We start from the raw sequence: 53,083 nt of genomic DNA on the forward strand, positions 1-53,083 counted from the left end.
TTATTCGCTGTTGAATGGATCGTCCGCCCACCCTCAGCGGGCGGCAAATGAAATGGATCGCATGAACTGGTTGAACCTGGAACACCTGCTGCTCGATGCGCTGCCCGACCGGCTGCTGACGCTGGCCCCGACCCTCGACCACGCGCAGTTTCGTGATCAGGCGCTCGGCGTGGCTGCGGGGCTGAACGCGCGCGGCATCACACGCCTTGCAGTGCACCTCGAGGATGCCGCAGACCTGGCCATTGCGTTGTTCGCGGCCTGGCGCGCAGGTGTGCACGTGTTGCTGCCCGCCGACTTGCAGGGCCAGACCCGCGAGCGCTGGGCGAATCAGGTCGACCTGTGGCTGACTGACCTGCCAGGTGACACCCACCTGAGCGACCTGCATGCCGCGCCTCTCCCCGCGGCAGCGCTGGACCTCGACCAGTGCCGGCTGAGCCTGTGCACCTCCGGCTCCAGCGGCGAGCCCAAACTGATCGAAAAACACCTGCGGCAACTGGCCAACGAAGTCTGCGGGCTGGAACAGCTGTGGGGCGCGGAGCTCGGCGCGGCATGCATGATCGGCAGCGTGGCGACGCAACATATTTACGGGCTGCTGTTTCGTTTGCTCTGGCCGCTGTGCGCGGCACGCCCGTTCGTGCGCCGTCAGTTGCCGTTCGCCGAAGACCTGCAACGCGCCAGCCGTGAATACCCGTCATTCGCCTGGGTCGCCAGCCCTGCGCTGCTCAAGCGCATGGGCGACAATCTCGACTGGCCGGGTCTTGCCGCCGTGCGCCGGGTGTTCTCTTCCGGCGGCGCATTGCCGGCCGAAGCCGCACAGAGCCTGCAGCAACGCCTCGGTCAGTGGCCGACGGAAATTCTCGGCAGCTCGGAAACCGGCGGCATCGCCTGGCGTCAGGGCGGGCAACGCTGGCAGGCCTTCGACGGCGTAGAGCTGAGTCAGGATGCGCAAGGTGCGCTGCGCATCAGCTCGCCCTATCTGCCGCCCGGCCATGTCGAGCAGACCGCCGATGCGGCGCTGATCGGTGCAGACGGGCGCTTCGAACTGCTGGGCAGGCTCGACCGCATCGTCAAACTCGAAGAGAAGCGCGTGTCCTTGCCGCTGATCGAGCAGGCCCTCGCTGCTCACCCGTGGGTGAGTGAAGCGCGTCTTGGCGTGGTGCAGGCAAACCGTGCCTCGCTGGGCGCGCTGCTGGTGCTGAGCGACGCGGGCTTGCTGGTCCTGCGCAATCAGGGCCGTCGGGCGCTAACCGAAGCCTTGCGGCAGTACCTGCAACCGCACTGCGAAACCATCGCCCTGCCGCGTCGCTGGCGTCTGCTGCGGCAGATGCCGCTCAACGCCCAGGGCAAGCTGCCTCAGGCAGAGGTCGAGGCGCTGCTGCTGGCGCCACGCTCGAAACAGCCGGAAGTGCTTGAGCAACAGAACGTCGAAGGCGAGCTGCACCTGCAATTGAGCGTCCCGCCCGATCTGGCGTTTTTCAGCGGCCACTTTCCCAAGGCGCCGATTTTGCCGGGCGTGGTGCAAGTCGACTGGGCGATCAGCCTGGGCCAGCGACTGCTCGACCTGCCATGCGGATTTGCCGGCATGGAGGTGCTCAAATTTCAGCAACTGGTGCGTCCCGGTGATCACCTCACGCTGACACTGCGCTTCGATGCGGCACGCTCCAAGCTGCACTTCGCCTTTCGCAACGCCGACAACGCGCCCTGCTCCAGTGGCCGCATCCTCCTGGAGGGCGACCATGCATAAGCCTTGCGTGATCATTCCGGTGTTTGACCACGAGCTGGCCGTGCCCAACGTGGTCAAGGCCGTGCGCAACGCCGGGTTGCCGTGCATTCTGGTGGACGATGCCAGCAGTCCGGCCTGCGAAGCCGTGTTACAGCAGTTGGCGCAGGGTGAGGCTATCCACCTGCTGCGCCTGCCGGTCAATCAGGGCAAGGGCGGCGCGGTAATGGCCGGCTTTCGCGAGGCGATCCGGCTGGGCTTCAGCCATGCGTTGCAGGTCGATGCCGATGGCCAGCATGATCTGAGTGATATTCCGGTGTTTCTGGAGCAGTCGCGACAGCACCCGGATGCGCTGATCTGCGGTTATCCGCAGTTTGACGAGAGCGTGCCCAAAGGCCGTCTGTATGCACGCTACCTGACCCACGTCTGGGTGTGGATCAATACCTTGTCGTTGCACATTCGCGATTCCATGTGCGGCTTTCGCCTCTATCCACTGGCCCCGGTCCTGGCGCTGATCGACAGCGTGCAGATCGGCAGACGCATGGATTTCGACTCGGAAATGCTCGTGCGCCTGTCCTGGCGAGGCCAGCCGATGCGCTGGCTGCCGACCCGCGTTCATTACCCGCAGGACGGTCTGTCGCATTTCCGCCTGTTTCATGACAACGCCCTGATTTCGAAAATGCACGCCAAGCTGTTCTTCGGCATGCTGCTACGCCTGCCAATGCTCCTGTGGCGACGGTGGCGGCCATGAGCATCGACAAGTCGCCCAAGGAGCATTGGGCCAGTCATCAGGAGCGCGGCAGCTTCATGCTCATGAAACTCACCGCCTGGGGCATGCGGGTGCTCGGTCGGCGCCTGCTCAGCCCGGTGCTGTATGGCATCGTCCTGTATTTCTTTGTCTTCGGCCGACGTGCCCGGCACAGCATCTGGCAATACCAGCAGCACCTGGCGGACTGGAGCGGCAAACCCGAACTGCGGCCCAGCCAGCGCCGGGTGTTCGGGCAGTTCATGGCATTCGCCGATGCCTTGCTCGACAAGCTCGACGTGTGGAACGGCAGGCTGGGTATCGATCAGATCGAGATCGTCGACCAGGCCTTGCTGCGCCAGAACCTGCGTGGCCAACGCGGACAGATGCTGGTCGGTGCGCACCTGGGCAACCTTGAAGTGTGCCGAGCGCTGGCCGAACTCGGCGAAAAGGTCACCATGAACGTGCTGGTGCACACCAAACATGCCGAACGCTTCAATCGCCTGCTCGGTGAAGCCGGCGCGACACATCTGCGCCTGATTCAGGTCAGCGAGCTGGACCCGGCCATCATGCTGCAATTAAGCCAGCGTCTGGACGAAGGCGAGTGGCTGGCCATCGCCGGTGACCGCGTCGCGCTGCATGGCGGGCGCAATGTGCAGGTCGACTTTCTCGGTCAGCCGGCCAACTTCCCGCAAGGCCCCTGGCTGCTGGCCGGGCTGCTCAAGTGCCCGGTCAACCTGTTCTTTTGCCTCAAGGGTGCGAAAGGCTATCGGGTAATTCTCGAACCGTTCGCCGACGCCATCGAGTGGCGGCGCAGCGACCGTGCCCAGGTCATCGAGCAGTGGGCCACGTGTTATGCCGAGCGTCTTGGGCACTATTGCCTGGAAGCGCCGCAGCAGTGGTTCAATTTCTACCCATTCTGGAAGTCTGCCGATGAATCAGGCTCATGAGCTGATCGCGCTCGGCGGTCATGTGCTGCGTTGTAAAATCAGCGCGGATCGCCACAGGAGGTTACATGCGCAGTAAGGGTTTCCTGCACATCGACACTGAAATCGTCGTGCCGTTTTTCGACGTCGACATGATGAACATCGTCTGGCACGGGCACTACGTGAAGTACCTCGAAGTGGCGCGCTGCGCGCTGCTCGATCATATCGGCCATAACTACATGCAGATGCTCGAATCCGGTTATGGTTGGCCGGTGATCGATCTGCAATTGCGCTATGTGCGCAGCGCCGTGTTCGGTCAGACACTGAACGTGCGCGCCAGTCTGGTGGAGTGGGAGAACCGTCTGAAGATCAATTACCTGATCACCGATGCACACACCGGTGAGCGCCTGACCCGCGCCAGCACTGTGCAGGTCGCCGTCGACAGCCAGAGCCGGGAAATGCAACTGGCCTCGCCGCAGGTGTTCATCGATGCCGTCAAAACTGCCCTTGAGAGCACAATAGAGAGCGCCTCGCCATGAACCGCCCGCTTCGTACCTTGATTCTGCTGGGTCTGCTGTGCCTTTCTTCTCTGGCGCAGGCGTTCGATCTGCAACAACTGAGCGATCAGCTCGCCAAGCCTGCCGTGGTGCAGGGTCGTTTCGTTCAGGAAAAACACCTGCGCGCCCTGCCGCAACCGCTGCTCAGCAAGGGCCGCTTCGTGCTCGCCAGGGATTTCGGGCTGCTCTGGCTGCTGGAAACACCGCTCAAACAGGATTACCGCATCAATGCCGACGGTATTGCCCGTCGTGAAGCCGATGGCAATGTCAGCACTTGGAAGCCGGTGCCGAACAAGAACGCCGGCGCCGAGCAGAACCGTCTGTTCCTGGCGGTCTTGCAAGGCGACAGCAGCGGCCTGCAGCGGGATTTCGACTTGCAGCTCAAGGGCGAGGCGAATGCCTGGCACCTCACCCTGACGCCGCGTTCGATGCTGCTGCAACAAGTGTTCAAACAGATCAACATCGACGGTGGCGAACTGGTGCAGCGTATCGAGCTGCTGGAAACCCAGGGCGACAGCACGGTCCTGAAAATGATCGACAGCAGCAGTGCCCCGACCCTGACCGATGCGCAGCGTAATGACTTCAAAGACTGAGCGGCTGTTGCCGCGACTGTTCCTGCTGATTCTGGCGGGCGTACTGGCGCTCGCGGGCTGGCAGTGGCACGACCGCTCGCCGCTGTCGGCCAACCTGATGGAGCTGGTGCCGGGCACCGATAACGACGAACTGGTCGTGAGCGCCGAAAAGCGCATGCAGGAACCGCTCAACCGCGAAATGCTGGTGCTGGTGGGCCACAGCGATCGGCAGAAGGCCGTCGAACTGGCACGCAATCTGGCTGAACAATGGCAGTCGACCGGCCTGTTCGAGAAGGTCCAGTGGTCGCTGCAGGCCGATCTGCCCGCGTTGCGCACCCAGTTGCTGCAAGGGCGCATCGCCATGCTGCCGACAGCGGACCGCACACTGCTGATCGACGACCCGAAAACCTTCATCGAACAGCGCGTACAGACGCTGTTCGACCCGTTTGCCGGGTTCAGCCTGGTGCCTGGCCAGGATGACTGGCTGGGGCTGACCGGACGTATCCAGAACGGCCTGCCGAAGCAGGGCTCGGTCGAGGCGGACCTGGCCAGTGGCGCGCTGGTGGCCAGCGCCGAGGGTAAAAGCTGGGTACTGCTGCGTTCGCGAACCCGAACCGATGCCTTCGACATGCACCTGCCCGGCCAGGTCGCGGACCTGCTGGCGCAAGCGCGGGTGCAGGCCAGTCAGGCGGGTGGTCAATTGCTCGCGGCCAGCGGGCTGCTTTACGCTGCCGACGGGCAGAAGCAGGCCAGCCGGGAAATCACCTGGGTCGGCGGTGGCGCAACGGTCGGTATCCTGTTGTTGCTGTTACTCGCCTTCCGCCGCTGGAGCGTGCTGCTGGCATTCGTGCCGGTGGTGGTCGGCATGCTCTTCGGCGCGGTGGCCTGCGTTGCGATATTCGGCAGCATGCACGTCATGACGCTGGTGCTGGGCTCGAGCCTGATCGGGGTGGCGGTGGATTACCCGCTGCATTACCTGTCCAAGAGCTGGAGCCTCAAACCCTGGCGCAGTTGGCCCGCCTTGCGCCTGACCCTGCCGGGCCTGAGCCTGAGCCTGATCACCAGTTGCATCGGCTACCTGGCGCTGGCCTGGACGCCGTTTCCGGCACTCACGCAAATTGCGGTGTTCTCGGCGGCCGGCCTGATCGGCGCCTACCTGACGGCGGTGTGCCTGCTGCCCGCGCTGCTCGCAAAAGTCGAGATCAGCCCTGCCCAGTGGCCGCTGAAAATGGCGCAATTGATGCTCGATTGCCGCGCCGCCTTGCTGCTGCGCATCAGCACACCGATCCTGCTGGTGCTGCTGTTGGTCTTCTGTGGCGGCGGACTCTGGCACCTGACCACCAAGAACGATATCCGCCAATGGGTGGCAGCACCTCAGGCGTTGACCGATGAAGCCCAGGCCATCGCACGGATCACCGGTTATCAGCCCACCAGCCAGTTTTTTCTGGTGCGCGGCAAGGACCAACAGCAGTTGCTGGATCGGCAGTCCGAACTGACCCAACGGCTCGACCAACTGGTCAGCATGGACAAGCTGCAAGGCTACATGGCGCTCAACCAGTTGCTGGATTCGCCTGCCGAGCAACAACTGACCCGTGATGCACTGGGCAAATTGCCGCAACACTGGGAGCCACTGGTACAGCTTGGCGTTCCGGCCAACGCACTGAAAACCGAACTCGCGCAATTGCAGGCACTGCCAACGCAAGACATTGATCAGGCGCTTCAAGGCCCGCTCAGCGAACCGTGGCGCACGCTCTGGCTGGGCGCCAGCGAAGATGCCGAAGGCGACGCTCAGGTAGCCAGCATCGTCAGCCTGCGTGGCATGAACAGCATGGCGTTGCTGCGCGTGCAGGCCATCGGACTGGAGGGCGTGCAACTGGTCGACCGCCTGGGTGAGCTCAACGAGGTGTTTGCCCACACGCAGATCAGCGCAGCGGAATTGAAGCTGGCATCGTGCGTACTGATCGTCCTGCTGCTGATCGCTCCGTTTGGCTTCGGCGGTGCGTTGCGCATCGTCGCCCTGCCCCTGCTGGCGGCCCTGTGCAGCCTCGCCAGCCTGGGCTGGCTCGGTCAGCCGCTGACTCTGTTCAGCCTGTTCGGCCTGTTGCTGGTCACGGCGATCAGCGTCGATTACGCCATCCTGATGCGCGAGCAGATAGGCGGCGCGGCAGTCAGCCTGCTGGGCACGCTGCTGGCAGCGGTCACCACCTGGCTGTCGTTCGGCCTGCTGGCCGTTTCCAGCACCCCGGCGATCAGCAACTTCGGCCTGTCGGTCAGTCTGGGGCTGGCGTTCAGCTTCCTGCTGGCGCCCTGGGCCAGCCCGCGTAAAGCGCTTCATTCGCCAGCCAATGCTGAAGGGCCACACGCATGAGTCTTGCAGCGTTGTCGTCACTCCCAGCCACCGCTCAACCGAAAAGGAATACCTGTGCCCATCACTGATAGGGAAATTCGTCAGGTCGTCATCATCGGTGCCGGCCCGGCCGGTTCAATAGCGGCTGCCCTGCTCAAACGCCAGGGCCATGACGTGCTGATCGTCGAGCGCCAGCTGTTTCCGCGCTTCTCCATCGGTGAAAGCCTGCTGTGCCACTGCCTGGACTTCGTCGAAGAAGCCGGGATGCTGGAGGCCGTGCAGGCCGCCGGTTTCCAGCCCAAAAATGGCGCAGCCTTCGCGCGTGGCGAGCAATACAGCGATTTCGACTTCAGCGATACGTTCAGCAACGGCAAGCCGACGACCTTTCAGGTGCAGCGCAGCGAGTTCGACAAACTGCTCGCCGATCAGGCTGCGCTGCAAGGCGTGGACATCCGCTATCAGGAAGAGATCGTCAGCGCCGACTTCGATGGCCCGCAGCCGGTTTTGCGTGTGAGGCGTGAGGACGGCAGCGAATACAGCGTGCAGGCCAGCTTCGTACTCGACGCCAGCGGCTATGGCCGTGTGCTGCCGCGCTTGCTGGATCTGGAAGCGCCGTCGGGTTTTCCGGTGCGCCAGGCGGTGTTCACCCATATCGAAGACCGCATCGAAAGCCCGCCCTTCGACCGCCGCAAGATTCTCGTCAGCATCCATCCGCAGCACAGCGATGTGTGGTTCTGGTCGATCCCGTTCAGCGAAGGCCGCTGTTCGATAGGCGTGGTCGCCTCGGCTGAACGCTTCAAGGACAAGCCCGAGGATCTGGATGCCTGCCTGCGCGCCTTTATCGATGAAACACCGCAACTGGCCAGCGTGCTGAAAAACGCAGTCTGGGATACGCCAGCGAGAACCATCGGCGGCTACTCGGCCAACGTCAAGACCCTGCACGGCAAAGGCTTTGCGCTGCTGGGCAATGCGGCGGAATTCCTCGACCCGGTGTTTTCGTCAGGTGTGACCATCGCCATGCGTTCGGCGAGCATGGCGGCTGGCGTGCTGAGCCGCCAGTTGCAGGGCGAAAACGTGGATTGGGAAAGCGAGTTCGCGGTGCCATTGAAACGTGGCGTCGACACCTTTCGTGCCTATGTCGAGGGCTGGTATGACGGTACGTTCCAGAGCGTGATTTTCTACCCCGGCAGCGCTCCGGACATCCGCCGCATGATCAGCTCGATTCTGGCCGGTTATGCCTGGGACGAACGCAATCCGTTTGTCAGCGAGCCCAAGCGCCGCCTGCGCACACTTTCGGAAATCTGCGCGGACGGTGGTTCATGAGTCGACCGTTCCTGAGTGACAGTTATGTCGAGGAAACCCGCTTCGGCCTGTGGTTTCTGCGCAGCAACATCTGGCAGTACCGCGTGCTGCGCGTGGCGATAGACGACTTGCACAGCCTGTTCGCCAGCCCGCCGCCGGTTGCGCCGGTGTTGCTCGACGCCGGGTGCGGGCAAGGCCGCTCGTTCCAGCATCTGAACAAGGTTTTTCAGCCGTCCAGGCTCATCGGTGTCGACGCCGATCCGCACAGCCTCGAGATGAGTCGCGAAGAGGCGCGGGCCAGGGGCGTAGAGGTCGAGCTGATCGGCAGCGACTGCGCAGCTCTGCCAGTACCCGACGCCAGCGTCGATTTGCTGTTCTGCCACCAGACTTTCCATCATCTGGTGGAGCAGGAACAAGCGCTGGCCGAGTTTTACCGGGTACTCAAACCGGGCGGCTACCTGCTGTTCGCCGAGTCGACCGAGGCGTACATCGACACCTGGGTAATTCGCTGGCTGTTCCGCCACCCGATGCATGTTCAGAAAAGCGCGGCGCAGTATCTGCAGATGATCCGCGACCAGGGTTTCGAGTTCGATGCACCGAATGTTTCGTACCCTTACCTGTGGTGGAGCCGCGCCAGGGACTTCGGCCTGCTCGAAGTCTTGAAACTGCAAAAGCCCAGGCCGTTCGGGCAACGTGAGGAAACGCTGGTCAATGTCGTGGCCCGCAAACCCCTGGAAGTGGAAGCATCATGATTCGCATACTGTTTTTAGCCTTCCTGCTGCTCGGCGGCTGTGCGGCACAAGCCCCGCTGCCGACCAGCGCACCGACCATGCAATTGCCGATGCAGCTGCACATCGAGCGTCGCCAGGCCGATCAGCATCAGGACTGGTTACTGATCATCCAGCGCGAAAACGGCGGATTGCGCTGGTCGATGATGGACCCGCTGGGCATTCCCCAGGCGCGCCAGTTGCTGATCGACGGCAAATGGCAAGCCGACGGTTTGCTGCCGCCCAATCCCGAAGCCCGCGAGCTGTTCGCTGCGCTGATGTTCGCCATGACCCCGGACCTGGAAATGCATGGCCGCTACCCGACGGCTTACCGCCAGGGCATGCAGCGACGCCTGGACGATCGCTGGCTGGTCGAATATCAGTCGGCCAACGCATTCACTATTCGCCTCAAGGACAGGCTGAGCTACAAGGTCACACCACTGAACAACGAGAGCCTGCCATGACCGCCTATCTCAACGCGCTGGGCGTGATCTGCTCGCTGGGCGACAGCCGTGAAGAGGTGTCGCGCAGGCTGTTCGCAGGTGACAGCTCGGGTATGGTGTTCGAAAGCGGCTGGGTACCGGAACGTGCGTTGCCGGTCGGTGCGGTCAAATCCGCACTGCCGCCCATTCCGCCGGCCGTGCATTTGCATCGCAGCCGCAATAACCAGCTGCTGCTGGCCGCCGCCCTGCAGATTGAGGAGGACATCAGCCAGGCCATCACCCGCTTCGGCGCCGGGCGGATTGGCGTGATCATCGGCACAAGCACCTCGGGCATCGATGAAGCGAGCGAGAGCATGGCCGTCTGGCTGCGCGAGCGGACCTTCCCCGACGATTACGATTATCGGCAGCAGGAACTGGGCGCACCGGCAAATTTTCTCGCCGCCTGGCTGCAATTGAGCGGCCCGGCCTACGTCATCTCGACAGCCTGCACCTCCAGCTCGCGGGCATTGCTCAGTGCGCGGCGGGCGCTGGACATGGGCCTGTGCGATGCCGTGCTGTGCGGCGGCGTCGACAGCCTGTGCAGGCTGACCCTGCAGGGGTTCTCGGCACTCGAGGCCATGTCGCCGCAGCTCTGCAATCCGTTCTCCAGCAACCGCAACGGGATCAATATCGGCGAGGCGGCCGCACTGTTCCTGATGACTCGCGAAGCCGACAGCAGGCACTCGATTGCCCTGCTGGGTGCAGGTGCCAGCTGCGACGCTCACCACATCTCGGCCCCCGAACCCACCGGCCGTGGTGCGCGCGATGCCATGCTGCAAGCGTTGCGCAATGCGCGACTCGAGGCGGAGCAGATCGGTTATCTGAACCTGCATGGCACCGCCACGCCGCACAACGATGCAATGGAGAGCCTGGCCGTGCAGGGCGTATTTCCCAACGGCGTGCCCTGCTCGTCAACCAAACCGCTCAGCGGCCACACCCTGGGCGCAGCGGGCGCGCTGGAAGCGGCGTTTTGCTGGCTGAGCCTGGCACCGCAGAATGCCGAACGGGCCCTGCCCCCGCACCTGTGGGACGGCGAGACCGATCCACTGCTGCCCGCGCTGCAATGGACACACGCAGGCTCGCGCCTGACACCTGAAAACGCTCGTTACATGATGAGCAATTCGTTTGCCTTCGGTGGCAACAACATCAGCCTGATTATCGGAGATGCCCCATGACCGAGTGGCCGCTCGCCGAACTCATCCCCCATGCCGGCGACATGATCCTTATCGATCAGGTGCTGAGCTTTGACGAAGAACAGATTCGAACCTGCCTGACCGTACGCGCCGACGGCCTGTTCAATCAAGCGGACGGCAGCCTGCCCGCATGGCTGGGCATAGAGCTGATGGCGCAGAGCGTCGCGGCCTATGCCGGTTGCAAGGCGCGCAACAACGGCGAAGCGGTCAAGCTGGGTTTTTTGCTTGGCAGCCGCAAGTTCGATTGCAACGTGACACGCTTCCCACTGGGCAGTGAACTGCACATCCATGCCGTGCGCTCCCTGCAGGACGACAACGGCATGGGCATGTTCGAATGCACCCTCACCGGCCCGGGTATCGAGGCTTTTGCCCGACTCAATGTATATTGCCCGCCCAACACTGCTGACTACCTGGCTGAAGGAGCCCCGGCATGACTGAATCGATACTGGTCACCGGCTCCAGCCGTGGCATCGGCCGCGCCATCGCCCTGCGTCTGGCGCAGGCCGGATACGACCTGATCCTGCATTGCCGCACCGGCCGCAGCGAAGCCGAAGCCGTGCAGGCCGAAGTCGTTGCGTTGGGCCGTCAGGCACGCGTGCTGCAATTCGATGTCTCGGACCGTGCCGCCTGCAAGGCAATTCTGGAACAGGATGTGGAGACGCATGGCGCCTATTACGGCGTGGTACTCAACGCCGGGCTGACCCGCGACGGCGCGTTTCCGGCGCTGAGCGACGATGACTGGGATCAGGTGCTGCGCACCAACCTGGACGGTTTCTATAATGTCCTGCACCCGTTGACGATGCCGATGATTCGCCGTCGTGCAGCAGGGCGCATCGTCTGCATCACCTCGGTTTCCGGGCTGATCGGCAATCGCGGCCAGGTCAATTACAGCGCTTCCAAGGCAGGGCTGATCGGTGCCGCCAAGGCGCTGGCCATCGAACTGGGCAAACGCAAGATCACCGTCAACTGCGTCGCGCCGGGGCTGATCGATACGGCCATGCTCGACGAGAACGTGCCCGTTGACGAACTGATGAAAATGATTCCGGCACAACGCATGGGCACGCCCGAGGAAGTGGCGGGGGCCGTGAATTTTCTGATGTCGGCCGAAGCGAGCTACATCACTCGTCAGGTTCTGGCCGTCAATGGGGGACTGTGCTGATGAAGCGTGTGGTAGTGACCGGCATGTCCGGCATCACTTCGGTGGGCAGCGACTGGCCGACTATCGATGCCAGCTTCACGGCCAATCGCAGCGGCATTCGCCGGATGGACGAGTGGAACCGTTTTGCCGAGCTCAATACCCGCCTGGCTGGCCCTATCGACGATTTCGTCGTGCCGGGGCACTGGACGCGCAAGCAACTGCGCAGCATGGGCCGCGTGTCCCGTCTGGCCGTGGCGGCTGCGGAGCAGGCCCTGATCGACGCCGGGCTGCTGAATGACCCGATCATTCGCGATGGCCGCATGGGCACGGCCTGCGGCTCGTCCACCGGCAGCACCGACGAGATCAAGGCTTTCGGCAACATGTTGATCAACTCGGTGGCTGTGGGCCTGAACGCCAACTCCTACGTGCGCATGATGCCGCACACCACCGCTGCCAACATCAGCATTTTCTTCGGCCTGACCGGACGCCTGATTCCGACCTCCAGCGCCTGTACCAGTGGCAGTCAGGGCATCGGCTATGCCTACGAGGCGATCAAGTTCGGCCGTCTGCCGCTGATGCTGGCGGGCGGGGCTGAAGAGCTGTGCCCGACCGAGGCCATGGTGTTCGACGCGCTGTACGCCACCAGCCTCAAGAATGATGCGCCCCACAGCACGCCACGCCCCTACGACAGCGGACGCGACGGCCTGGTGATCGGCGAAGGCGGCGGCATGCTGGTGCTTGAAGAGCTTGAGCATGCCCAGGCACGTGGCGCGCATATCTACGCCGAGATCGTCGGCTTCGGCAGCAACGCCGACGGCGCGCACAGCACTCGCCCCGAGCAGGCCACCATGCGCCGCGCGATGGAGCTGGCCCTCGAAGACGCCAACCTGCCGCCCGACGCCATCGGTTACGTCAACGGCCACGGCACCGCCACCGAACAGGGCGACATCGCCGAGACCCTGGCCACCAGCAGCCTGTTCGGCCCGCGCATGCCGCTCAGCTCGCAGAAAAGCTTCCTCGGCCACACGCTGGGAGCGTGCGGCGCGCTGGAGTCATGGTTCAGCATCGAAATGCTCAACAGCGATCGCTATATCCATACGCTCAACCTGGTCGCCATCGACCCACAGTGCGGTGAACTGGACTACATCGTCGGCGAACCAAGGTACATGAGCAACGAATACGTGATGAACAACAACTTCGCATTTGGCGGCGTGAACACCTCGCTGATCTTCAGGCGTTGGCGCTAAGGGTGTTCTCTGAGACGCCTGCCGCTCCTCATGCTCCAGTCCACACACTTGTCGTCCCACTCTCCGGCGTGGGAATGCAGCTCTGGTCGCTCTGCGTCCAATCTTTAGGTATCAACATGCCTACAAGAGAGGGCTGCTGCCCGCAGGACGTTCGGGACGTTAAGACCGGCTGAGAAGCGGCCCGGCCATGCCTGATGCACCGCATACACCGGTCCTGCTGCCGGTTCCCGGCAGATCGCGAGCAAGCTCGCTCCCACGGCCTGCGGCCAGAATCTCAACTATCGTGCGGCGCTCCGCTTCGTATGCCGTTCTGGACGCTCAGCGGCCCGGCCCACCGCATGCACCGGTCTTGCTGCCGGTTCCCGGCAGATCGCGAGCAAGCTCGCTCCCACGGCCTGCGGCCAGAATCTCAACTATCGTGCGGCGCTCAGCTTCGTATGCCGTTCTGGACGCTCAGCGGCCCGGCACACCGCATGCACCGGTCTTGCTGCCGGTTCCCGGCAGATCGCGAGCAAGCTCGCTCCCACGGCCTGCGGCCAGAATCTCAACTATCGTGCGGCGCTCTGCGTCGCATGCCGTTCTGGACGCTCTGCGTCCTATCATCAGTACCCTTGAATCACCCCACATTGCGCGTTAACAGCTCGGTGAACGCCTTGGCCATGGGCGATTGTTCGTCCTTGCGTTGCACCAGCCACACCGCGCTGGTTGCGCCGGGGTCGAGGACGTTGCGGTAGACCACGCCGTCGATGCGCATTCGCCGGTAGGACGCAGGCAGTACGGTGACGCCCAATCCTGCTGCAACCAGGCCGATGATAGTCATCACTTCGCCCGCTTCCTGGGTGATCAGCGGGCTGAACCCCGCGGCGCGCGCCAGGCTCAGGACTTGCGCGTAGATGCCGCTGCCGTAGGTACGCGGGAAGAACACGAACGGCTCGGCGGCCAGCGCCGCCATGTAGATCCCTTCCTCGCTCCCTGCCGCCAGAGGATGGTCGGCACGCATGATCGCCACCAGCGGTTCACTGAGCAATTCGAACACCACCAGTGAATCGGGCAATGCCAGCGGGCGCATGATGCCGACCTGAATGGTTTTGTCCTCAAGACCTGCCGCCACTTCCTGACTGGTGATCTCGGTCAGGGTGAGATGGACGTCAGGGTAGGCCTGGCGGAAAGCAAAAATCGCCTGCGGAATGCTCGACGTAAACGGCGCAGATGAGGTAAAGCCGATTTTCAGCTCGCCGATCTCACCCAGTTGCGCACGCCGCGCCACGTCAGTGGCCTTGTCGACCTGCGCCAGCACCAGCCGTGCTTCGTCGAGAAACAGCCGCCCGGATTCGCTCAACTCGACGCGCCGGTTGGTGCGCTCGAACAAACGCGTGCCCAGTTCCTGCTCCAGCGTCTGAATCTGCTGGCTGAGCGGCGGTTGCGAAATACCCAGCGCCTGCGCGGCGCGGCCAAAATGCAGCTCTTCGGCAACCGCGATGAAGTAACGCAGATGACGCAATTCCATGCGGCCTCCATTAAGTCTTTTTACCTATCAAACAGGTCGAACAATATATTGGATGGAATGATTAGCGAGCTATATGATTTTTTCATCGCCTGCTCAATCATGCCCTGAGGTCCTTGTGAACCCTGCCGTCGCACCGCCCACCCCAGACCTGAACACCCCGTCCGTAAAGTCGTCGACACTGCCCGACGATACCTACATCGAAAAGAACACGCCGCTTTTCAAACGCACTGCGCTGGCGCTGTTCGCTGGCGGGTTTTCGACCTTTACCCTGCTGTACTGCGTTCAGCCGATGATGCCGACGCTGTCCAGCGAGTTCTCCCTGACGGCGGCACAAAGCAGCCTGATCCTGTCCGTCGCCACGGCAATGCTCGCCATCGGCCTGCTGATCACCGGGCCGATATCCGATCGGCTGGGGCGCAAGCCGGTGATGGTCATGGCGCTGTTCTGTGCGTCGCTGTTCACCATCGCCAGCGCCTTGATGCCTAGCTGGGAGGGCGTACTGATTACCCGCGCCCTGGTAGGCCTGTCACTGAGCGGCCTCGCGGCGGTGGCCATGACCTACCTGAGCGAGGAGATCCACCCCACCCATCTGGGTCTGGCGATGGGGCTGTATATCGGCGGCAGCGCCGTCGGTGGTATGAGCGGAAGGCTGATCGTCGGGGTGATGATCGACTATGTCAGCTGGCATGCGGCAATGCTGGTAGTTGGCGGGCTGGCGCTGATCGCCGCAGCGGTGTTCTGGAGGATCCTGCCGGCGTCACGCAACTTCCGCCCGCGCTCGCTGCACCCTCGCAGTCTGCTCGACGGGTTTGTGGTGCAGTTTCGCGATGCAGGCTTGCCGCTGCTGTTTCTGACCGGCTTTCTGCTGATGGGCGCATTCGTCACGCTGTTCAACTACATCGCCTACCGCTTTCTGAGCGCACCCTACAACCTGAGCCAGGCCGTGGTCGGGGTGTTTTCCGTGGTGTACCTGTCGGGCATCTACAGCTCGGCAAAGATCGGCTCGCTGGCTGACCGCCTTGGCCGCCGACAGGTGCTCTGGGCCGTGATCGTGATGATGCTGGCCGGCCTGCTGCTGACCCTGTTAACCCGGCTGCCGCTGGTGATCGTCGGCGTACTGATCTTCACTTTCGGCTTCTTCGGCGCACATTCGGTGGCCAGCAGCTGGGTCGGACGCAGGGCCACCACCGCCAGAGGCCAGGCCGCGTCCCTGTACCTGTTCTGTTACTACGCAGGCTCGAGCGTAGCCGGAACCGGCGGCGGCGTGTTCTGGCACTACGCGGGATGGAACGGCATCGGGCTGTTTATCGGCGTGTTGCTGCTGATCGCACTTGGGGTAGCGCTGCGGCTGGCAAGGTTGCAGCCGCTGGGGGCGAAGGTTTAGTCACCCGGCAGACGCAGGCGGATGGGGGGACGCAATGGCACTCCCATCAGCCACCTAACCCCTTCCAAGAAATTTATTTTCATATATTTGTTTATATTTCGTTTTCGTGTAATTTATTTTCATCACGAAAGCAGAGATAAAAACAATGAATACCTGTGATCGCCCTGAAACGCCCCTGCTCCACCTTATTGCGTCATCCCTGCCGAGTACCCCCGAGTCGCCTTCAGGCTGACGGCTTCAGCCGTCGGTATTGCGCTCTCGCCTACCCATTCTGCAAGGAACCGCCGCTATGTCGCCGTCTCCCGGTATTTCGCTGTTGGTCTACGCCGCTGTCGCCATCATCGCCTTGATCGTGCTGATCGCGCGTTACCGCCTCAATCCGTTTATCGTCATTACGCTTGTTTCGGTCGGTCTGGCCCTGGTCGCGGGAATGCCGGCCAGTGGCGTGGTCGCCTCCTATGAAGCGGGGGTTGGCAAGACGCTGGGGCATATCGCGCTGGTCGTGGCGCTGGGCACCATGCTTGGCAAGATGATGGCCGAGTCTGGCGGCGCCGAGCAGGTGGCGCGCACTCTGATCGACCGCTTTGGCGAACGTAACGCGCACTGGGCCATGGTCTGCATCGCGTTTCTGGTGGGCTTGCCACTGTTCTTCGAAGTCGGCTTCGTTCTGCTGGTGCCGATTGCCTTTACCGTGGCCCGGCGTGTCGGGGTGTCGATTCTGATGGTCGGCCTGCCGATGGTCGCCGGTCTCTCGGTGGTGCATGCGCTGGTGCCGCCACACCCTGCTGCGATGCTCGCGGTGCAGGCGTATCAGGCGTCGGTGGGGCAAACGCTCTTCTACGCCATCCTGATCGGCATCCCCACGGCGATCATCGCCGGTCCGGTGTATGCCAAATTCATTGTGCCGCGCATCCACTTGCCAGCTGAAAACCCGCTGGCCAAGCAGTTTCTCGACCGCGAACCACGCCAGAAGCTGCCCAGCTTCGGCCTGACCATGGCAACGATTCTGCTGCCGGTGGTGCTGATGCTGCTGGGTGGCTGGGCCAACCTGATCAGCACACCGGGCAGTGCGTTCAATGGCTTTTTGCTGTTCATCGGCAACTCGGTGATCGCCCTGCTGCTGGCCACCCTGTTGAGTTTCTGGACGCTGGGCATCGCTCAGGGTTTCAACCGCGACTCGATCCTGAAATTCACCAATGAGTGCCTGGCACCGACTGCCAGCATCACGTTGCTGGTCGGTGCCGGTGGCGGTTTGAACCGTATTCTGGTCGACAGCGGTGTCACCAACCAGATCGTTGGTCTGGCGCAGGACTTTCATCTGTCACCCCTGCTGATGGGCTGGTTGTTTGCGGCACTGATGCGCGTTGCAACGGGCTCGGCGACGGTAGCAATGACCACCGCATCGGGCATTGTTGCGCCTGTCGCGCTGGGGCTGGGTTACCCGCACCCCGAATTGCTGGTGCTGGCGACGGGCGCAGGCTCGGTGATCTTTTCCCACGTCAACGACGGTGGTTTCTGGCTTATCAAGGAGTATTTCAACATGACCGTCGCGCAAACGTTCAAGACCTGGACGGTCTTGGAGACGCTGATTTCTGTCGTCGCTTTTGCCCTGACGCTGGGCCTGGCGCAGGTGCTTTGAGTGGACATTCTGTACCAGATACGTGCCCGTCAGGATTCCCTCAGCGCGGGAGAGGGACGAATCGCCAGGCTGTTGCTCAGCGATATCGCCTTCGCGGCGAGTGCCAGTCTGGATGAGCTGGCCAGCCGCGCCGAGGTCAGCAGTGCGACGCTGTCACGCTTCGCACGCAGCATCGGTTGTCGGGATCTGCGCGATTTGCGCCTGCAACTGGCCCAGGCCAGCGGCGTCGGCAGCCGCTTCCTTCATCCTGAACCGGCGCCGGAGCAGTCGGCGTTTTTCACCCGGATCGTCGACGACATCGAAGCGACCCTGCGCCAGCACCTGGCGGGCTTCGATGCAACACGCTTTGCCGCCGCCATCGCCTGTGTCGCCGACGCACGCATGATTCACACATTCGGCATGGGCGGTTGCTCCAGCCTGTGCAGCGAGGAACTGCAAACCCGGCTGGTGCGCCTGGGTTACCCGGTGGCCGCCTGCCGCGACCCGGTGATGATGCGCATGGTCGCCGCTACGCTTGGCCCGCAACACAGCCTGATTGTCTGCTCGCTCAGCGGGCGTACGCCGGAACTGCTCGACGCCGTGACCCTGGCCCGCAGCTACGGTGCCCGCGTGTTGGCCATTACGCTGCCTGACTCACCGTTGGCACAACTGGCCGAGGTCGTGCTGCCGCTGCAAATTGCTGAAACCAATTTCATCTATAAACCTACCGCAGCGCGTTACGGCATGCTGCTGACCATCGATGTGCTGGCCACTGAACTGGCGCTGGCGAGCCCTGAAGACAATCAGGAGCGGCTGCGCCGGATCAAGCTTGCGCTGGATGAATACCGTGGCGGTGAAGATGGCCTGCCGCTGGGAGACTGAACCATGCTTTATGACCTGATCATTCGCAACGCACTGGTCATCGACGGCAGTGACACGCCGGGGGTACGCGCCGATGTGGCGATCAGCGAAGGGCGCATCCAGCGCATCGGCAGTCTGACCGGTTCCAGTGCCCGGGAAGAAATCGATGCGGCCGGTCGCGTGCTGGCCCCCGGATTCATCGATGTGCATACCCACGACGATACGGTGGTCATCCGCAAACCCGAGATGCTGCCGAAAATCAGCCAGGGCGTGACGACCGTCATCGTCGGCAACTGCGGGATCAGCGCGTCGCCGGTCTCGCTGAGCGGCAATCCGCCCGACCCGATGAACCTGCTGGGCGACGCCGCGGCGTTCGTCTATCCACGTTTCACCGACTACCGCGCGGCGGTTGAAAACGCCCGGCCCGCCGTTAACGTGGCGGCCCTGATCGGCCATACCGCCTTGCGCAGCAACCACATGGATGACTTGTTGCGCAGCGCCAGCCCGGAAGAAATCGCCGCGATGCGCGAGCAGTTGCGCGACAGCCTGGAAGCGGGCGCGCTGGGGTTGTCGACCGGCCTTGCCTACGCTTCGGCGTTCTCGGCCGAAACCAGCGAGGTCAAACAACTGGCTGAGGAACTCAGCGCGTTCGGCGCGATTTACACCACCCACCTGCGCAGCGAATTCGAGCCGGTGCTTGAGGCCATGGCAGAAGCATTCGATATAGGTCGCCATGCGCGCTCACCGGTCATCATCTCGCACATGAAATGCGCCGGTGCCGGCAACTGGGGACGCAGCCCGCAACTGCTGGCGGCCCTGGAAGAGGCCGCGCAGGACCATCCGGTAGGCTGCGACTGCTATCCCTATGCGGCCAGTTCTTCAACGCTGGACCTTAAACAGGTGACTGACGCATTTCGCATTACCATCACCTGGTCTACGCCACACCCGGATCAGGGCGGCAGGGATCTGCAGGACATTGCCGCCGACTGGGGGCTGTCATTGCTGGACGCCGCACGCAAGTTACAGCCTGCGGGTGCGGTGTACTACGGCATGGATGAGGGCGACGTCGAACGCATCATGTCTCACCCGCTGGCGATGATCGGCTCCGATGGACTTCCGGAAGACCCGTTTCCTCATCCGCGCCTGTGGGGCGCGTTCCCGAGGGTGCTTGGGCATTTCAGCCGGGACAAGGGGCTGTTTGCGTTGCACACCGCCGTACACAAAATGACCGGGCTGTCAGCCGCGCGCTTCGCCTTGCACGAACGCGGCCTTATTCGCGAGGGTTACTGGGCGGATCTGGTGTTGTTCAACCCGCAAACCGTGCGCGACGTGGCGGATTTCAAAGACCCTCAGCGAGCGGCGCAGGGCATCGACGGTGTCTGGGTCAACGGTCGCCTGAGCTACGCAGAAGGCAAGGCGCAAGGCGAGCGCCAAGGTAGATTCCTGCCACGCAGCGGTTCGCTGCGGCAGGGCTTTGCGGATGCAAAAGCGCCGACGTAGTCGTCGGCGCTTAAATCAATCGATGCGTCTTGAGGCATCGACGCCTCGTTGGCTCGGCAATTACTGGTGATACTGCGCCGACAACTCGTGCACTGCATTGATGAACGCGCCGGCATTCGCCGGGTCGACTTCAGGGGTGATGCCGTGGCCGAGGTTGAAGACGTGCCCGGTGCCGCTGCCGTAGCTGGCAAGGATGCGTGCGACTTCCTGGCGGATGGCTTCCGGGCGGGCGTACAGCACGGTCGGGTCCATGTTGCCTTGCAGCGAAACCTTGCTGCCGACACGCTGACGCGCTTCGCCGATGTCACAGGTCCAGTCCAGCCCGAGGGTGTCCGCACCGATGTCGGCAATGCTTTCCAGCCACAGACCGCCACCTTTGGTGAACACGATCACTGGCACCTTGCGCCCGTCGTTTTCGCGAATCAGGCCGTTGACGATCTTGCGCATGTAGGCCAGCGAGAACTCCTGATACGCCGCCGAAGACAGGCTGCCGCCCCAGCTGTCGAAGATCTGCACGGCTTGCGCACCGGCGAGAATCTGGCCATTGAGGTAGGAGGTCACTGACTGCGCCAGCTTGTCGAGCAGCAGGTGCATCGCTTGCGGGTTGTCGTAGAGCATGGCCTTGGATTTGCGGAAGTCTTTTGACGAACCGCCCTCGACCATGTAGGTCGCCAGCGTCCACGGGCTGCCGGCGAAACCGATCAGCGGTACGCGACCGTTGAGTTCGCGGCGAATGGTGCTGACCGCATCCATCACGTAGCCCAGGTCCTGCTGCGCATCGGGGATCGGCAACGCTTCGATGTCAGCCAGCGTGCTGACGGTTTTCCTGAAGCGCGGGCCTTCGCCGGTTTCGAAGTACAGCCCCTGACCCATCGCATCGGGAATGGTCAGGATGTCGGAGAACAGAATCGCCGCGTCCAGCGGGTAGCGATCCAGCGGCTGCAAAGTGACTTCACAGGCGAACTGCGGGTTCTTGCACAGGCTCATGAAGTCCCCGGCACTGGCGCGGCTGGCGCGGTATTCCGGCAGGTAGCGACCTGCCTGACGCATCATCCATACCGGCGTGACGTCTACGGGTTGCTTGAGCAAAGCGCGAAGGAAACGGTCGTTCTTCAGGGCAGTCATGTCGGCATCCGCAATAAAAGTGCCGGCATTTTCTCAGAGCTCGACGCAAAAGGCACGGCGAGAGCCGTGCCTTTTGTCTATCGTGCCGATTTGCTGTCGTTATGCACGGGCATGCGCCTTCAGAACCGGCTGATTTCCGTCACATTTGCTTATGGTTGAGGATATCGAAAGGCTCGAGCAGGCCTTTTTCCACTCGCTTGAGCACCAGACGCCAATCCCCTCTCCCGGTGCTATCGCCAATGGAGGGCAAGTCCAGGAAAAAAAACTTTGCGTTTTTATCCAGTTTATTTTTTGCAGTGGGTTTCCATCTATGCAGGTGAGCAGCGCCATCAAGAACGTACTTCTCAACAGCATTCCTGACTGAGGCTTCCAGGTCTTTGGCCTGTATCTCCTTATCCGCTCTTTTGAATTCGGCAGCGTTGAAAAAATCACTCATGTGTATTTTGTACCTGAGTTTTCCAGCACTCTTGCCCGGTGTATCCGTACCGTTCCCTGTTTCCGTGGGCAGCTTGGTTATCCGGTGTCTGCCGCCACCGCGCAAACCGGCCGACGCGTGTACCCAGACACCTTGATCGTCGAGCTGGATCGGCAGTTGGTAATACGCATCCGGTCGCCGCGAATCAATAACCCGCCATGCCGCACAATCTGAGTCGTATCTGACGGCATAGACTTTTTCCTGTTGCACGGCGTAAAAGCGGCTCGGTACACCTTCTTGAGCTTTCTCATGGATGCCCCGGTAAATCCCGTCACTGCGCGCTTTCAGCCCGACAGGCGTTTTGGATACCGCTGTTTTCGGATCGAGCACAGAGCGGCCAACCGTTGCCGTAGAAGATGTTCTGACCCGCCGCCCTTTTGACAACGTCAGCCCATCGGCCAGCAACAATGCCGCCTGAACCAAATACAACGGGGCACTCCCCTGTTCGCTGGACTTCTTTCCAACGCCCTGCCAGATAGCGTAAAAACTGCGAAGGGCAGCGATCGGCAGTTGCACTTTAAAAGGTGTGAAGGTGAGGAGGATGTCGCCAACGGTTTTGGTGATTTCCCAGGCACTTTCCCAATAGGTTTCCCAGTTGGTATTGGTCTGTTCATCGACAGCAGAAATGACCCGCGCGACTTCAGACTCATAGACCACCTCAAGAAAACTCCCGGTACACGGCTGCAGTTCCATGAACAGCGTGTCACGGCCAGCGGTCAGTACCTGCCTGACATCGGCCTGTGAGGCCAAAGGTGCCCTGCCCACCAGGTAGTTCAGCAATTCGGGCTCAAGCAATATCCGCTGCCGGAACTCCTGCGTATCGCTCATTTCCCGGAAGCACATGCCGTCAGGAGCCTGCGGGGTAAAAACCACCACGTTGGCGACGCTGGAGCGCGACTCGGTGCCGATCACCAATACACCGCTCAATGACACACCATTGATAGATAACTGGCTGACCTGAATACGATGCCCCTCCACCGTCGCGCGATCATCACTGTCAACTGGGTGATCGAGCACAGCGGCAACCCATTTGTAGCCTCTGTTCGCCAGCTCGGGAGGAAGCCCGCCATCGCCCAGAAAGTCTCCCGCCATTTTCGCCTCGATCGCGTCGAGGCGCATTTGTGCGCGCATGACGCGTGCATAACACTCACGGTGCCATTGTCCTGCCGCCGACGTGGACAGGACTATGCTGAGATACCTTGAGTAATCTTCACCAATGTTCAGCTCACGAATCAGGCCGAACAGATAACCGGCGTTGAGGAAACTGAGCAGTTGCCCCTGATCGTCAAACGCGCGACCGGTGAGTAGAAAGTTGATATTGGTGAGTGCAATGTTTTCCAGCGACAGATCTGTAAGGCTGCGCTCTTGCGTTTCGTAATGCGGCTCCAGCTCGGAAGGGCCGACATATTCATAATCGATATCAATGCCGATGCCCGGATCAATCTCGACGCTGGTGGTATGAACGCTGATGCGGTCAGGATCCACTGTAATGCCGTGGTCGAGCAAAATTCGCTCTTGTAGCTTTCCCCGCGCGTAGTTACGCAACCGGTCAGGCTGTCCGTAAACGGAAGGATCCGGCAGGTCAGGTGCCTGGGCTTCGAGCAACGCCTGGCTGTAGTCCTGCACCGCCACTTTCCAGCTTTGTTTTTCGACATCGGTCGCGTTCGCGAACCAGTCAGGCAGACAATCGTTTTCGATTTCAGTGGGTTGCTCAGGGTCGAACCAGCCGCGATTTTTCTCAATGGCACGCCGGGTCAGAACGTCGCGAATGCCTTTCACATCCTGCTCGAACTGCATGCCCAGCGCAAAACGCTCTTCGGCTTTCAATTGCGAACTGATCGCAAGATAGAAGCTGTCGGTACCCGGCTTGAATGAGAAAAACCCGCCGCTTTCGGTGTCCCGAGCACTGTAGTTGCCGTAGCCGTCATGCAGCAGAACGATACGGGTATCGTCAGGGTGTTCCGGAAAATACTCGCTCTCGCCGGGTTCGAAGATCACCAGCTCTCGCCCCGATTCGGCAGTCAGCAACTCTCTGATGATCTTGCGGGCCAGCTCATCCGTGTAGGTATTGAAGCTCCGCGTTCGCGACAGGCCGTCGATAGCCAGACTGCTGCTCCACTCATCCAGAGAAATGCTCATCGCCTCGTCGAAAGACTCCGGCAGAACAACATTATCCAGAAAGTCAGCTTCTTCCTGCTCTGTCAGCGGCATCTGCTCTAACAGTCCTTCAAGATGACCGGCCGGAACATCCGGGTATAAAGCGCATAGCTCGCTCAGGACCGCAGAAAGCAGAGTCTGCTGACGAACCCACAGTGGCAGGAAAGGATTGCGTGTGCGGGTATCCAGTTGCCCCTTCGAGGCGCCCTCGTCGGCCGCCACCAGTGCATCGAATAACAGCGGCCTTTGGTCATTTGCCAGACCCGCTATTTGTTCGCGCAGGGTAACGATTCGTCCGTCATCACTGTGACTGCCGGGAAAGTTGCCACCCATGCCGACACTGGAACCTGCCGGCAACTGACTGAACACCCAGTGCAGCAACGGCTCATCATTGGAGACCGGAACATCATCCGGAACGATATAGGCATCGGCGTTTTGCATCAGGACGATGCTGCCTTGAACGGCGCTTTCATCGCTGCCTTTCAAAAAGACCGCGAGCACTTCGTCGTTTTCGTTGTGAATCCTGATAGACAGGTCGGCAGGCCAGTCAGGCAACTGAACCAGCAAGGCGAATAACGCATCTTCACCGCCTTCAGGGAAAAAGTTCTTCTCTGTAAAGCGCCCGATGAATTGGTCGATTATCCGGTCCGCGCGTTCTCGAGCCCGATGTTCGCGTACGGCAACCGTACTGGGCGTGAACCTGTCCGGACCGAGAAGTTTCTGTTCTTTGGATAGAGCAAGTTTGCCCATGGGGGCGGCTTTCAACATGGCTATTTCCTTATAGCAACATGGATGGCGGGAGTGCATGCACGGCAATTGGCCTCCCGATGAAAGCGCAACAGCGTAACGCCTTCCGGAAGCAGAAACCGAGGGCAGAAACAAGGCGTTAACAATCGAGTATCGCGCCCCTTACGAACAGGTCGTGATCGGAAAATCGGGGTTGTTTCAGAAGATCTCAAACCCGCCACGTCGAGCGCACACGCGCCTGACGCATTCAAAGCGCAGGAAACAGGCAAAAACGACTATTCATCACTGCCTTCCCCGGTGGAAGCGCTCTTCCTGAGCGAGTTACACCGAGTCCAGAGAGTAAGTGCCGGGCGGGATGTCAGAGACATTGGCACAGTGCATACGAAGGGTAGACGCTTGTTGTCGGGGTGCGCGTCAGTAACGACACACCCCGGCAACACCAGACTCAGACGCCCAGGTAATCCAGAATCCCTTCAGCCGCATTACGGCCCTCGAAGATAGCGGTCACCACCAGGTCGGAGCCGCGCACCATGTCGCCACCGGCGAATATCTTCGGGTTGCTGGTCTGGTGCTTGTACTGTGCCTGTTCCGGGGCCACGACACGGCCCTGGCTGTCGGTGCTGATGGTGAACTGCTCGAACCATGGCGCCGGGCTTGGGCGGAAGCCGAAGGCGATGACCACGGCTTCTGCCGGGATGATCTCTTCGGAGCCCGGAATCGGCTCGGGACTGCGACGACCACGGGCATCCGGTTCGCCCAGGCGCGTCTCGACCACTTTCACGCCTTCAACCTTGCCCTCGCCGATGATGGCGATAGGCTGACGGTTGTAGAGGAACTTCACGCCTTCTTCCTTGGCGTTTTTCACTTCCTTGCGCGAGCCAGGCATGTTTTCTTCGTCGCGGCGGTAGGCGCAGGTCACTGACTTGGCGCCTTGGCGGATCGAGGTGCGGTTGCAGTCCATCGCCGTGTCACCACCGCCCAGAACCACGACCCGCTTGCCCTTCATGTCGACGAAGTCTTCCGGCGCCTTTTCGAAGCCCAGGTTGCGGTTGACGTTGGCAATCAGGAAGTCGAGCGCATCGTGCACACCCGGCAGATCCTCACCGGGGAAGCCGCCTTTCATGTAGGTGTAGGTGCCCATACCCATGAACACCGCATCGTATTCTTCGAGCAGTTGATCGATGGTGACATCCTTGCCGACTTCGGTATTTAGCCGGAATTCGATGCCCATGCCGGTGAACACTTCACGGCGATGGCTCAGCACGGATTTCTCCAGCTTGAATTCCGGGATGCCGAAGGTCAGCAGACCGCCGATTTCCGGGTTCTTGTCGAACACCACCGGGGTCACGCCGCCACGCACCAGCACGTCGGCACAGCCCAGGCCCGCAGGCCCTGCGCCGATGATCGCGACGCGCTTGCCGGTGGGCACGACTTTGGACATGTCCGGACGCCAGCCCATCGCGAAAGCAGTGTCGGTGATGTACTTCTCGACCGAACCGATGGTCACCGCACCGAAACCGTCGTTCAGTGTGCAGGCACCTTCACACAGGCGATCCTGCGGGCACACGCGGCCGCAGACTTCCGGCAGGGTGTTGGTCTGGTGCGACAATTCCGCAGCCGCGAGGATATTGCCCTCGGCGACCAGCTTGAGCCAGTTGGGAATGAAGTTGTGCACCGGGCACTTCCATTCGCAGTACGGGTTGCCGCAGCCCAGGCAGCGGTGCGCCTGATCGGCAGACTGCTGGGGCTTGAAAGGCTCGTAGATTTCCACGAACTCTTTCTTGCGTTGACGCAGCAGTTTCTTCTTCGGGTCTTTACGTCCGACGTCGATGAACTGGAAGTCGTTACTGAGACGTTCAGCCATTCTCTGGAGCCTCTTTGCAGCAGCTTCAGGTTACAAGCCTGAAGCTGCGGGAATCATGATCGCAGGCAATTGGCGCACTGCTGTTAACGTGCGGCGTGAAGCTCGCCGCTCGCAGCTGCTGTTATTGCGGGTTGGCCCGAGTGCTGGAGAGCAGCGATTTCAGGTTGGCAGCCTTGGGCTTGACCAGCCAGAAACGACGCAGGTAATCGTCCAGGTTTTCCGCGATATTACGGCCCCATTCGCTGTCGGTTTCCGCGACGTACTCATTCAGGACGCTTTGCAGGTGAGTGCGGTAAGCCTCCATCGATTCGCCGCTGATACGCTGGATCTCGACCAGTTCATGGTTGACGAGGTCAACGAAGGTGTTGTCCAGGTCGAGCACGTAGGCGAAACCACCGGTCATGCCGGAACCGAAGTTGTAGCCGGTCTTGCCCAGTACGCAGACGAAACCACCCGTCATGTATTCGCAGCAATGATCGCCAGTGCCTTCAACGACAGTGTGGGCACCGGAGTTACGCACAGCGAAACGCTCGCCAGCAGTGCCCGCTGCAAACAGCTTGCCGCCAGTTGCGCCGTACAGGCAGGTGTTACCGATAATCGCGCTTTCATTGGTCTTGAACGGGCTGCCCTTGGGCGGCACGATCACCAGCTTGCCAGCGGTCATGCCCTTGCCGACGTAGTCGTTGGCATCGCCTTCCAGATACATGTTCAGGCCACCGGCGTTCCACACCCCGAAGCTCTGGCCGGCAGTGCCCTTGAAGCGGAAGGTGACAGGTGCCTTGTTCATGCCCTGGTTGCCATGCAGTCTGGCGATTTCGCCGGAGATGCGCGCGCCGATCGAACGGTCGCAGTTGCAGATCTCCAGTTCGTAGTCGCCGCCGCTGAGCGACTCGATGGCCGGCCTGGCCATCTCCACCATCTTCTCGGCCAGCAGGCCCTTGTCGAACGGCGGGTTGCGATCCACCAGGCTGAACTGAGGCTTGTCGGCCGGAATATGGTCGCTGCCCAGCAAGGGTGTCAGGTCCAGATGCTGCTGCTTCTCGGTTTCGCCCGGCAGGATGTTCAGCAGGTCGGTACGGCCGATCAGCTCTTCCAGCGAGCGAACACCCAGCCTGGCCAGCCATTCGCGGGTTTCTTCTGCCACGTAGGTGAAGAAGTTGATCACCATGTCGACGGTGCCGATGTAGTGGTCCTTGCGCAGCTTTTCGTTCTGGGTCGCTACGCCGGTGGCGCAGTTGTTCAGATGGCAGATACGCAGGTATTTGCAGCCCAGCGCGATCATCGGCGCGGTGCCGAAGCCGAAGCTTTCGGCCCCGAGGATGGCAGCCTTGATCACGTCCAGGCCGGTTTTCAGACCACCGTCCGTTTGTACCCGAACCTTGCCGCGCAGGTCGTTGCCGCGCAGGGTCTGGTGAGTTTCGGCCAGCCCGAGCTCCCACGGTGCGCCGGCGTATTTGATCGAGGTCAGTGGCGATGCACCGGTGCCACCGTCGTAACCGGAAATGGTGATCAGGTCGGCGTAGGCCTTGGCGACACCGGCGGCAATGGTGCCGACGCCCGCTTCTGCCACCAGCTTGACCGACACCAGCGCCGCCGGGTTGACCTGTTTCAGGTCAAAAATCAGCTGCGACAAGTCTTCGATGGAATAGATGTCGTGGTGCGGTGGCGGCGAAATCAGCGTCACACCCGGCACCGCATAACGCAGCTTGGCGATCAGCCCATTGACCTTGCCGCCCGGCAATTGCCCGCCCTCGCCCGGCTTGGCGCCCTGCGCAACCTTGATCTGCAGCACATCGGCATTGACCAGGTACTCGGGCGTCACGCCAAAGCGGCCCGTCGCGATCTGCTTGATCTTGGAGCTGCGGACCGTGCCGTAACGAGCCGGGTCTTCGCCACCCTCACCGGAGTTGGAGCGTGCGCCCAGACGGTTCATCGCCTCGGCCAGCGCCTCGTGGGCCTCGGGCGACAAGGCACCCAGCGAAATACCGGCCGAGTCGAAGCGCTTGAGGATTTCGCTCAGCGGCTCGATTTCGTCGATGTTCAAGGGCTGATCGAGTGTCTTGACCTGCAGCAGGTCGCGAATCATCGACACCGGACGCTGGTCCACCAGCGAGGTGTATTCCTTGAACTTGCTGTAGTCGCCTTGCTGCACGGCAGCCTGCAGGGTGCTGACCACGTCCGGGTTGTAGGCGTGGTATTCGCCACCAAACACGAACTTGAGCAGGCCGCCTTGCTGGATCGGCTTGCGCGGGCTCCAGGCTTCGGCAGCCAGCGCCTTCTGTTCGGCTTCGATGTCGACGAAGCGCGCGCCCTTCAGGCGGCTCGGCACACCGCGGAAGCTGACATCGCAGACTTCCTCGGACAGGCCGATGGCTTCAAACAACTGCGCGCCACGGTAGGACGCAACGGTCGAGATGCCCATCTTCGAGAGGATCTTGAGCAGGCCCTTGGTGATGCCTTTGCGATAGTTCTTGAAGACTTCGTACAGATCGCCCAGCACTTCGCCGGTACGGATCAGGTCGCCCAGCACTTCGTAAGCCAGGAACGGATAGACCGCCGAGGCGCCAAAGCCGATCAGCACGGCGAAATGGTGCGGGTCACGCGCCGTCGCGGTTTCGACCAGAATGTTACTGTCGCAGCGCAGGCCCTGTTCGGTCAGACGGTGGTGAACCGCGCCGACCGCCAGTGAAGCGTGCACTGGCAGTTTGCCCGGTGCGATGTGTCGGTCGCTCAACACGATCAGCGTATGACCGGAACGCACGGCCTCTTCGGCCTGGTCGGCAACGCTGCGCACAGCGGCTTCAAGACCCAGGCTTTCATCGTAGTTCAGGTCAATGATATGACGCTCGAAGCCCGGACGCTCCAGGTTCATCAGCGACCGCCACTTGGCTGGCGAAATGACCGGCGAACTGAGGATCACGCGCGAGGCGTGCTCCGGCGATTCCTGGAAGATGTTGCGCTCGGCACCGAGGCAGATTTCCAGCGACATGACGATGGCTTCGCGCAGCGGGTCGATCGGCGGGTTGGTCACCTGCGCGAACTGCTGGCGGAAGTAGTCGTAAGGCGAACGCACACGACGCGACAACACAGCCATTGGCGTGTCATCACCCATCGAGCCTACGGCTTCCTGACCCTGCTCACCCAGCGGGCGCAGCACCTGATCACGCTCTTCGAACGTGACCTGATACATCTTCATGTACTGCTTGAGCTGCTCGCTGTCGTAAAAAGCCGAACCGTGGTCGTTGTCTTCCATGGTGGCCTGAATGCGCAGGGCATTCTTGCGCAGCCATTGCTTGTACGGATGGCGCGACTTGAGGCGGTTGTCGATGGCGTCGGTGTCGAGGATCTGACCGGTTTCGGTGTCCACGGCAAAGATCTGCCCAGGGCCGACGCGGCCCTTGGCGATGACGTCTTCAGGCTTGTAGTCCCATACGCCGATTTCCGACGCCAGGGTGATGTAGCCGTTCTTGGTGGTGACCCAGCGCGCCGGGCGCAGGCCGTTGCGGTCGAGCAGGCAGACCGCATGACGACCTTCGGTCATGACCACGCCCGCAGGGCCGTCCCACGGCTCCATGTGCATGGAGTTGTACTCATAGAACGCCCGCAGGTCCGGATCCATGGTCTCGACGTTCTGCCACGCAGGCGGAATGATCATGCGCACGCCACGGAACAGGTCGATGCCGCCGGTGACCATCAGCTCAAGCATGTTGTCCATGCTCGACGAGTCAGAGCCCACGCGGTTGACCAGCGGGCCCAGCTCGTCCAGGTCCATCAGATCGTTGGTGAACTTGGTGCGTCGCGCCTGTGCCCAGTTGCGGTTGCCGGTAATGGTGTTGATCTCGCCGTTATGGGCGAGGAAGCGGAACGGCTGCGCCAGCGGCCATTTCGGCAGGGTATTGGTGGAAAAACGCTGGTGGAACACGCAGATAGCGGTCTGCAGACGCTCGTCGCTCAGGTCCGGGAAGAAGGCCGTGAGGTCGGCCGGCATCATCAGGCCTTTATAAATGATGGTCTTGTGCGAAAAGCTGCAGATGTAGTGATCGGTATCTGCGGCGTTGGACACCGACGAGCGGCGACGCGCACTGAACAGTTTGATGGCGAATTCCTGATCGCTCAGGCCTTCACCGCCAATGAATACCTGCTCGATTTTCGGCAGGCGTTCCAGCGCCAGACGACCCAGAACGCTGGTATCGATCGGCACCTGACGCCAGCCCACCAGATCCAGGCCCTCGGCGAGGATTTCACGGTTCATGTTTTCGCGTGCGGCGTCGGCCTTGGCGTCGTCCTGATTGAGGAACACCATGCCCACAGCGTATTGGCGGGGCAGATCGACGGCGAAGTGTTCCTTGGCGATCGCACGCAGGAAGCCGTCGGGCTTCTGAATCAACAGACCGCAACCGTCGCCGGTCTTGCCGTCGGCGTTGATACCGCCACGGTGGGTCATGCAGGTCAGGGCCTGAACGGCCGTCTGCAACAGGTGATGACTGGGCTCGCCCTGCATATGAGCGATCAGGCCGAAGCCGCAGTTATCCTTGAATTCATCTGGTTGGTACAGACCTGCTTTCATAGACACTTTCTCACCAGGCTGCCTCTATTCGAGGCAAATTTCCTTTTAATTCAACCAATTACCTGTCACGCCGAACGTGCGCCAGCTTCGGACAGGCAAAACGGAGGTCATTGTACACAGCGACACAAGGGCTAACAAATTTAACGACGACTGGCTGATAATCAATGTCGCAATTATGAAAGTTTTAAAACGGGTCGCTGTGCTAGTCAAAGTATTTCTTCGTGAATCTGACTGACGCGACGGGAGACTGTAAGGCGCTTGTAACGCAGACGCCGCAAGGCGCGCCGACATGCGGCGCGCTCAGGCGGGTTAAGTCAGGTAGGTCGGCGGGCGGCCCGGGTAGGGCCGCTGCGACTTCAACGAGTGGCGCCGAGCTCTTGTTGGACGCTGGCGACAGTACGAGGCCAAGGTTTACCAGCCTGAACCTTGGCTGGCAATACCTTGATGGCTGCCAGGGCGGCAGCACGGTCAGGAAAGTTGCCGTACGTCACGACGTACAGCGGCTTGCCCTGCAGGGTTTTCTTGAAATAACGATACTCGCCACCCTGCTCTGCAACGTAGGCCTGAGCCGTCGCTTCGGAGCTGGTGCCGAGGATCTGGACCACATAGTGACCGGGTGCCTGGCTGCTGTACCAGCTACCGCCGGCAGCCGGTTTGGCCGCCGCCGCTGCCGGTTTTTCAGCAGGCTTGGCAGCCGGAGCTGGAGTCGGGGCAGGCTTGGCTGTTGCGACCTGAGTCTGCGCAGGGGCCGGCTTGGCGGCTGGCGCAGGCGCAGGGGTCGGTGCAGGGATGGACGAGCGAGGCGTCTGTGCTGCGGCCTGACCTGCCGGTACACCCGCTGGCGGCGCCGTAGTGGTGACGGTCGGCGGCTGTGCAGGCGAACCTGTCGGCACTGCGTCTTCGTCGGAATCACTGGACCCGGCAGCCTCGGCCAGAGGACCGCGCATCACCGGCTGAGAGCCATTCATCGGTAGCGGCATCGGCTGGGAGTTACCAGCGAATTCGATGGCCGGGCTGCCGTTATTCGATTGTTGAGCAGTTGGCTTGCCTTCACCCAGCGGCAGTTGCGCCTGAGCGGAAGCCGGGGCATTGGCGGGTGTACCCGTCTTGTCGCCGCGACCCGGGATCAGCACGGCTGCTGCCACGGCCACTATGACAACGGCACCCAAGGCCAATACGTGTTTTTTCGGCATTTTGAACCCCACACTTGGACGCTTGACCGCGGAACGACTCGCGATCATCGCCTCGATCATTGAATCGCGGGCTACCTGGTTGATTGCGCCAGGCCAGCCATCGGACTGTTCATGAATATCGGTGATCTGGTCGGCGGTGAACAACGCGATTCCCTGCCCTGCACCCTCCAGACGCTGAGCCAGATACTCCCGGGTTTCCTCTTCCGTATAGGGTTGCAGCTCAATGACGTGAAAGCGTTCGCCTTCGACATCACCCTGCAGGTCGGCACACATCTGATCGAGACGATCGAGCAGCGATGGCTCTCCGAACAGGAATACATGCGGACGCCCTTCAGGCGTTCCCGCAGCAAGACCCAGCAACGCTTCGAGCGCCGAATCGCCAAGTTGTTCCGCATCGTCAACCAGCAGGTAGACTTCCTGGCCGGTCAGCCCGAGCTGCACGACCTGCGACAGGATCGACTGCATTTCAGCCTGCGCGACGCTCAGCGCCTGCGCGACCTGCTGCAGCACGCCTGCCGCATCACCTGCTCCGCGCGCAGAAATCACGACACTTTGCACCGACTGCTTGTTGGTGCTCGCCACCAGCGCCTGGCGCAGCAGGGTCTTGCCGCTGCCCTGAGGCCCGGTGACCGCCAGCAGCAGCTGGCTGTAGCGCGCCAGATGATGAAGCTGACCCAGCACAGGCTTGCGTTGGGCAGGAAAGAATTTGAAGCCAGGTACCCGCGCAGCAAAGGGGTCATGACTCAACTGATAATGGCCGAGGAAGGCCTCGTCGGCATGCAAACTAGTCATGGGGTTTCCGTTAACCTCTGAGCTGATCCACCAGGGCGCGATAATCCGCAACCAGAGTGGCCTGTAATACTTCTTTTGGATAATCGTCCGTGATGACCGCTTCACCCATCCGGCGCAACAGCACCAGACGCAGGCGACCGTCGATGACTTTCTTGTCGATCGCCATGTGTTCGAGGAAATTGTCTTCCGTCATGTCCTGCGGTGGCACGACCGGCAGCCCGGCACGCTGAAACAGACGAATGCCGCGATCCCGCTCCTGCGTGCTGATCCAGCCCAGGCGCGAGGACATTTCCAGCGCCATGACCGTACCGGCAGCAACCGCCTCGCCATGCAGCCAGACACCATAGCCCATATGCGTCTCGATGGCGTGCCCGAATGTGTGACCCAGGTTCAATGTCGCACGAACGCCGGACTCGCGCTCATCGGCGCCGACCACCAGCGCCTTGGCGGCGCAGGAACGTTCGATGGCTACGGTCAGCGCCGCCTGGTCCAGGCCGCGCAGTGCATCGACGTGCTCTTCGAGCCAGGTCAGGAAGGGCTCGTCGCAGATCAGGCCATATTTGATGACTTCGGCCAGCCCGGCGGACAGTTCACGCTCGGGCAGGGTATTGAGCGAAGCGGTATCGATCAGCACCACGCTCGGCTGATAGAAGGCACCCACCATGTTCTTGCCCAACGGATGATTGATACCGGTCTTGCCGCCGACCGATGAGTCCACCTGAGACAGCAGCGTGGTCGGGATCTGGATGAAGTTCACGCCGCGCTGATAACAGGCGGCGGCAAACCCGGCCATGTCGCCGATCACCCCGCCGCCCAGAGCGATGACCGTGGTGCGACGGTCATGGCGAGCGGTCAGCAAGCCATCGAAAATGGTCTGCAGGGTTTCCCAGTTCTTGAACGCCTCGCCATCGGGCAGAACAATCGGCAGAACGTTGTAACCGGCCAGGGTTTGCGTCAGGCGCTCCAGGTACAGAGGTGCCACTGTCGTGTTGGAAACGATAGCCACCTGACGCCCGACGATATGCGGGGTCAGGAGCTCTGGCTGATCCAGCAGGCCTTCGCCAATATGGATCGGGTAGCTACGCTCACCAAGCTCGACCTTAAGTGTCTGCATGTGTCCCCACATTGATTACCGATTGGACGGTTTGTGCTTCAGCATCTCATGACGCAAGGCCATGAACCGACGCTGTTTTGCTGGTCGACGAGAATAGCGCATTTTCGCCTGCGCTTTAACGGGGAGGAAGCTCTGCCAGTCGCGCCAGTATCTCGAGAACCACCATTCGGGGAGGCCGCTCATCGGTTTCAATCACGATATCGGCGATTTCCCGATAGAACGGGTCGCGGATGGCCAGCAGTTCGCTCAGTACCCGGGCAGGATCGGCGGTACGCAGCAAAGGACGATTGCGATCACGCGCGGTGCGCCCCACCTGTTGCTCGATCGAGGCATGCAGATACACCACGCGCCCGCCGGCCCGCAGAGCCTGGCGATTTTCGCCGCGCATGACCGCGCCACCGCCGGTCGCCAGAACCACGCCATCGGCGTCGCACAGTTCGGCAATCATGGCCTGCTCGCGATCACGAAAACCCGGCTCGCCTTCCTTGTCGAAGATCCAGGGAATGTTGGCGCCCGTACGCAGCTCGATTTCCTTGTCGGAATCCTTGAACGGCAGTCGCAATTCTTTGGCAAGCAAACGGCCAATGGTGCTCTTGCCAGCACCCATCGGCCCCACAAGTATTAAATTTCGCACAAAATCAACGACTCACAGAAATCGCCTGGTTGTTCATGATACGCGGAGTCAGAAATACCAACAGCTCGGATTTGGACTCGGATACCACATCGCGCCTGAAAAGCCGGCCAAGATACGGTACATCGCCAAGAAATGGCACTTTATCGACAACTTTACTTTGCGTATTCGAGAACACACCACCGATGACGATGGTTTCGCCGTCGGAAATCAGCACCTTGGCGTTGACCTCGTTCTTCTTGATCGGTGGTACGCCCAGCACCGCATTCAGGTAGTCCGGCTCGTCCTTGGTAACCTTCACTTCCATGATGATGCGGTTGTCCGGCGTGATCTGCGGCGTTACCTCAAGCGACAGGGAGGCCTCCTTGAAGCTCACGGTGGTCGCACCGCTGGAGCTGGATTCCTGATACGGGATCTCCGTACCCTTGAGGATCTTGGCGGTTTCCTTGTCGGAGGTGACCACCTTGGGCTGGGAGACGATTTCACCGTTACCGGTTTTCTCCATGGCACTCAGCTCAAGGTCCAGCAGCGTGTTATTGGTCACGAAGCCCAGGCCGATACCGGTCGTCGCATTAGCTGCGCCCAGGTCCACGAACGGCACGTTGGAGGTAGTACTGCTGCCGGTGTTACCGGCCTCGTCACCGTTATTATCCAGCCCGTAGGTTGTCCATTTGCCGCTGCCGCTGGTGTTGGTAGAACCGCCCCAGCGAACCCCGAGTTGCTTGTTGTAATCGACGTTGGCCTCGACGATGCGCGCCTCGATCATCACCTGGCGTACCGGGATGTCCAGTTGCGACACGATACGACGCAGCTCGTCGAGGCGCTCCTGGGTCTGGTAGGCAATGATGTTGTTGGTCCGGTCGTCCACCGTGATCGAACCGCGCTCGTCGGCCTTGGACTCGGCACTGGTCACGGACTGGAACAGCTTGGCGATGTCGGCAGCCTTGGCGTAATTGACTTGCAGCAGCTCACGGCGCAGGGGCGCCAGCTCGGCGATCTGCTTGAGCGACTCCAGCTCCTGACGCTCGCGGGCGGCAATTTCATCGGCTGGCGCAACCAGCAGCACGTTGCCGACCTTGCGCTTGTCCAGGCCCTTGGTTTTCAGCACCAGGTCCAGCGCCTGATCCCATGGCACATTCTGCAGACGCAGGGTGATACCGCCCTGGACCGTATCACTGGCCACCAGATTGAGGTTGGTGAAGTCGGCAATCAGCTGCAGCACCGAACGCACATCAATGTCCTGGAAGTTAAGCGACAGCTTTTCACCGGTGTACACCGGTTTGTCGGCGGCGCGGCGGTCCAGATCCTCGTTGGTCAACGGGCGCACGCTGATCGTCAGCTTGTTTTCGGTCTGGAACGCCGAGTAGTCGAAGGCGCCAGACGGCTCGATCAAAATGCTGGCCTTGTCACCCGACGCCGAAGCACTGACGAACTGTACCGGCGTGGCGAAGTCCTTGACGTCCAGCCGGACGCGCAGCGGTTCGGGCAGCTGGGTCTTGGCGAAGTCCACGCGGATCTTGCCGCCCTGCTCCTGAATATCCGGGGCAATGCTGGGGTTGCTCAGGTCGATGACCACATTGCCCTCACCCAACTCGCCACGCTGGAAGTCGACATTGCGGATGGCCTTGACGCCTGCGGGGATGAACGGTTTGGCGGATGCAGGCGTGGGCGGTGGCACCGCGACCCGTTGCGCACCCATTGCGGTGGTCGGTTGGGAAGCTTGCGCGGCGCCGGCACCCTGGCCGATGACCACGAACAGGTTGTTGCCATCGACGCGGGAGCTGTACGGCGAAAGCGTGGTCAGGTTGATGATCACCCGGGTGCGGTCCTGAGCCTGTACCACAACCACACTGCGCGCATTACCTGTGCCCAGGTCACGACTTTTGGTCGCCAACTGGCTGGTAACGCCCGGCAGATCCAGCGCAATGCGCGCTGGTTGCGACGTGGTGTAACCGCGCGGTGCCGGCACCGGGGCGTCGAATGCCAGCTTCAGCTCGATGCGGTCACCCGGCAGGGCGGCGACATCCAGGGTCTTGAGGTTGGCAGCCTGGAGAACCGGCGCCAGCACCGCGATGCATAACGACACGCCGATAATCGAGAGAATCCGGGTCATGATCAATTTCCGTTGAGCGCTACTGTGCATACTTGGCCTTGCCCACTTCATGAGCGTTCTTTGAGGGCGATAGTGCGCGGCCTTTCCAGCCACGCCCCCTCTCCATCAGGAACAATTTCGATGACATCAACCTGCGCGTCGCCGATCGACACTACCCGGCCGTTGTTACGCCCCAGATAATCGCCCACCTTGACGCGATGAACACCTCCGGCACCGCGCAGCAGGGCAAACGTCCCCGACTCGTTGCCAATCGTGCCGACCATCTCGAACGACTCGATATTGAAACCTTCAAGAAACTGCCTGACCCGGTGTTCGTCCGGCGCCACCAGCCGTGAACCCTTCTGGCGGTTGAGCAGGTCGATCTTGACCGGCGGCTGGAACGGACTGCGCAGCGTGGAGGCGTTGTAGGTGAACGCCTCATACGGCCGAAACTTGGGTAAAGGTTCGATGTTGCCACTCGGGCGGGCTCTGGCCTGATCCATAAATTCGGACAGATCGGCAAAATCATTGTCATTACCGCAACCGGCCAGCCCTGCCAGAACCACACTGACGCACAGCAATCGCGCCGCCCTCATTTCTTCAGCCCTTCATCGTTGTAGCGGTAGGTCTTGGCCAGAATGCTCATGCGCAACTTGGTCGGCACTTTGGGATCGACCGGCTTGATCTCGAAATCATGCAGCGTGACGATGCGCGGCAGGCTGGCTACACCGCTGACGAAGGTCGCCAGATCGTGATAACCACCGACCACGGTGATCTGTATCGGCAGCTCGATGTAGAACTGCTGGACCGCCTCGGGCAGCAGCTTGATTTCCTCGAACTCAAGCCCGCTTCCCAGCCCGGTGCGGGTGATATCCTCAAGCAGGCCGGGCACTTCGGTGTCGCTGGGCAATTGCCGCAGCAGGGCGCCGAAGGTGTTTTCCATCTCTTCCATCTGCTTCTTGTACGGCTCGAGGTTGGCCGCCTGGAAGGCCTTGTTGGAGAACTGTTCCTTGAGCGTCACCTCGCTGTTCTGAGCACTTTCCAGCTGGGTTTCCAGGTCCTGGATAAAGAAGAAATAGCCCAGTGCGAAAATCATGACCGCAACCAGGAGCCCGGCAATGGCCTTGACCGCTGCGGGCCATGAGCCCAGGTTGTTCAGGTCCAGCTCGCTCAGATCGACCTTGCGCAGCCCTTCCAGCCATTCGGACATATTCATGGCTTGGCTCCTGGGGCAGCGGCAACCGGAGGCTGGGTCTGGCGTACGGTCAGCTGAAAGACATTGGCCTGATCCACGGCACCGGCCGTGGTGGCCTTGACCTCGGTCAGGCTCGGCGCTTCCAGCCAGTCAGAGGCTTCAAGATTACGCATCAGGTCGGAAACCCGGTTGTTCGACTCGGCAGCGCCATTGATGGCAATCAGCTTGTCGGTCATTTTGACCTGTGAGTAGTAGACGCCGTCCGGCAGGGTCCGCGCCAGTTGATCGAAGACGCGCCCGGTGATCGGGCGGTTGCCTTGCAGGTCCTGAATGATCTTCATGCGCTCGAGCAGCTGTTTGCGCCGGGCCTTGAGATCACTGATCTCCTTGATGCGGATATCGAGCTGGGCAATCTGCGTCTGCAGAAAGGCATTGCGCGCCATCTGATGCTCGATGGCATTGCTGACGAAACGATCGATCAGAAACAGAATGCCGACTGACACCACCAGCACGCCGACCAGTGCGGTCAGGAAGCGTTTCTTTCGTTCTTCGCGAAGCTCTTCGCGCCACGGTAATAAGTTGATCCGCGCCATCAGTCGAAGCTCCTCAACGCCAGGCCACAGGCGATCATCAGGGCTGGCGCGTCACTGGCCAGGGCCCCGGCATTGACCTTGGCGCTCAGGGCCATGTCGGCAAACGGGTTGGCGACCATGGTCGGAGTGCCGATGCGTCGCTGGATCAGATGCTCCAGCCCTGAAATCGAAGCCGTGCCGCCTGCCAGCATGATGTGATCCACAGAGTTGTATTGACCGGCCGCGAAGAAGAACTGCAGGGAGCGGGAAACCTGCTGCACCAGCGCTTCCTTGAAGGGGTCGAGCACTTCGCTGACGTAGTCGTCGGGCAAGCCGCCCTGCTTCTTGGCAAGCCCGGCTTCCTCCATGGAGAGCCCATAGCGGCGCTGGATTTCGTCAGTCAGCTGGCGCCCGCCAAACAGCTGCTCGCGGGTATAGATGATCCGGCCGTGATGCAGCACGCTCAGGGTGGTCATGGTGGCGCCGATATCGACCACGGCCACCGTCAGTTCGTCATGGCCGTTGCCCAGTTGCGCAGCCAGCAACCCGAACGAGCGCTCAAGGGCGTAGGCCTCGACATCGACGACGCGCGCGGTCAGCCCGGCCAGTGCCAGCGCGGCCTCGCGTACTTCGACGTTCTCCTTGCGGCAGGCAGCCAGCAACACCTCGACGCGCTCGGGGTTGCGCACCGAGTAGCCCTGCACTTCGAAATCGATGGCGACTTCTTCCAGTGGATAGGGGATGTACTGGTCAGCCTCAAGCTTGAGCTGGTTTTCCATGTCATCGTCGGAAAGACCGGCGTCCATCTCGATGGTCTTGGTGATCACCGCCGAACCGGCCACGGCAACCGCCACGATCTTGACGCTGGTCTTGGCCTTGACGAGTACGCGTGACAACGCCTGCCCGACCCCTTCGAGTTCGGCAATGTTCTTTTCGACGACAGCGTTGGCCGGCAAGGGCTCTACTGCGTAAGACTCGACCTTGTAACGGGTGCCGGAACGACTCAATTCCAGGAGTTTTACCGAGGTGGAGCTAATATCGATCCCTAGAAGGGTGTTGGCCTTCTTACTGAAGAGTTCGAACACAACCTGATTCCTATGAGTTTCCGTCACTTACGGAGTTATTTCGGGCCAACGTCACTGTCGACAGCCTTGACAGTAGCGCAAATCACGCTTGGGGACGAAAAATGCTTATAATGCCCAGCGTTTTTTTCATTTAACAAAGCTTCAAGGCGTGTTCATTTGTAAATGCCTGCGCTTAACCCATTATTTTTTCTGGAAATCCAAAAGCCTTGATACGCCTGCTGAAGTTTTTCTGGTGGTCCCTCGTCGCGGTATTCTGCTCGCTGTTGCTTGGCCTGAGCGGCGCGTTTCTTTACCTGAGCCCGACCCTGCCATCCGTTGACGCGCTGCGAAGCATTCAACTGCAAATCCCCCTGAGGGTGTTCACCAGCGACGGCAAGCTGATTGCCGAGTTCGGTGAAATGCGCCGCACGCCGATTCGCTTCGCGGAAATCCCGCCCAATTTCATCAACGCACTGCTGTCGGCCGAAGACGACAACTTCGCCAACCACTATGGCGTCGACCCGGGCAGCCTGATGCGCGCAGCCACTCAGCTGGTCAAGAGCGGCCATATCCAGTCAGGCGGCAGTACCATCACCATGCAGGTCGCGAAAAACTTCTTCCTGACCAGCGAGCGCAGCTTTTCGCGCAAAACCACCGAGATTCTGTTGGCCTTGCAAATCGAGCGCCAACTTACCAAGGACGAGATTCTCGAGCTGTACGTCAACAAGATTTATCTGGGTAACCGCGCCTACGGGATCGAGGCGGCGGCGCAAGTCTACTATGGCAAGTCGATCCGTGATGTAAGCCTTGCGCAAATGGCCATGATTGCCGGTCTGCCCAAGGCACCGTCACGTTTCAACCCACTGGCCAACCCGACCCGTGCCAAGGAACGTCGCGACTGGATCCTGGGCCGCATGTATCGCTTGGGCAAGATCGACCAGACCGCTTACCAGGCCGCGTTGAATGAGCCGCTCAACGCCAGTTATCACGTGCCGACGCCGGAAGTGAATGCACCGTACATCGCTGAAATGGCGCGGGCTGAAATGGTCGGCCGTTATGGCAGCGAGGCCTATACAGAAGGCTTCCGCGTTACCACCACTGTGCCGAGCGACCTTCAGGAGCACGCCAACAAGTCCATTCAGCAGGGCTTGATCGATTACGACCAGCGCCACGGCTACCGTGGTCCGGAAAGCCGCTTCCCGGGCCTGACCCGCGCCAACTGGGTACAGGAACTGACCAAGCAGCGCATGATCAACGGCCTCGAGCCCGGCATCGTGACGCAGGTCGACAAGACCGGTCTACGCGTTCTGACCCGCAACGGCGAGAAGGAAGAAACCGTCGACTGGGCCACCATGAAGTGGGCGCGTCCTTACCTGAATACCAATAGCCTGGGCGCCAATCCGAAGCAGCCGGCTGACGTTGCCAAGGTCGGCGACCTCGTACGTCTGCTGCGCCAGGACGATGGCTCGCTGAAATTCAGTCAAATTCCCGTCGCACAGAGCGCCCTGGTGTCGCTTGATCCGCAAAACGGTGCCATTCGCGCACTGGTCGGCGGCTTTGCGTTCGAGCAGAGCAACTACAACCGCGCCATGCAGGCCAAACGCCAACCGGGCTCCAGCTTCAAGCCGTTCATCTACAGCGCTGCGCTCGATAACGGTTACACCGCTTCCAGCCTGGTGAACGACGCGCCTATCGTGTTCGTCGACGAATACCTGGACAAGGTATGGCGTCCGAAAAATGACACTAACACCTTCCTTGGGCCGATCCGCCTGCGCGAGGCGCTGTACAAGTCTCGTAACCTGGTATCGATCCGCCTGCTCCAGGCCCTCGGCATCGACAGCACCATCGACTACATCACCCGCTTCGGCTTCTCCAAGCAGGATTTGCCGCGCAACCTGTCGCTGGCACTGGGTACGGCGACGTTGACCCCGATGGAAATCGCCACCGGCTGGGCGACCTTCGCCAACGGCGGTTACAAGGTCAGCCCTTATCTGATCCAGACCATCGAGAACCGTGACGGCCAGACCCTGTTTGTCGCCAACCCGCCAAGCGTCCCGGTCAATGACGTCAATACCGCGCCCAACACCTCGACCTTTGCGGTACATGACAGCCCGAGCGTGGTCACCGGTGAGCCAGGGGCACCTGCTCAGCCTCAGGCGCCCGCAGTGGCAGAGCGTGTGGTCGATGCGCGCACCACGTACATTCTGAACAGCATGCTGCAGGACGTGATCAAGCGCGGCACCGGGCGCCGCGCACTGTCCATGAACAGACCGGACATCGCTGGCAAGACCGGTACCACCAATGATTCCAAGGATGCCTGGTTCTCCGGGTATAACGCGGACTACGTGACCACGGTGTGGAGTGGTTTCGATCAGCCTGAAAGTCTTGGCCGTCACGAATTCGGTGGCACGGTCTCGCTGCCGATCTGGATGGACTACATGAGCGCCGCGCTCAAGGACAAGCCGCCGCATCAGCAGGCCGAACCGCCAGGCATTCTCAGCCTGCGCGTCGACCCATTGAGTGGCCGCGCCGCCACGCCAAGCACGCCGAACGCATTCTTCGAGCTGTTCAAAAGCGAAGACACACCGCCAAGCGTCAACGAACTGGGCGGCAGCAGCGCACCGGGCAGCCCGTTGCCGGCAGATGAGTCAGCGCCGATCGATTTGTTCTGATAGCACAGACTTAATGGATCAGTAGATTTTCAGCGGCTGCACAGGCCTCTTCGTGAGCAAGCTCACTCCCACGGATTCGGGGACTTTCAGGATGATCCGGGGCTATGTGGGAGCGAGCTTGCTCGCGAAGGCGTATTAGTGGGTCAGTAGATTTTCAGCGACTGCACAGGTCTCTTCGTGAGCAAGCTCACTCCCACGGAATCGGGGACTTCCAGGATGATCCGGAGCTTTGTGGGAGCGAGCTTGCTCGCGAAGGCGTATTAGTGGGTCAGTAGATTTTCAGCGGCTGCACAGGCCTCTTCGTGAGCAAGCTCACTCCCACGGATTCGGGGACTTTCAGGATGATCCGAAGCTTTGTGGGAGCGAGCTTGCTCGCGAAGGCGTATTAGTGGGTCAGTAGATTTTCAGCGGCTGCACAGGCCTCTTCGTGAGCAAGCTCACTCCCACGGACTCGGGGACTTTCAGGATGATCCGGGGCTATGCGGGAGCGAGCTTGCTCGCGAAGGCGTATTAGTGGGTCAGTAGATTTTCAGCGGCTGAACAGACCTCTTCGTGAGCAAGCTCACTCCCAGGGATTCGGGGACTTTCAGGATAATCCGTGGCTATGTGGGAGCGAGCTTGCTCGCGAAGAGGCTAGTTCAATCCCTGAAAATGCCCCACAAGAGCAGGGCATCCAAGGCATAAAAAAACCCCTGCATCGCTGCAGGGTTTTTTTATTGGGTCAGGGATCAGCCCTTGAACACATCATCCACGCTGGTCAGCGGGTAGTGCTTCGGATACGGCAGGGTGGCAACGCCGCTTTCGATAGCGGCCTTGGCCACTGCATCGGCGATCAGGCCCAGCAGGCGGGTGTCCATTGGCTTCGGAATGATGTACTCACGACCGAATTCCAGTTTGATGCCGCCGTAGGCGTCGCTGACTTCCTGTGGCACAGGCAGCTTGGCCAGTTCGCGCAGGGCGTTGGCCGCGGCGATTTTCATTTCTTCGTTGATGCGCTTGGCGCGAACGTCCAGAGCACCGCGGAAGATGAACGGGAAGCCCAGTACGTTGTTGACCTGGTTCGGGTAGTCCGAACGGCCAGTGGCCATGATCACGTCGCTGCGCGTGGCGTGAGCCAGTTCCGGGGAGATTTCCGGATCAGGGTTCGAGCAGGCGAACACGATCGGGTCCTTGGCCATCAGCTTGAGGTTTTCAGCGCTCAGCAGGTTAGGACCGGACAGGCCTACAAATACGTCAGCGCCATCCAGCGCGTCAGTCAGCGAGCGCTTCTCGGTAGCGTGAGCGAACGCAGCCTTGTACTGGTTAAGGTCGGTACGGCCGGAGTGGACAACGCCAGTACGGTCGACCATGAAGATGTTTTCGATCTTCGCGCCCATGCTCACCAGCAGCTTCATGCAGGAGATGGCCGCAGCGCCAGCGCCCAGGCAGACGATCTTCGCCGAATCGAGGGTCTTGCCGACGATTTCCAGCGCGTTGATCATGCCGGCCGCTGTCACGATAGCGGTGCCGTGCTGGTCATCGTGGAAAACCGGGATGTCGCACTGTTCGATCAGCGCTTTCTCGATTTCAAAGCACTCAGGTGCCTTGATGTCTTCCAGGTTGATGCCACCGAAGGTGATGGAGATACGTTTTACGGTGTCGATGAACGCCTGCGGGCTTTCGGAATCGACTTCGATATCGAAAACGTCGATACCGGCGAAGCGCTTGAACAGAACGCCTTTACCTTCCATGACCGGCTTGGAAGCCAACGGCCCCAGATCGCCGAGGCCGAGAATCGCGGTGCCATCGGAAATAACTGCTACCAGGTTGCCTTTGCCGGTGTACTTGTAAGCCAGCTCGGGGTCACGGGCAATTTCACGCACGGGTTCAGCAACGCCAGGGCTGTAGGCCAGAGCCAGGTCACGAGCGGTTGCGGTCGGCTTGGTGAGTTCGACGCTCAGCTTCCCCGGACGAGGATTGGCATGGTATTCGAGCGCGGCAGTTTTCAGATCTGACATGTATTGGATTCCGCTTTTTTTACTGTGGGACAGACGGACCGCCGAGGATACGCAAGATGCATAGTCCTAACAAGACTGACCAGTCACTGCTGTCAATAGGCTCGGGCTTAGACTTTACGCTTAGAGACCTGAAACGTGAACACTCGGTCACGCTCGTCAGATCACCGGTTTGAAGGGCGCTTCTAGCGGCGTGAAACGTCCAGCATTGCGGGATGGGTCAGTGACAGCTGCCAGCGGGACTGCCCCTTTTTCAGGCCTCCGCGTCGGGAGCGATCGACGACCCAGCCACGCGCTTCGACCTGCTGCCCTCCGAGGCGCCGGAGCATCGCCGTATCGAAGGCACTCAGGTGGTCAGGCGCGACACGCAAGACCAGCGAGCCCTGCAACTCGATCCAGATACCACCGCGGTTGCGCTGCACACGCCTGACCTGACCGGACACAATCGCGAACCCGCTTTTATTCAGCCGGGTCGAGGACTGCACTGGCGAATTACGCCATACACCCAGACGCGCCTGACGTGCCTGACGCTCCGCGCCCTGCTGGCAAGCGACCAGCCTGACATTGGGCGCAACGGCCACCAGATAGCCCAGCCCTTCGCTGAGCAACTGCGCCTCAAGGTTGGCGCCTTTACGGTCATAGACGTTGGCCAGCGTGCGGCCGTAATGATCCTTGCCCTGCTGACCAATACGCAGACCAACCTTGCCGCCGCTTTCATTCACCAGCGCCTGCAAGCGCTTTTTGGCAGCCTCGGAAAACGGTTCGGCAGACCGGCCTTTCCTGCCGGTTTCAGGCGTATTGAGCCCAATCATCCGCACGCTGCGGCCATCGGTCAGCTTCAAGGTGTCGCCGTCGACTACACGCTGTACCTGTGCGACCGGCAACGAGGCAGGTGCCGGGCAGAAGGCCTGCGCGCCGGACACCCAAATCGCGGGCATAAAAAAGACGCCCACAAGGAGCGCCTTTTCAAGCAGTCTGGAGATGCCCATAGGGCAGCCAGTCTTACTTCGCTTTGGTAGCGCCGAACGCACCGAAACGGGATTTGAACTTGTCGACACGGCCGCCAACGTCAAGCGTCTTCTGCTTGCCGGTGTAGAACGGGTGGCACTCGTTGCACACGTCCAGGCTCAGAGGAGCGGCCAGGGTGGAACGGGTCTTGATGACATTGCCGCAGCTGCAGGTAGCGTCAATGGCTTCGTAAACTGGATGGATATCAGCTTTCATCGGTACTTCCTCGGTCTAACGCGCCGCCACTCAACACTATTGTTGAATACCGCACGGAAATAGGCTGCGGATAGTACCAGACAATTGCAACGACGCAAGCGAACCTTCACACCGGTCGTCTGCTAAGATCGCGCCTCCGTCATCACTTATCACCACAGGGAAACACCGCGTGCCCGACGCCATCCTGCGCCTTGCCCTGCCCTCGCCGCTTCGCCGCCTGTTCGACTACCGCGCCCCAGCGGGCGTGTCGCGCAGCGCCTTGCAGCCGGGCATGCGTCTGCGAGTGCCGTTCGGACGCCGGGAAATGATCGGCATTCTGGTGGAAGTGGTCGATCACAGCGAAGTGCCCGCCGACAAGCTCAAGCCGGCAATCGCCCTGCTCGACAGCGAAGCGCCGCTGCCACCCGCGCTGTTCAAACTGTGCCTGTGGACCTCGCAGTATTACCAGCACAGCCTCGGAGACACACTGAGCTGGGCCTTGCCGGTGTTGCTGCGTCAGGGCGAACTGGCCGAAAGCCGCCAGGAACGCTTCTGGCACGTTGCACCGGGTGCCAGCGTCGACGATCCGCGCATCGCCCGCGCGCCCAAGCAGCGCGAGGCCCTGACCACCCTTGCCCAGCACCCGCACGGGGTGGCGCATCAACTGCTCAGCAAGCTGATGCTCAACAAGGACAGCCTCAACCTGTTGCTGGCCAAGGAACTGGTGTACGTCGAGGTCCGCAGCCATGCACCCAGCGCACGCCATGAGCACTGGCTGGCCCAGCCTGAATTGCCGCTCAACACCGAACAACGCGCCGCTTACGAAGCGATCCGCGCGGGGTTCGACAGCTTTCATGCGTTCCTGCTGGCCGGCGTCACCGGCAGCGGCAAGACCGAAGTCTATCTGCAACTGATCCGCGAGACCCTCGAGGCGGGCAAGCAGGCGCTGGTGCTGATCCCGGAAATCAACCTCGGCCCGCAGACCCTGGCGCGCTTCGAGCAGCGCTTCAATGCGCGCATTGCGCTGGTCCACTCGGCGGTCAACGACCGCGAACGGCTGGATGCCTGGCTGGCGGCTCGCGATGGCGAGGCGGACATCATCATCGGCACGCGTTCGGCGCTGTTCACGCCGATGAAAAACCCCGGGCTGATCATCATCGACGAGGAACACGACGGCTCCTATAAACAGCAGGAAGGTCTGCGCTATCACGCCCGCGATCTGGCCCTGGTGCGGGCGCGTCAGGAAAACATTCCGATTGTCCTGGGCTCGGCCACGCCGTCCTTGGAAAGCCTGCACAACGCCTACACTGGCCGCTACGGCCTGCTGCGCCTGAATCAGCGCGCGGGCGGCGCACAGCAGCCGCGTTTCATGCGCCTGGACGTCAAGAGCCGACCGCTGGACAGCGGCATCTCCGGGCCCATGCAGCAGGCCATCGGTCAGACGCTCGCGGCAGGCCAGCAGGTATTGGTATTCCTCAACCGTCGCGGCTTTGCACCCACCTTGCTGTGCCACGACTGCGGGTGGATGTCCGGCTGCCAGCGCTGCGATGCACGCATGACCGTGCACCAGCGCTCGGGCGAACTGCGCTGCCATCACTGCGGGTATGTCGAGCGTGTACCGCGCCAGTGTCCGTCGTGCGGCAAGGTGGATTTGCGCCCGGTAGGCGCGGGCACCGAGCGCGCCGAAGAGCGCCTGGCGATTCTGTTTCCGGACTACCCCGTGCTGCGTGTCGACCGCGACAGCACGTCGCGCAAGGACGCCATGAACCAGCTGTTCACGACGATCCAGCGCGGCCAGCCATGCATTCTGGTCGGCACGCAAATGCTCGCCAAGGGCCATCACTTTCCCCGGGTCACGCTGGTATCGATTCTGGACGCCGACGGCGGGCTGTTTTCCGGCGACTTCCGCGCCAGCGAGCGCATGGCGCAACTGATCGTTCAGGTGGCAGGCCGTGCCGGGCGCGCCGAAGAACCTGGCAAGGTGATCATCCAGACCCACCTGGCCGACCATCCACTGCTGATTCAGCTGACCGAGCAGGGTTATTTCGCCTTTGCCGAACAGGCCTTGAGCGAGCGCCGTTCGGCGGGTCTGCCACCGTTTTCACACCTCGCACTGCTGCGCGCCGAAGCGCACAAGCCGGGACAGGCCGAGGCCTTTCTCGATCAGGCCTGCAGCGATGCGGAGCAACTGGTTGCGCAGATGGCGCTGGGCGGCATTGAGCTGCTGGGCCCGGTTCCGGCACCGATGGAACGCCGCGCCGGACGTTATCGCGCGCAATTGCTGGTGCAGTCCAGCGCCCGTGCGCCCTTGCATAAATTGCTTGCCACCTGGCTGCTCGCGCTGGAGCAAATGCCCAGCGGCCGGCAGGTCAGATGGTCGCTGGATGTGGATCCTGTGGATCTTTATTAAGTCACGCCGTTGGCAAGCAGGCTTGAGCAACGGATAATGCAGAGTTTTTCCACCCGCGCATCGAAGCGCCACCGCGCTTGCGGTCGAAGAGAGCACCATGAAAGACACGATTCGCCAGCTGATTCAACAAGCCCTGACCCGTCTCGTCACCGAGGGCGTCTTGCCAGAAGGGCTGACGCCGGCGATTCAGGTGGAAAACGCCCGCGACAAGACGCACGGCGACTTCGCCAGCAATATCGCGATGATGCTCGCCAAGCCTGCCGGCATGAAACCGCGCGATCTGGCTGAAAAGCTGATCGCCGCACTGCCGGCCGACGAGCAAGTCAGCAAGGTCGAAATCGCCGGGCCGGGCTTCCTGAACTTCTTCCAGAACACTGCCGCGCTGGCCGCACGCCTCGACGCTGCACTGGCCGACGCGCACCTGTCAGTCCGCAAGGCGGGCGCTGCACAGCGCGTGGTCGTCGATCTGTCGGCACCGAATCTGGCCAAGGAAATGCACGTTGGCCATTTGCGCTCGACCATCATTGGCGACGGCGTGGCGAACGTCCTGACGTTTCTCGGCGACACGGTCATTCGTCAGAACCACGTGGGCGACTGGGGCACCCAGTTCGGCATGCTGCTGGCCTATCTGCAGGAAAAGCCAGCGACCAGCGACGAGCTGTCCGACCTGGAAAACTTCTACCGCGCCGCCAAGCAGCGCTTTGACGAGTCCGAAGAGTTCGCCGAGCGTGCTCGTGGTCTGGTGGTCAAGCTGCAGGCCGGCGATGCCGAGTGCCTGGCGCTGTGGACGCGCTTCAAGGACATCTCGCTGTCGCACTGCCAGGAGACCTACGAGCGCCTTAACGTCAAGCTGACCCCGGCCGACGTGATGGGCGAAAGCGCCTATAACGATGACCTGGCCAATGTGGTCAACGACCTGAAAGCCACAGGCCTGCTGGTCGAGAGCAATGGCGCACAATGCGTGTTCCTCGAAGAATTCCGCACCGCCGATGACACGCCGTTGCCGGTCATCGTGCAGAAGGCCGGTGGCGGTTATCTCTACGCCACCACCGACCTGGCAGCGATCCGCTATCGCAGCAAGGTGCTCAAGGCCGACCGCGTGCTGTATTTCGTCGACCAGCGTCAGGCCCTGCACTTCCAGCAGGTGTTCGAAGTGGCGCGCCGCGCCGGTTTCGTCCACGACGGCATGCAGCTCGAACACATGGGCTTCGGCACCATGAACGGCGCCGATGGCCGCCCGTTCAAGACCCGCGACGGCGGCACGGTCAAACTCATCGACCTGCTCGATGAAGCCGAAGAGCGCGCCTACACCCTGGTCAAGGAAAAGAACCCGGAAGTCGCTGAAGCAGAACTGCGCAGCATTGCCAAGGCCGTGGGCATCAGTGCGGTGAAATACGCCGACCTGTCCAAGCACCGCGCCAGCGATTACAGCTTCAACTTCGATCAGATGCTCAGTTTCGAGGGCAACACCGCGCCCTACCTGCTGTACGCCTACACCCGTGTGGCCGGCGTGTTCCGCAAGCTGGGCAGCGCGTTTGACGCCAGCAAGGGCCAGATTGTCCTCGCAGCGCCGCAGGAACAGGAACTGGCCGCACGTCTGGCGCAATTCACCGAAACACTGAACAACGTCGCAGAAAAAGGCACACCGCACGTACTTTGTGCTTACCTGTATGACCTTGCGGGTCTGTTTTCGAGCTTTTACGAAAACTGCCCGATCCTTGGTGCGGAAAACCCCGATCAGCAACAGAGCCGTCTGCGTCTGGCTGCCCTGACCGGCCGCACCCTCAAGCAAGGCCTGGACCTGTTGGGTCTGGAAACTCTGGAGCGTATGTAAGTTGGCAGTTGCGAAGAAGAAACCGGCACCCAAGCGGGGCGCCAGCCGTTATCAGGCACCCGCGAAGAAGCCGATTCCAGGATGGTTGTGGCTGGCGATTGGCTTGACCGTGGGCGCATTCGTGGTCTTTTTGATGAAGCTCGAGCCCGGTGGCGATGACGTCAAGCGGGTCAAGGCGGACGCCAAGGCTGCAAAGATAGCCGAAGCGAACAAGACACCGCCGAGCCCGACGGCGCCGGTCAAACCCAAGTACGACTTCTACACATTGCTGCCGGAATCGGAAGTGATCGTGCCGAACGAAGCCGTGCCGGAGAAGACACCGCCGCCTGTGGCACCGACAGCACCGGTCTCGCCGGAACAGGCAGCCAAGATCGACACGGCACGTGCCCAGGCAGCCCTCAGCGGCTTGACGCCTCCGCCAGCGCCACCGGTTGTGACCACCAAGCCGGCCGCGGTGACGACGTTCTTCCTGCAGGCGGGCTCGTTCCGCAAACAGGCTGACGCCGAGAAGGTTCGCGCGCAAATCATCCTGCTGGGTCAGACCTCTACCGTCGAGTCGGGCACCGTCAAGGATGAAACCTGGTATCGCGTACTGGTCGGCCCGTTCAGCAACCGCGAACAACTGACCACCGCCCAGAAACAACTGGCAAGCGGCGGATTTAGTAACCTGTTGTTGCAACAGCGTCAGAGCCGCTAGCTGAAACAGAGCGCGCAAAGCGCTCTGCGCTATAGGTGGGAGTGAGCTTGCTCACGAAGAGGCCGTTACAACTGCCGGAGATTTATGCCTCCGGCAGTCAGCCGCCAGTTATCCTCGCTGTTCATCCTCAAGGTTGAAATACTCACCCACACCCCCATATGAGTTTGCATCAGGGCATTTTCGCCCCGCAGTGTGGAGACTCTCCCTTGACCACCATCGTTTCAGTGCGCCGCCACGGTAAAGTCGTCATGGCTGGCGACGGCCAGGTTTCTCTGGGCAACACCGTCATGAAAGGCAACGCCAAAAAGGTACGCCGCCTGTATCACGGTGAAGTGATCGCCGGCTTCGCTGGCGCGACCGCCGATGCATTCACGCTGTTCGAACGCTTCGAGGCCCAGCTGGAGAAACACCAGGGGCATCTGGTTCGTGCAGCCGTCGAACTGGCCAAGGACTGGCGCACCGATCGCTCACTGAGCCGTCTTGAAGCCATGCTGGCCGTCGCCAACAAGGACGCCTCGCTGATCATCACCGGCAACGGTGACGTGGTCGAGCCCGAGGACGGCCTGATCGCCATGGGCTCCGGCGGCGCATTCGCTCAGGCCGCAGCACGCGCCCTGCTGCTCAAGACCGACCTGTCGGCCCGCGAAATTGCCGAGACTTCACTGCATATCGCCGGCGACATCTGCGTGTTCACCAACCACAACATCACCATTGAGGAGCAGGACCTCGCTGGCTAAGCCGCTGCCGGGCCGCACACCCTGTGGCCCCACCGACTTGCCCGCAACAGAGGACCGTGAATAACCATGTCAATGACTCCCCGCGAAATCGTCCATGAACTTAATCGCCATATCATCGGCCAGGACGATGCCAAGCGCGCCGTGGCCATTGCCCTGCGCAATCGCTGGCGCCGCATGCAGTTGCCTGAAGAACTGCGTGTCGAAGTAACCCCCAAGAACATTCTGATGATCGGCCCGACCGGTGTCGGCAAGACCGAAATCGCCCGTCGTCTGGCCAAGCTCGCCAACGCACCGTTCATCAAGGTCGAAGCCACCAAATTCACCGAAGTGGGTTATGTGGGTCGTGATGTAGAGTCGATCATCCGTGATCTGGCCGACGCTGCGATCAAGCTGCTGCGCGAACAGGAAATCGTCAAGGTGCGTCACCGCGCCGAAGATGCCGCCGAAGAGCGCATTCTCGACGCCCTGCTGCCACCGGCCCGGGTCGGCTTCAACGAAGACCCGGCGCAGAGCAGCGATTCCAATACCCGTCAGCTGTTCCGCAAGCGCCTGCGCGAAGGCCAGCTGGATGACAAGGAAATTGAAATCGAGATCAACGAAGCCGTTGGTGTCGATATCTCCGCGCCGCCTGGCATGGAAGAGATGACCAATCAGTTACAGAGCCTGTTTGCCAACATGGGCAAAGGCAAGACCAAGAGCCGCAAGCTCAAGGTCAAGGAAGCGCTCAAGCTGGTACGCGAAGAAGAAGCTGGCCGTCTGGTCAACGAAGAAGAGCTGAAAGCCAAGGCACTGGAAGCGGTCGAGCAGCACGGCATCGTGTTCATCGACGAAATCGACAAGGTTGCCAAGCGCGGTAATTCGGGCGGTGTCGACGTGTCCCGTGAGGGCGTGCAGCGCGACCTGCTGCCGCTGATCGAAGGTTGCACCGTGAACACCAAACTGGGCATGGTCAAGACCGACCACATCCTGTTTATTGCGTCGGGCGCATTCCATTTGAGCAAACCGAGCGATCTGGTCCCCGAGCTGCAGGGCCGCCTGCCGATTCGCGTTGAACTCAAGGCGCTGTCGCCACAGGACTTCGAGCGCATCCTCAGCGAGCCGCATGCATCGTTGACCGAACAGTATCGCGAGCTGCTCAAGACCGAAGGCCTGAAGATCGAGTTCAAGCCTGAAGGCATCAAGCGTCTGGCCGAGATTGCCTGGCAGGTCAACGAGAAGACCGAGAACATCGGTGCCCGCCGCCTGCATACGCTGCTTGAGCGCCTGCTTGAGGAAGTCTCGTTCAGCGCCGGTGACCTGGCCATCAACCCTGACGCAGCGCCGATCGAGATCGACGCGGAATACGTCAATAGTCACCTGGGTGATCTGGCAGAAAACGAAGACCTGTCGCGTTATATTCTCTAAGCCACACGCGGTTGGCATTTCAGGCTGCAAGAGGTTGTTCACTCTTGCAGCTTTTTGCTTCTGCCCGACGCTTAAAACCCGAGACTGCAGCCATGCCCGCTCTGCCCACTGCCATCCAGTTGCACAAGGCCTCCAAGACCCTGACGCTGAAATACGCGCCGGATGAGGAATACCATTTGCCCGCCGAATTTCTGCGGGTGCATTCCCCTTCTGCGGAAGTTCAGGGCCACGGTCGGCCAATCCTGCAATTCGGCAAACTGGGAGTCGGCCTGACCAAGGTCGAGCCTGCCGGGCAATATGCGCTTAAGCTGACCTTCGATGACGGCCATGACAGCGGCCTGTTTACTTGGGAATACCTGTACGAACTGGCCACACGCCAGGCTTCGCTGTGGGAAGACTACTTGCAGGAGCTCGAGAAAGCCGGCAAATCCCGCGACCCTTCCGAACACGTCATCAAACTGATGCTCTGACCCCGCCTTACAGGTGTCCGTAAGAACACCATCGTGCCCATGTTCCGCGTGGGTATGCCGTTCTGGACGCTCTGCGTCATCCCTGAACACGGTTGCGGCGTAGATCTGTGACGCAGAGCGTCACCCACTGCATTCCCACGCTGGAGCGTGAGGAACGATAGTCGTCCGTAAGAACACCATCGTGCCCATGCTCCGCGTGGGTATGCCG

The 53,083-nt window shown here is 61.2% G+C and carries 41 protein-coding genes (1 of these 41 only partly in view); 25 read left to right on the forward strand and 16 right to left on the reverse strand.

Annotation, left to right across the window (positions count from 1 at the left end):
- The 14 genes from LCH65_RS21530 to LCH65_RS21595 all read left to right on the forward strand — a co-directional run.
- Positions 1-51, forward strand: the 3' portion of a protein-coding gene (locus LCH65_RS21530) for a hypothetical protein (protein WP_003432112.1). The gene continues 495 nt to the left of window position 1, outside the view; only the last 51 of its 546 coding nucleotides appear in the window; its start codon lies beyond the left edge, outside the window; its stop codon occupies positions 49-51.
- A 10-nt stretch (positions 52-61) separates the two neighbouring features.
- Positions 62-1,744, forward strand: coding sequence for an acyl-CoA synthetase family protein (locus LCH65_RS21535; RefSeq protein ID WP_003432114.1), 1,683 nt, complete (start codon positions 62-64; stop codon positions 1,742-1,744).
- Positions 1,737-2,471, forward strand: coding sequence for a glycosyltransferase family 2 protein (locus tag LCH65_RS21540; protein ID WP_003366060.1), 735 nt, complete (start codon positions 1,737-1,739; stop codon positions 2,469-2,471). The genes LCH65_RS21535 and LCH65_RS21540 overlap by 8 nt, the downstream gene beginning before the upstream one ends.
- On the forward strand, positions 2,468-3,415 hold the full coding sequence (locus tag LCH65_RS21545; RefSeq protein WP_003432116.1) for a hypothetical protein: 948 nt from the start codon (positions 2,468-2,470) through the stop codon (positions 3,413-3,415). The genes LCH65_RS21540 and LCH65_RS21545 overlap by 4 nt, the downstream gene beginning before the upstream one ends.
- 65 nt (positions 3,416-3,480) lie before the next feature.
- Positions 3,481-3,930 (forward strand): acyl-CoA thioesterase, encoded by a 450-nt coding sequence (locus LCH65_RS21550; RefSeq protein WP_003366054.1) that lies wholly within the window; start codon positions 3,481-3,483, stop codon positions 3,928-3,930.
- Positions 3,927-4,541 (forward strand): outer membrane lipoprotein carrier protein LolA, encoded by a 615-nt coding sequence (locus LCH65_RS21555; RefSeq protein WP_003432120.1) that lies wholly within the window; start codon positions 3,927-3,929, stop codon positions 4,539-4,541. The genes LCH65_RS21550 and LCH65_RS21555 overlap by 4 nt, the downstream gene beginning before the upstream one ends.
- Positions 4,525-6,888, forward strand: coding sequence for a hypothetical protein (locus tag LCH65_RS21560; RefSeq protein ID WP_003432122.1), 2,364 nt, complete (start codon positions 4,525-4,527; stop codon positions 6,886-6,888). Before LCH65_RS21555 ends, LCH65_RS21560 begins: the two co-directional genes overlap by 17 nt.
- A gap of 54 nt (positions 6,889-6,942) precedes the next feature.
- Positions 6,943-8,190, forward strand: a complete 1,248-nt coding sequence (locus tag LCH65_RS21565; RefSeq protein WP_003432124.1) for an NAD(P)/FAD-dependent oxidoreductase — start codon at positions 6,943-6,945, stop codon at positions 8,188-8,190.
- Positions 8,187-8,921 carry a class I SAM-dependent methyltransferase gene (locus tag LCH65_RS21570; protein WP_058397756.1) on the forward strand — a complete coding sequence of 245 codons (735 nt, stop codon included), beginning with the start codon at positions 8,187-8,189 and terminating at the stop codon, positions 8,919-8,921. The genes LCH65_RS21565 and LCH65_RS21570 overlap by 4 nt, the downstream gene beginning before the upstream one ends.
- Complete coding sequence (locus LCH65_RS21575; protein WP_058397757.1) at positions 8,918-9,400, forward strand: hypothetical protein; 483 nt, start codon at positions 8,918-8,920, stop codon at positions 9,398-9,400. Before LCH65_RS21570 ends, LCH65_RS21575 begins: the two co-directional genes overlap by 4 nt.
- Positions 9,397-10,593, forward strand: a complete 1,197-nt coding sequence (locus tag LCH65_RS21580; RefSeq protein ID WP_058416547.1) for a beta-ketoacyl-[acyl-carrier-protein] synthase family protein — start codon at positions 9,397-9,399, stop codon at positions 10,591-10,593. The genes LCH65_RS21575 and LCH65_RS21580 overlap by 4 nt, the downstream gene beginning before the upstream one ends.
- A complete protein-coding gene (locus tag LCH65_RS21585; protein ID WP_003366036.1) occupies positions 10,590-11,045 on the forward strand; it encodes a hotdog family protein in 456 nt (151 codons plus the stop codon). Before LCH65_RS21580 ends, LCH65_RS21585 begins: the two co-directional genes overlap by 4 nt.
- On the forward strand, positions 11,042-11,770 hold the full coding sequence (gene fabG / locus LCH65_RS21590) for a 3-oxoacyl-ACP reductase FabG (RefSeq protein ID WP_003366033.1): 729 nt from the start codon (positions 11,042-11,044) through the stop codon (positions 11,768-11,770). Before LCH65_RS21585 ends, fabG begins: the two co-directional genes overlap by 4 nt.
- Positions 11,770-12,996 (forward strand): beta-ketoacyl-ACP synthase, encoded by a 1,227-nt coding sequence (locus LCH65_RS21595; RefSeq protein ID WP_103736034.1) that lies wholly within the window; start codon positions 11,770-11,772, stop codon positions 12,994-12,996. Before fabG ends, LCH65_RS21595 begins: the two co-directional genes overlap by 1 nt.
- A 616-nt stretch (positions 12,997-13,612) precedes the next feature.
- Here the strand turns inward: LCH65_RS21595 and LCH65_RS21600 are convergent.
- Positions 13,613-14,503, reverse strand: a complete 891-nt coding sequence (locus tag LCH65_RS21600; RefSeq protein WP_058397760.1) for a LysR family transcriptional regulator — start codon at positions 14,501-14,503, stop codon at positions 13,613-13,615.
- Positions 14,504-14,618: 115 nt separating this feature from the next.
- Here LCH65_RS21600 and LCH65_RS21605 point away from each other — a divergent pair, with 115 nt between their 5' ends.
- The 4 genes from LCH65_RS21605 (at position 14,619) to LCH65_RS21620 (ending at position 19,866) form a co-directional block, all read left to right on the forward strand.
- The gene (locus LCH65_RS21605) at positions 14,619-15,887 is read left to right on the forward strand and encodes an MFS transporter (protein ID WP_226439783.1); all 1,269 of its coding nucleotides are present in this window, start codon (positions 14,619-14,621) and stop codon (positions 15,885-15,887) included.
- Positions 15,888-16,176: 289 nt separating this feature from the next.
- A complete protein-coding gene (locus LCH65_RS21610; protein ID WP_058416545.1) occupies positions 16,177-17,526 on the forward strand; it encodes a GntP family permease in 1,350 nt (449 codons plus the stop codon).
- The gene (locus LCH65_RS21615) at positions 17,527-18,387 is read left to right on the forward strand and encodes a MurR/RpiR family transcriptional regulator (RefSeq protein WP_003432135.1); all 861 of its coding nucleotides are present in this window, start codon (positions 17,527-17,529) and stop codon (positions 18,385-18,387) included.
- Positions 18,388-18,390: 3 nt separating this feature from the next.
- Complete coding sequence (locus LCH65_RS21620; protein ID WP_003432136.1) at positions 18,391-19,866, forward strand: D-aminoacylase; 1,476 nt, start codon at positions 18,391-18,393, stop codon at positions 19,864-19,866.
- Between the two features lie 60 nt (positions 19,867-19,926).
- Here LCH65_RS21620 and hemE read toward each other — a convergent pair whose 3' ends face one another.
- From hemE to LCH65_RS21680, 12 genes are all read right to left on the reverse strand, one after another.
- Positions 19,927-20,991 (reverse strand): uroporphyrinogen decarboxylase, encoded by a 1,065-nt coding sequence (gene hemE, locus LCH65_RS21625; RefSeq protein ID WP_003366016.1) that lies wholly within the window; start codon positions 20,989-20,991, stop codon positions 19,927-19,929.
- Between the two features lie 139 nt (positions 20,992-21,130).
- The gene (locus tag LCH65_RS21630) at positions 21,131-24,391 is read right to left on the reverse strand and encodes a DUF6543 domain-containing protein (protein WP_226439784.1); all 3,261 of its coding nucleotides are present in this window, start codon (positions 24,389-24,391) and stop codon (positions 21,131-21,133) included.
- Positions 24,392-24,815: 424 nt separating this feature from the next.
- Positions 24,816-26,234: an FAD-dependent oxidoreductase gene (locus tag LCH65_RS21635; protein ID WP_010438787.1), complete on the reverse strand. Its 1,419-nt coding sequence runs from the start codon at positions 26,232-26,234 to the stop codon at positions 24,816-24,818.
- A 121-nt stretch (positions 26,235-26,355) separates the two neighbouring features.
- Positions 26,356-30,801 (reverse strand): glutamate synthase large subunit, encoded by a 4,446-nt coding sequence (gltB, locus tag LCH65_RS21640; RefSeq protein ID WP_054081260.1) that lies wholly within the window; start codon positions 30,799-30,801, stop codon positions 26,356-26,358.
- A 356-nt stretch (positions 30,802-31,157) separates the two neighbouring features.
- Positions 31,158-32,786, reverse strand: coding sequence for an AAA family ATPase (locus LCH65_RS21645; RefSeq protein WP_003432141.1), 1,629 nt, complete (start codon positions 32,784-32,786; stop codon positions 31,158-31,160).
- Positions 32,787-32,796: 10 nt separating this feature from the next.
- Positions 32,797-33,900 carry a 3-dehydroquinate synthase gene (gene aroB / locus LCH65_RS21650; RefSeq protein ID WP_044308720.1) on the reverse strand — a complete coding sequence of 368 codons (1,104 nt, stop codon included), beginning with the start codon at positions 33,898-33,900 and terminating at the stop codon, positions 32,797-32,799.
- A gap of 115 nt (positions 33,901-34,015) precedes the next feature.
- A complete protein-coding gene (aroK, locus tag LCH65_RS21655) occupies positions 34,016-34,534 on the reverse strand; it encodes a shikimate kinase AroK (protein WP_003365999.1) in 519 nt (172 codons plus the stop codon).
- A gap of 4 nt (positions 34,535-34,538) precedes the next feature.
- Positions 34,539-36,644 carry a type IV pilus secretin PilQ gene (pilQ, locus tag LCH65_RS21660; RefSeq protein WP_024662382.1) on the reverse strand — a complete coding sequence of 702 codons (2,106 nt, stop codon included), beginning with the start codon at positions 36,642-36,644 and terminating at the stop codon, positions 34,539-34,541.
- A 47-nt stretch (positions 36,645-36,691) separates the two neighbouring features.
- A complete protein-coding gene (gene pilP / locus LCH65_RS21665) occupies positions 36,692-37,219 on the reverse strand; it encodes a type 4a pilus biogenesis lipoprotein PilP (protein ID WP_003350151.1) in 528 nt (175 codons plus the stop codon).
- Complete coding sequence (gene pilO, locus LCH65_RS21670) at positions 37,216-37,839, reverse strand: type 4a pilus biogenesis protein PilO (protein WP_003432147.1); 624 nt, start codon at positions 37,837-37,839, stop codon at positions 37,216-37,218. Before pilO ends, pilP begins: the two co-directional genes overlap by 4 nt.
- Positions 37,836-38,411, reverse strand: a complete 576-nt coding sequence (locus tag LCH65_RS21675; protein ID WP_122266666.1) for a PilN domain-containing protein — start codon at positions 38,409-38,411, stop codon at positions 37,836-37,838. Before LCH65_RS21675 ends, pilO begins: the two co-directional genes overlap by 4 nt.
- Positions 38,411-39,475 (reverse strand): pilus assembly protein PilM, encoded by a 1,065-nt coding sequence (locus LCH65_RS21680; RefSeq protein ID WP_003365992.1) that lies wholly within the window; start codon positions 39,473-39,475, stop codon positions 38,411-38,413. Before LCH65_RS21680 ends, LCH65_RS21675 begins: the two co-directional genes overlap by 1 nt.
- Positions 39,476-39,681: 206 nt before the next feature.
- Here LCH65_RS21680 and LCH65_RS21685 point away from each other — a divergent pair, with 206 nt between their 5' ends.
- Entirely contained in the window at positions 39,682-42,126 is a 2,445-nt protein-coding gene (locus LCH65_RS21685) for a penicillin-binding protein 1A (protein ID WP_151342044.1), read from the forward strand.
- Between the two features lie 728 nt (positions 42,127-42,854).
- Here LCH65_RS21685 and LCH65_RS21690 read toward each other — a convergent pair.
- The 3 genes from LCH65_RS21690 to rpmE all read right to left on the reverse strand — a co-directional run bounded on the left by LCH65_RS21690 (position 42,855) and on the right by rpmE (position 45,344).
- Entirely contained in the window at positions 42,855-44,123 is a 1,269-nt protein-coding gene (locus tag LCH65_RS21690; RefSeq protein ID WP_003365988.1) for a malic enzyme-like NAD(P)-binding protein, read from the reverse strand.
- 182 nt (positions 44,124-44,305) lie between these two features.
- The gene (locus tag LCH65_RS21695) at positions 44,306-45,109 is read right to left on the reverse strand and encodes a thermonuclease family protein (protein WP_058397767.1); all 804 of its coding nucleotides are present in this window, start codon (positions 45,107-45,109) and stop codon (positions 44,306-44,308) included.
- Between the two features lie 13 nt (positions 45,110-45,122).
- A complete protein-coding gene (gene rpmE, locus LCH65_RS21700; RefSeq protein WP_002551648.1) occupies positions 45,123-45,344 on the reverse strand; it encodes a 50S ribosomal protein L31 in 222 nt (73 codons plus the stop codon).
- A 169-nt stretch (positions 45,345-45,513) separates the two neighbouring features.
- On the opposite strand from rpmE, the gene LCH65_RS21705 reads away from it, so the two are divergent.
- The 6 genes from LCH65_RS21705 (at position 45,514) to LCH65_RS21730 (ending at position 52,875) form a co-directional block, all read left to right on the forward strand.
- Positions 45,514-47,733 carry a primosomal protein N' gene (locus LCH65_RS21705; RefSeq protein ID WP_003365984.1) on the forward strand — a complete coding sequence of 740 codons (2,220 nt, stop codon included), beginning with the start codon at positions 45,514-45,516 and terminating at the stop codon, positions 47,731-47,733.
- A gap of 97 nt (positions 47,734-47,830) precedes the next feature.
- The gene (gene argS / locus LCH65_RS21710) at positions 47,831-49,567 is read left to right on the forward strand and encodes an arginine--tRNA ligase (RefSeq protein ID WP_003432149.1); all 1,737 of its coding nucleotides are present in this window, start codon (positions 47,831-47,833) and stop codon (positions 49,565-49,567) included.
- A 1-nt stretch (position 49,568) separates the two neighbouring features.
- A complete protein-coding gene (locus LCH65_RS21715; protein WP_099266747.1) occupies positions 49,569-50,264 on the forward strand; it encodes an SPOR domain-containing protein in 696 nt (231 codons plus the stop codon).
- A gap of 206 nt (positions 50,265-50,470) precedes the next feature.
- Positions 50,471-51,001, forward strand: coding sequence for an ATP-dependent protease subunit HslV (hslV, locus tag LCH65_RS21720; RefSeq protein ID WP_003392345.1), 531 nt, complete (start codon positions 50,471-50,473; stop codon positions 50,999-51,001).
- Positions 51,002-51,067: 66 nt separating this feature from the next.
- On the forward strand, positions 51,068-52,405 hold the full coding sequence (gene hslU / locus LCH65_RS21725) for an ATP-dependent protease ATPase subunit HslU (RefSeq protein ID WP_003365974.1): 1,338 nt from the start codon (positions 51,068-51,070) through the stop codon (positions 52,403-52,405).
- A gap of 92 nt (positions 52,406-52,497) precedes the next feature.
- The gene (locus LCH65_RS21730) at positions 52,498-52,875 is read left to right on the forward strand and encodes a DUF971 domain-containing protein (protein ID WP_003316640.1); all 378 of its coding nucleotides are present in this window, start codon (positions 52,498-52,500) and stop codon (positions 52,873-52,875) included.
- Positions 52,876-53,083: the final 208 nt, after the last annotated feature.

Origin of the sequence: Pseudomonas sp. MWU16-30316 (assembly GCF_020515645.1) — a bacterium.
GTDB classification, from domain to species: domain Bacteria; phylum Pseudomonadota; class Gammaproteobacteria; order Pseudomonadales; family Pseudomonadaceae; genus Aquipseudomonas; species Aquipseudomonas cerasi.

Excerpts from the sequence above, each read along its gene's own strand:
- LCH65_RS21535 (WP_003432114.1), top strand. The coding sequence starts at position 62 with ATGAACTGGTTGAACCTGGAACACCTGCTGCTCGATGCGCTGCCCGAC.
- LCH65_RS21540 (WP_003366060.1), top strand. The coding sequence starts at position 1,737 with ATGCATAAGCCTTGCGTGATCATTCCGGTGTTTGACCACGAGCTGGCC.
- LCH65_RS21545 (WP_003432116.1), top strand. The coding sequence starts at position 2,468 with ATGAGCATCGACAAGTCGCCCAAGGAGCATTGGGCCAGTCATCAGGAG.
- LCH65_RS21550 (WP_003366054.1), top strand. The coding sequence starts at position 3,481 with ATGCGCAGTAAGGGTTTCCTGCACATCGACACTGAAATCGTCGTGCCG.
- LCH65_RS21555 (WP_003432120.1), top strand. The coding sequence starts at position 3,927 with ATGAACCGCCCGCTTCGTACCTTGATTCTGCTGGGTCTGCTGTGCCTT.
- LCH65_RS21560 (WP_003432122.1), top strand. The coding sequence starts at position 4,525 with ATGACTTCAAAGACTGAGCGGCTGTTGCCGCGACTGTTCCTGCTGATT.
- LCH65_RS21570 (WP_058397756.1), top strand. The coding sequence starts at position 8,187 with ATGAGTCGACCGTTCCTGAGTGACAGTTATGTCGAGGAAACCCGCTTC.
- LCH65_RS21575 (WP_058397757.1), top strand. The coding sequence starts at position 8,918 with ATGATTCGCATACTGTTTTTAGCCTTCCTGCTGCTCGGCGGCTGTGCG.
- LCH65_RS21580 (WP_058416547.1), top strand. The coding sequence starts at position 9,397 with ATGACCGCCTATCTCAACGCGCTGGGCGTGATCTGCTCGCTGGGCGAC.
- LCH65_RS21585 (WP_003366036.1), top strand. The coding sequence starts at position 10,590 with ATGACCGAGTGGCCGCTCGCCGAACTCATCCCCCATGCCGGCGACATG.
- fabG (WP_003366033.1), top strand. The coding sequence starts at position 11,042 with ATGACTGAATCGATACTGGTCACCGGCTCCAGCCGTGGCATCGGCCGC.
- LCH65_RS21595 (WP_103736034.1), top strand. The coding sequence starts at position 11,770 with ATGAAGCGTGTGGTAGTGACCGGCATGTCCGGCATCACTTCGGTGGGC.
- LCH65_RS21600 (WP_058397760.1), bottom strand. The coding sequence starts at position 14,503 with ATGGAATTGCGTCATCTGCGTTACTTCATCGCGGTTGCCGAAGAGCTG.
- LCH65_RS21610 (WP_058416545.1), top strand. The coding sequence starts at position 16,177 with ATGTCGCCGTCTCCCGGTATTTCGCTGTTGGTCTACGCCGCTGTCGCC.
- LCH65_RS21620 (WP_003432136.1), top strand. The coding sequence starts at position 18,391 with ATGCTTTATGACCTGATCATTCGCAACGCACTGGTCATCGACGGCAGT.
- hemE (WP_003366016.1), bottom strand. The coding sequence starts at position 20,991 with ATGACTGCCCTGAAGAACGACCGTTTCCTTCGCGCTTTGCTCAAGCAA.
- LCH65_RS21630 (WP_226439784.1), bottom strand. The coding sequence starts at position 24,391 with ATGTTGAAAGCCGCCCCCATGGGCAAACTTGCTCTATCCAAAGAACAG.
- LCH65_RS21635 (WP_010438787.1), bottom strand. The coding sequence starts at position 26,234 with ATGGCTGAACGTCTCAGTAACGACTTCCAGTTCATCGACGTCGGACGT.
- gltB (WP_054081260.1), bottom strand. The coding sequence starts at position 30,801 with ATGAAAGCAGGTCTGTACCAACCAGATGAATTCAAGGATAACTGCGGC.
- LCH65_RS21645 (WP_003432141.1), bottom strand. The coding sequence starts at position 32,786 with ATGACTAGTTTGCATGCCGACGAGGCCTTCCTCGGCCATTATCAGTTG.
- aroB (WP_044308720.1), bottom strand. The coding sequence starts at position 33,900 with ATGCAGACACTTAAGGTCGAGCTTGGTGAGCGTAGCTACCCGATCCAT.
- pilQ (WP_024662382.1), bottom strand. The coding sequence starts at position 36,644 with ATGACCCGGATTCTCTCGATTATCGGCGTGTCGTTATGCATCGCGGTG.
- pilP (WP_003350151.1), bottom strand. The coding sequence starts at position 37,219 with ATGAGGGCGGCGCGATTGCTGTGCGTCAGTGTGGTTCTGGCAGGGCTG.
- pilO (WP_003432147.1), bottom strand. The coding sequence starts at position 37,839 with ATGAATATGTCCGAATGGCTGGAAGGGCTGCGCAAGGTCGATCTGAGC.
- LCH65_RS21675 (WP_122266666.1), bottom strand. The coding sequence starts at position 38,411 with ATGGCGCGGATCAACTTATTACCGTGGCGCGAAGAGCTTCGCGAAGAA.
- LCH65_RS21690 (WP_003365988.1), bottom strand. The coding sequence starts at position 44,123 with ATGTCAGATCTGAAAACTGCCGCGCTCGAATACCATGCCAATCCTCGT.
- LCH65_RS21695 (WP_058397767.1), bottom strand. The coding sequence starts at position 45,109 with ATGGGCATCTCCAGACTGCTTGAAAAGGCGCTCCTTGTGGGCGTCTTT.
- rpmE (WP_002551648.1), bottom strand. The coding sequence starts at position 45,344 with ATGAAAGCTGATATCCATCCAGTTTACGAAGCCATTGACGCTACCTGC.
- argS (WP_003432149.1), top strand. The coding sequence starts at position 47,831 with ATGAAAGACACGATTCGCCAGCTGATTCAACAAGCCCTGACCCGTCTC.
- hslU (WP_003365974.1), top strand. The coding sequence starts at position 51,068 with ATGTCAATGACTCCCCGCGAAATCGTCCATGAACTTAATCGCCATATC.
- LCH65_RS21730 (WP_003316640.1), top strand. The coding sequence starts at position 52,498 with ATGCCCGCTCTGCCCACTGCCATCCAGTTGCACAAGGCCTCCAAGACC.